49 protein-coding genes and 2 pseudogenes (1 of these 51 running past the window's edge) are annotated in these 57671 nt (G+C 60.6%); 21 read left to right on the top strand and 30 right to left on the bottom strand.

The window, feature by feature from the left end:
- Together R0J92_RS15315 and R0J92_RS15310 are read right to left on the bottom strand one after the other, a co-directional pair.
- Window positions 1-777: the 5' portion of an ABC transporter permease gene (locus R0J92_RS15315; RefSeq protein WP_411052277.1), read on the bottom strand. It extends 201 nt beyond the left edge of the window; 777 of the gene's 978 nt are visible here — the first part of the coding sequence; it begins with the start codon at window positions 775-777; the stop codon falls past the left edge of the window.
- A gap of 86 nt (window positions 778-863) precedes the next feature.
- On the bottom strand, window positions 864-2519 hold the full coding sequence (locus R0J92_RS15310) for an ABC transporter substrate-binding protein (protein ID WP_411052276.1): 1656 nt from the start codon (window positions 2517-2519) through the stop codon (window positions 864-866).
- Window positions 2520-2865: 346 nt separating this feature from the next.
- Here R0J92_RS15310 and R0J92_RS15305 point away from each other — a divergent pair, with 346 nt between their 5' ends.
- Window positions 2866-6156, top strand: a complete 3291-nt coding sequence (locus R0J92_RS15305; RefSeq protein ID WP_411052275.1) for a response regulator — start codon at window positions 2866-2868, stop codon at window positions 6154-6156.
- Between the two features lie 21 nt (window positions 6157-6177).
- Here the strand turns inward: R0J92_RS15305 and R0J92_RS15300 are convergent, their stop codons facing one another.
- Window positions 6178-7083 carry a MurR/RpiR family transcriptional regulator gene (locus R0J92_RS15300; protein ID WP_411052274.1) on the bottom strand — a complete coding sequence of 302 codons (906 nt, stop codon included), beginning with the start codon at window positions 7081-7083 and terminating at the stop codon, window positions 6178-6180.
- A 177-nt stretch (window positions 7084-7260) separates the two neighbouring features.
- On the opposite strand from R0J92_RS15300, the gene R0J92_RS15295 reads away from it, so the two are divergent.
- The 7 genes from R0J92_RS15295 to R0J92_RS15265 all read left to right on the top strand — a co-directional run bounded on the left by R0J92_RS15295 (window position 7261) and on the right by R0J92_RS15265 (window position 14093).
- Window positions 7261-7782: a TRAP transporter small permease gene (locus R0J92_RS15295; RefSeq protein WP_106164908.1), complete on the top strand. Its 522-nt coding sequence runs from the start codon at window positions 7261-7263 to the stop codon at window positions 7780-7782.
- Window positions 7779-9065: a TRAP transporter large permease gene (locus R0J92_RS15290; protein WP_411052273.1), complete on the top strand. Its 1287-nt coding sequence runs from the start codon at window positions 7779-7781 to the stop codon at window positions 9063-9065. The genes R0J92_RS15295 and R0J92_RS15290 overlap by 4 nt, the downstream gene beginning before the upstream one ends.
- A gap of 55 nt (window positions 9066-9120) precedes the next feature.
- Window positions 9121-10164 carry a DctP family TRAP transporter solute-binding subunit gene (locus tag R0J92_RS15285; RefSeq protein WP_411052272.1) on the top strand — a complete coding sequence of 348 codons (1044 nt, stop codon included), beginning with the start codon at window positions 9121-9123 and terminating at the stop codon, window positions 10162-10164.
- A 67-nt stretch (window positions 10165-10231) separates the two neighbouring features.
- Window positions 10232-11698 carry a M81 family metallopeptidase gene (locus R0J92_RS15280; RefSeq protein WP_411052271.1) on the top strand — a complete coding sequence of 489 codons (1467 nt, stop codon included), beginning with the start codon at window positions 10232-10234 and terminating at the stop codon, window positions 11696-11698.
- Window positions 11698-12753 carry a D-TA family PLP-dependent enzyme gene (locus R0J92_RS15275; protein ID WP_411052270.1) on the top strand — a complete coding sequence of 352 codons (1056 nt, stop codon included), beginning with the start codon at window positions 11698-11700 and terminating at the stop codon, window positions 12751-12753. Before R0J92_RS15280 ends, R0J92_RS15275 begins: the two co-directional genes overlap by 1 nt.
- Complete coding sequence (locus R0J92_RS15270) at window positions 12750-13676, top strand: sugar kinase (protein ID WP_411052269.1); 927 nt, start codon at window positions 12750-12752, stop codon at window positions 13674-13676. Before R0J92_RS15275 ends, R0J92_RS15270 begins: the two co-directional genes overlap by 4 nt.
- A gap of 27 nt (window positions 13677-13703) precedes the next feature.
- Window positions 13704-14093 carry a RidA family protein gene (locus R0J92_RS15265; RefSeq protein WP_106164902.1) on the top strand — a complete coding sequence of 130 codons (390 nt, stop codon included), beginning with the start codon at window positions 13704-13706 and terminating at the stop codon, window positions 14091-14093.
- A 112-nt stretch (window positions 14094-14205) separates the two neighbouring features.
- On the opposite strand, the gene R0J92_RS15260 is transcribed toward R0J92_RS15265, so the two are convergent.
- Complete coding sequence (locus R0J92_RS15260) at window positions 14206-15051, bottom strand: flagellin (RefSeq protein ID WP_411052268.1); 846 nt, start codon at window positions 15049-15051, stop codon at window positions 14206-14208.
- A gap of 701 nt (window positions 15052-15752) precedes the next feature.
- Window positions 15753-17798, bottom strand: coding sequence for an FAD-dependent oxidoreductase (locus tag R0J92_RS15255; RefSeq protein ID WP_411052267.1), 2046 nt, complete (start codon window positions 17796-17798; stop codon window positions 15753-15755).
- Window positions 17799-17891: 93 nt separating this feature from the next.
- Between R0J92_RS15255 and R0J92_RS15250 the strand changes: the two genes are divergently transcribed.
- Window positions 17892-18512: a TetR/AcrR family transcriptional regulator gene (locus tag R0J92_RS15250; protein ID WP_411052266.1), complete on the top strand. Its 621-nt coding sequence runs from the start codon at window positions 17892-17894 to the stop codon at window positions 18510-18512.
- Here R0J92_RS15250 and R0J92_RS15245 read toward each other — a convergent pair.
- From R0J92_RS15245 to R0J92_RS15180, 14 genes are all read right to left on the bottom strand, one after another.
- On the bottom strand, window positions 18509-19300 hold the full coding sequence (locus R0J92_RS15245; RefSeq protein ID WP_411052265.1) for a pyrroline-5-carboxylate reductase family protein: 792 nt from the start codon (window positions 19298-19300) through the stop codon (window positions 18509-18511). The genes R0J92_RS15250 and R0J92_RS15245 overlap by 4 nt on opposite strands.
- 24 nt (window positions 19301-19324) lie before the next feature.
- The gene (locus R0J92_RS15240; RefSeq protein WP_106164897.1) at window positions 19325-20290 is read right to left on the bottom strand and encodes an ABC transporter ATP-binding protein; all 966 of its coding nucleotides are present in this window, start codon (window positions 20288-20290) and stop codon (window positions 19325-19327) included.
- Window positions 20290-21264 (bottom strand): ABC transporter ATP-binding protein, encoded by a 975-nt coding sequence (locus R0J92_RS15235; protein WP_411052264.1) that lies wholly within the window; start codon window positions 21262-21264, stop codon window positions 20290-20292. Before R0J92_RS15235 ends, R0J92_RS15240 begins: the two co-directional genes overlap by 1 nt.
- Window positions 21264-22205, bottom strand: coding sequence for an ABC transporter permease (locus R0J92_RS15230; protein ID WP_411052263.1), 942 nt, complete (start codon window positions 22203-22205; stop codon window positions 21264-21266). The genes R0J92_RS15235 and R0J92_RS15230 overlap by 1 nt, the downstream gene beginning before the upstream one ends.
- Entirely contained in the window at window positions 22205-23185 is a 981-nt protein-coding gene (locus tag R0J92_RS15225) for an ABC transporter permease (protein ID WP_106164894.1), read from the bottom strand. The genes R0J92_RS15230 and R0J92_RS15225 overlap by 1 nt, the downstream gene beginning before the upstream one ends.
- Window positions 23186-23248: 63 nt before the next feature.
- Complete coding sequence (locus tag R0J92_RS15220; RefSeq protein ID WP_411052262.1) at window positions 23249-24826, bottom strand: ABC transporter substrate-binding protein; 1578 nt, start codon at window positions 24824-24826, stop codon at window positions 23249-23251.
- Window positions 24827-24931: 105 nt separating this feature from the next.
- On the bottom strand, window positions 24932-26512 hold the full coding sequence (locus R0J92_RS15215) for an ABC transporter substrate-binding protein (RefSeq protein WP_106164893.1): 1581 nt from the start codon (window positions 26510-26512) through the stop codon (window positions 24932-24934).
- Window positions 26513-26912: 400 nt separating this feature from the next.
- On the bottom strand, window positions 26913-27527 hold the full coding sequence (locus tag R0J92_RS15210) for a hypothetical protein (RefSeq protein ID WP_411052261.1): 615 nt from the start codon (window positions 27525-27527) through the stop codon (window positions 26913-26915).
- 13 nt (window positions 27528-27540) lie between these two features.
- The gene (locus R0J92_RS15205; RefSeq protein ID WP_411052260.1) at window positions 27541-29793 is read right to left on the bottom strand and encodes a molybdopterin cofactor-binding domain-containing protein; all 2253 of its coding nucleotides are present in this window, start codon (window positions 29791-29793) and stop codon (window positions 27541-27543) included.
- Between the two features lie 3 nt (window positions 29794-29796).
- Window positions 29797-30255 (bottom strand): (2Fe-2S)-binding protein, encoded by a 459-nt coding sequence (locus tag R0J92_RS15200; protein WP_411052259.1) that lies wholly within the window; start codon window positions 30253-30255, stop codon window positions 29797-29799.
- Window positions 30256-30544: 289 nt separating this feature from the next.
- Window positions 30545-31696: an N-acetylglucosamine-6-phosphate deacetylase gene (nagA, locus tag R0J92_RS15195; protein ID WP_411052258.1), complete on the bottom strand. Its 1152-nt coding sequence runs from the start codon at window positions 31694-31696 to the stop codon at window positions 30545-30547.
- On the bottom strand, window positions 31693-32721 hold the full coding sequence (locus R0J92_RS15190; protein ID WP_411052257.1) for an SIS domain-containing protein: 1029 nt from the start codon (window positions 32719-32721) through the stop codon (window positions 31693-31695). Before R0J92_RS15190 ends, nagA begins: the two co-directional genes overlap by 4 nt.
- Before the next feature lie 64 nt (window positions 32722-32785).
- A complete protein-coding gene (locus tag R0J92_RS15185) occupies window positions 32786-33541 on the bottom strand; it encodes a GntR family transcriptional regulator (protein WP_106164887.1) in 756 nt (251 codons plus the stop codon).
- On the bottom strand, window positions 33528-34415 hold the full coding sequence (locus R0J92_RS15180; protein WP_411052256.1) for a BadF/BadG/BcrA/BcrD ATPase family protein: 888 nt from the start codon (window positions 34413-34415) through the stop codon (window positions 33528-33530). The genes R0J92_RS15185 and R0J92_RS15180 overlap by 14 nt, the downstream gene beginning before the upstream one ends.
- Window positions 34416-34595: 180 nt before the next feature.
- Here R0J92_RS15180 and R0J92_RS15175 point away from each other — a divergent pair, with 180 nt between their 5' ends.
- From R0J92_RS15175 to R0J92_RS15130, 10 genes are all read left to right on the top strand, one after another.
- Window positions 34596-35486, top strand: a complete 891-nt coding sequence (locus R0J92_RS15175; RefSeq protein WP_411052255.1) for an N-acetylmuramic acid 6-phosphate etherase — start codon at window positions 34596-34598, stop codon at window positions 35484-35486.
- A 37-nt stretch (window positions 35487-35523) separates the two neighbouring features.
- The gene (locus R0J92_RS15170) at window positions 35524-36777 is read left to right on the top strand and encodes an ABC transporter substrate-binding protein (RefSeq protein ID WP_317384661.1); all 1254 of its coding nucleotides are present in this window, start codon (window positions 35524-35526) and stop codon (window positions 36775-36777) included.
- Between the two features lie 84 nt (window positions 36778-36861).
- Window positions 36862-37776: a sugar ABC transporter permease gene (locus R0J92_RS15165; RefSeq protein WP_317384662.1), complete on the top strand. Its 915-nt coding sequence runs from the start codon at window positions 36862-36864 to the stop codon at window positions 37774-37776.
- A gap of 12 nt (window positions 37777-37788) precedes the next feature.
- Window positions 37789-38628 (top strand): carbohydrate ABC transporter permease, encoded by an 840-nt coding sequence (locus R0J92_RS15160; protein WP_106164882.1) that lies wholly within the window; start codon window positions 37789-37791, stop codon window positions 38626-38628.
- Between the two features lie 136 nt (window positions 38629-38764).
- Window positions 38765-39799, top strand: a complete 1035-nt coding sequence (locus R0J92_RS15155; RefSeq protein WP_411052254.1) for a Gfo/Idh/MocA family protein — start codon at window positions 38765-38767, stop codon at window positions 39797-39799.
- A complete protein-coding gene (locus tag R0J92_RS15150; protein WP_411052253.1) occupies window positions 39796-40791 on the top strand; it encodes an ABC transporter ATP-binding protein in 996 nt (331 codons plus the stop codon). Before R0J92_RS15155 ends, R0J92_RS15150 begins: the two co-directional genes overlap by 4 nt.
- Window positions 40792-40928: 137 nt before the next feature.
- Window positions 40929-41510 (top strand): choline-responsive transcriptional repressor BetI, encoded by a 582-nt coding sequence (gene betI / locus R0J92_RS15145; RefSeq protein WP_411052252.1) that lies wholly within the window; start codon window positions 40929-40931, stop codon window positions 41508-41510.
- Window positions 41511-41877: 367 nt separating this feature from the next.
- A complete protein-coding gene (locus tag R0J92_RS15140; protein ID WP_106164972.1) occupies window positions 41878-42963 on the top strand; it encodes a TRAP transporter substrate-binding protein in 1086 nt (361 codons plus the stop codon).
- A gap of 65 nt (window positions 42964-43028) precedes the next feature.
- Window positions 43029-43526 carry a TRAP transporter small permease subunit gene (locus tag R0J92_RS15135; protein WP_106164878.1) on the top strand — a complete coding sequence of 166 codons (498 nt, stop codon included), beginning with the start codon at window positions 43029-43031 and terminating at the stop codon, window positions 43524-43526.
- Entirely contained in the window at window positions 43523-45073 is a 1551-nt protein-coding gene (locus R0J92_RS15130; protein ID WP_411052251.1) for a TRAP transporter large permease, read from the top strand. Before R0J92_RS15135 ends, R0J92_RS15130 begins: the two co-directional genes overlap by 4 nt.
- A 117-nt stretch (window positions 45074-45190) precedes the next feature.
- Here R0J92_RS15130 and argE read toward each other — a convergent pair whose 3' ends face one another.
- From argE to R0J92_RS15110, 4 genes are all read right to left on the bottom strand, one after another.
- The gene (gene argE / locus R0J92_RS15125) at window positions 45191-46402 is read right to left on the bottom strand and encodes an acetylornithine deacetylase (RefSeq protein ID WP_411052250.1); all 1212 of its coding nucleotides are present in this window, start codon (window positions 46400-46402) and stop codon (window positions 45191-45193) included.
- The gene (locus tag R0J92_RS15120; protein WP_411052249.1) at window positions 46399-47889 is read right to left on the bottom strand and encodes a tripartite tricarboxylate transporter permease; all 1491 of its coding nucleotides are present in this window, start codon (window positions 47887-47889) and stop codon (window positions 46399-46401) included. The genes argE and R0J92_RS15120 overlap by 4 nt, the downstream gene beginning before the upstream one ends.
- Before the next feature lie 12 nt (window positions 47890-47901).
- Window positions 47902-48396: a tripartite tricarboxylate transporter TctB family protein gene (locus tag R0J92_RS15115; RefSeq protein ID WP_411052248.1), complete on the bottom strand. Its 495-nt coding sequence runs from the start codon at window positions 48394-48396 to the stop codon at window positions 47902-47904.
- Window positions 48397-48494: 98 nt separating this feature from the next.
- Window positions 48495-49466 carry a Bug family tripartite tricarboxylate transporter substrate binding protein gene (locus R0J92_RS15110; RefSeq protein ID WP_106164873.1) on the bottom strand — a complete coding sequence of 324 codons (972 nt, stop codon included), beginning with the start codon at window positions 49464-49466 and terminating at the stop codon, window positions 48495-48497.
- Between the two features lie 120 nt (window positions 49467-49586).
- On the opposite strand from R0J92_RS15110, the gene R0J92_RS15105 reads away from it, so the two are divergent.
- Window positions 49587-50498 (top strand): LysR family transcriptional regulator, encoded by a 912-nt coding sequence (locus tag R0J92_RS15105; RefSeq protein WP_411052247.1) that lies wholly within the window; start codon window positions 49587-49589, stop codon window positions 50496-50498.
- A 79-nt stretch (window positions 50499-50577) separates the two neighbouring features.
- Here R0J92_RS15105 and R0J92_RS15100 read toward each other — a convergent pair whose 3' ends face one another.
- The 7 genes and pseudogenes from R0J92_RS15100 to R0J92_RS15070 all read right to left on the bottom strand — a co-directional run.
- On the bottom strand, window positions 50578-52305 hold the full coding sequence (locus tag R0J92_RS15100) for a SulP family inorganic anion transporter (protein ID WP_411052246.1): 1728 nt from the start codon (window positions 52303-52305) through the stop codon (window positions 50578-50580).
- 310 nt (window positions 52306-52615) lie between these two features.
- Window positions 52616-53497 carry an MBL fold metallo-hydrolase gene (locus R0J92_RS15095; protein ID WP_411052245.1) on the bottom strand — a complete coding sequence of 294 codons (882 nt, stop codon included), beginning with the start codon at window positions 53495-53497 and terminating at the stop codon, window positions 52616-52618.
- 89 nt (window positions 53498-53586) lie between these two features.
- Window positions 53587-54018 (bottom strand): DUF6691 family protein, encoded by a 432-nt coding sequence (locus R0J92_RS15090; protein WP_106164869.1) that lies wholly within the window; start codon window positions 54016-54018, stop codon window positions 53587-53589.
- 3 nt (window positions 54019-54021) lie between these two features.
- Entirely contained in the window at window positions 54022-54453 is a 432-nt protein-coding gene (locus R0J92_RS15085) for a YeeE/YedE family protein (protein WP_411052244.1), read from the bottom strand.
- On the bottom strand, window positions 54453-54668 hold the full coding sequence (locus R0J92_RS15080; protein WP_411052243.1) for a DUF2892 domain-containing protein: 216 nt from the start codon (window positions 54666-54668) through the stop codon (window positions 54453-54455). The genes R0J92_RS15085 and R0J92_RS15080 overlap by 1 nt, the downstream gene beginning before the upstream one ends.
- A 96-nt stretch (window positions 54669-54764) precedes the next feature.
- Complete coding sequence (locus R0J92_RS15075; protein WP_411052242.1) at window positions 54765-55430, bottom strand: Crp/Fnr family transcriptional regulator; 666 nt, start codon at window positions 55428-55430, stop codon at window positions 54765-54767.
- A 416-nt stretch (window positions 55431-55846) separates the two neighbouring features.
- Window positions 55847-56258, bottom strand: a pseudogene (locus tag R0J92_RS15070) (IS3 family transposase); the annotation flags it as partial.
- Between the two features lie 68 nt (window positions 56259-56326).
- Here R0J92_RS15070 and R0J92_RS15065 point away from each other — a divergent pair.
- A pseudogene (locus tag R0J92_RS15065) lies at window positions 56327-57311 on the top strand (IS110 family transposase).
- Window positions 57312-57671: the final 360 nt, after the last annotated feature.

Genomic DNA, 57671 nt, shown 5'->3' with positions numbered 1-57671 from the left:
GCCAAAGCTCAGCGCCAGCGCAGTGACCGAGGGCAGCAGCGCGTTGCGCGCCGCATAGGCATAGCGCACGCGGGCGTCGCTCAGCCCCTTTGCTTCGGCCATGGCGAGGTAGTCTTCGCCCAGCTGACCGATCATGTTGTTGCGCATGGTGATCAGGTAGCCCCCGACCAACACCACGCTCAGCGTCACCACCGGCAGGAAGCCATGATAGGCGACGGAGGAGAAGAACTCCCAGCTGAAGGCCGGGTCCAGTTTGGGGTCAAACGCATAGGAGGTCGGAAACACGCGGTTGCGGACCGACAGGAAGTAAAGCCCACAGAGCGCCACCACCACCGAGGGCACCGATTGCAGCGCCAGCGCCGTGGGCGAGGCGATCGCATCCGTAAGCTGCCCACGCCGCCAAGCCGCCAGAATGCCCAGCAAGGTCCCGACGGAGAAGGAAATCAGCAGCGCCGCGCCGGTCAGGAACAGCGTCCAGGGCAGCGCCTGCATCAGCACGTCGGTGACGGGCATCGGATAGAACTTGATCGACAGACCAAAGTCCCAGGTGAAGATCGACCCGAGATAAGAAAAGTATTGTTCGTGAAGCGGCGCGTCGATGAAGCCGAAGGTGGCCATCAGCGCTTCACGGGCTTCGGGTGCAATCATACCGCCGGAGTTTGCCAGCATGATGTCCGCCGGATTGCCGGGCAACATCCGGGGGATCATGAAGTTGAAGGTCGCGGCCACCAAAAAGGCAACGGCATAAAAGCCGAGCCGCTTCAAAAGAAAACGCATCAGGTCAAACCATCTGTCGAAAGGGGGAGATCGGCGCGAAAAAGGGGACCGCCCGCTCAGGGAGCGGTCCCAAGTTCGGGGAGGAATTATTCCACCGGACGCAGCGCCAGCAGGTGCATCAGTCGGGCCGGGTTGGTCTTGTGGGCCACCGGGTTTGCCACCGGGTTTTCGGCACTGAAGAAACCGGTAAAGCGCTTGGTGTTGTACTGATACCAACGCGGATTGTTGAAGACATAGGCCAGCGGCATCTCTTCACCGACGATCTTCTGTACGTCCGCCATGATCGCCATCTGCTTTTCGGTATCGCTGGTCTGGGTGAACGCGTCCAACAAATCGCTCAGCTCCTCGTTATAATAGCGCGAGGCCGCGAAGCGTGATTTTGCCTGGTTAATCTCGTGCAGGGAGTCGAGATACTGGTTGAACGGCGTCGCACCGACACGGACGGAATTGATCGCCATGTCATAGTCGCCCTTGATCAGCTTTTCGGTCCAGATCGCAGACTCGGGTGTCGAGACATTTGCCTTGATCCCTGCCGCATTCAGACCTTCGACCGCGATCTGGCTGCTGTTGACCCAGTCGGTCCAGCCATTGGGCACGATCACCTCGATGTCGATCTGCTCGCCCGCGGGGGTTTCGACGAACCCATCGCCGTCGATGTCCTCAAAGCCCGCTTCAGCCAGAAGGGCGCGCGCGCCTTCAACGTCATATTGGGTGAAGCCACCGAATTTATCTTCGACCTCGGGATTGTTCCAGGAGTGGAAGGCCCGGCCAAGACCAGACGGGTATTGGTTGATCGTGGGGTAGCCGTAACCCGCAATTTCCACCATGGCCTCGCGATCAAAGGACATCGACACGGCACGGCGGAAATCGACGTTGTTGAACGCCGCCTTGTCGCCGATCTCGGAGGCTTCGAAGTTCATGTAGAAGGCCACCAGAGAGCCACCGGGCAGCCAGTATCTATGATGCTCCGGATCCTTGGCGACAAAGGTATTCTCGATATCCGGCAAGAAAGACCCCATCCAGTCCAGCTCGCCATTGGCCGCAGCGGCCAGCGCCTGATCGTTGTTGGCAATTTGCGGGAACCGCATGCAGTCGACTTTGAGGCTCTCGGCATCCCAGTAGTTGTCGTTGCGGCACTGGATATATTCCTGCGGCGTAAAGCGGCGAATTTCAGTCAGTGGGCCGGACCCGACAGGATCGGGGTTGGTGAAGGTCACCGGATCCGCGATGTCGCTCCAGATATGCTCGGGGACGATCGGCACGCGAACGATCTGATACATGGCCTGACTGGAGGGGGTGGACAGGTTGAACTGCACGGTTTGGTCGTCGATTTTCTCCACACTGGAGAGCATGTTCGACATCCCCACGCTATCGAGCGCAACATTGTTCAGCGCCAATTCAAACGAGTTGACCACATCATCTGCGGAGAAAGCCTCGCCATCGGACCATTCCACACCATCGCGCAGGGTCACGGTGATGGTGCTAAGGTCATCGGAATACTCAAATGCGGTCGCCAGACGATAGATCGGCTTACCGCCATCCAATGCGTTGAAAATGATCAGCGGCTCGTACATGAAATGCATGACGGATGGCGCGGCAGTTGTCTGGTTGAACGGGTTGAAGTTCTTCACCCAGGCGGTGACCTGTTCGGGCAGCGCACTGACGACGGTTTCTTCCGCCTGAACGGCTGTTGTCCAAAGCGCAACCGAGGCCAGAAGCCCGGCGGTAGCTGTAAATTTCATTATCAATTTCTCCCTGTGGTGGCGGGTTTGCCCCGCCTCGTGTCATCCCGTCAACGTCCGCCCTCTGGCGACCGGAGCACATCAAAGCGCCCAGTCTCCTCCCGAGCGCTTGGGACGTCCCACAATGAAGTCCGCGCTGCAGTCGCAATGGTACCCGAAAAATCGGAAATTTCGTCAAAAGAGGGCGGTCGGTCTCTTCACAATCTAAAATAGTTCATGTCTATCAATGTGCTATGGGATACGAAGAACTGCGCCACTCTGCGCCACACTCACTCCGTGCCCTTGCTTCGAGCAGAAGCAAATCGCAGGATCGCCCGCAGACAAAACCAGAAAAACCGGAGTCATCGTGCCTCTTCAGGGAATCCGCGCCCGCCTGTTGTTGACGTTCCTGCTGGCTTCAGTCCTGCCGCTGACGCTTGGCGGTCTGGTGTTCTACCGCCTGGTGAACCAGACGATCGCCACCGAGACGTTTCAGAAGGTGGCCTTTGTACGCGACGCCAAGGCAAGCGAGATCACGCAGTACATGACATATGCGGTCAGGCAGGCAGAGAACCTCGCGCAGTCCGCCAACGTGCGCTATTCGGTGGGGGAGTTCTATGGTTTCAGTCATGCGCTGCGACAGCTTGCAGACACGCCGGAGGATGCCGGGCGTCAACTGCGCAACATATTCGGAATTGATGGCCCTGCCCCGCCGCCCTCTGGCGTCGGAAGCGAGGATCGGTTGCTGCGCGAGGCGCTGGAATATTCCAACACGCACCGCCGGTTTCATGCAGGGTTTCTGGATTTTCTGAACGAAGCGGAATTCGACAATCTCTACCTCGCAGATCGCAATGGCCAGGTGGTCTATTCCGTAGAGAAGGACCGTTATCTGGGACGCCTCCTCGATCCGGAGATGGCAGGCCTGGGACAAGCCTACAGCCGCGCTGTGGGCCAGGCCGGTTTTGACCCGGTGTTTCAGGATTACGCGCGCGACGGAATGACCGGTGAGCTTTCGGCCTATCTGGCCGTCCCTGTGCGCCTGCATGGTCGCCATAAGGGGGCAATGATCCTGCGGATGCCGCCCAACAGCCTGCAAAGTCTGATGACCAAGAGCACAACCGCGCTGACAGTCATCTCAACCGGCGGAACTGTCATCGCCTCCAGCGGCACCCCGGCGCCGGGCGCGCCGATCGTGGTGCCCGAGGCGATGACGGGGGCCGATGGGGTCACGGTGCTGGACGCCGGCCTGTCAGGAACCCCCTCCCTGTCGGCTTGGCGCGTGCTGGAAGCGCCATTTCCGACCTGGACGTTGATCGCCGAAGCGGACAAGGATGCGGCGTTTGAAACCAGCAGCCGCCTGCGAAATGCACTGCTGCTGATCGGGACGGTGGCCGTTACTGGGCTGGGGATATTGTCGCTGTTGTTTTCCAACGCCCTGACCCGGCCCGTGCGGCGCATGTCCGAAGCTGCCAGCGCCGTGGCCACCGGCAGCCTGAACGAAGCGCTGCCGGAATATGATCACCCGGTTGAATACGCCCGCCTCTCCCGTGCCGTGAACCAGATGCGCCGCGCCCTGCGCGATCAGTTGGACATGATCCGCGACAAGAACGCGGAATTGCAGGAGAACCTGCGTCAGATCGGCGAAAAGAACGCCAAGCTGGAAGAGGCCGACAGGATGAAGGACCGGTTTCTGGCCAATACCTCGCATGAGCTGCGCACACCGCTGAACGGCATCATCGGCATACTGGAAACGCTCGAAGGCGGGGCCATGGGCGACATGCTGCCCGCGCAGGCAAGTCAGCTGCGCCTGATCACCTTCAGCGCGCGCAGGCTGTCGCGACTGGTGGACGATCTGTTGGACATCTACCGCATCCGCGAGGGTCGTATGCGGCTCGATATGCAGCCGGTGGACGTGTCGCACGCGCTGCGCAATGTGCTGCATCTGTTGCAACCCACCTTCCAGATAGACCCTGCAAGGTTTCATCTGGATCTGCCCTCAGATCTGCCCGCCGTCACCGCCGACCCTGTGCGATTTGAACAGATCCTTTTCAACCTGTTGTCCAACGCCGTGAAATATGGGGGTGGCAGCACTGTCGAGATTACTGCAACACCGCGCGACGATGGTCAGCTCGCCGTTGCAATTCGCGACCACGGCCCCGGCATCGCCTCGGACAGTATGGAGCGGATCTTTCACCCGCTCGAACAGCTCACGCCGGATGGGTCCGGGCAGGCCACCGGAACCGGACTGGGCCTGACGATCGCCCGCCACCTCGCGGCGCTGATGTCCGGCAGTATCGAAGTGGCCAGCACACCGGGCGAAGGGGCGGTGTTTCGGGCATTACTGCCGATTTCCGATCTACCCGCTGCCTCGGTGTCCGAGGATTGGGCGCCAACGGCGATTGCGCCGCCGCTGGAGTTCAGTTCCGACCCAGACAGAGCGGCCCCTGTCACGAATGAGGGCGCACCGGTGATCCTCGCTGTGGATGACGAACCAATCAATTTGCAGGTCTTGCAGAACGTCCTGCACCCACAGGGCTATCGCGTCACCACGGCCAGCAACGGGTCGGATGCCCTGCGGAGCGTTGCACAATCCCGTCCTGACCTCATCGTGCTGGACGTGATGATGGCAGGGCTGAGCGGCCTGGATGTGGCACGCAACCTGCGGCGGCGGCATGGGCTGCACGAGCTACCGATCATCCTGCTGACCGCACGCGGGCGCACCAGCGACATGCTGGCCGGGTTCGAGGCGGGGGCGAACGACTATGTGGTGAAGCCTTTCGTCAAGGACGAGCTGCTGAGCCGGATCCGGACTTTATTGGAGGCCAGCCACGCGCGCAGCCGTGCCGTGGAAAACCGCGAACTGAAAGAGGAGATCGAACGCCGCATCCAGATCGAAGACGCTCTGCGCCTGTCCCAGCGCCGTATGACCCAGCTGCTCGACACGCTGGAGGACGGGCTGATGTGCATCAATGCGCGCGGCGTTGTGACCTATGCCAACGAGGCGGCACAGCAGGTTCTGGACCGGCGCGTGACTGTGAACCGCAGCCGCCTGCACGAGGTTCTGCCACCGGAGATCCTTGCGCCGCTGGAACAGACCGAGGTGGAGGATGAGCCGATCCATATGACACTCAGCCTGCGTGGACAGCCCCATCAGATCAGCCTGTTTGCGATGCTGCCCGAAGCCGGTGGCGGGCGGGCCGTCCTGTTCAGCCAGTCGGACAGTCCCCGCGCGCAATTCGTGCATTCGCTGCGGGATGTGGTCGACACATCGCTGCCCTCCCTGATTTCCGATGAGACCCAAGCGGATGCCGCCACTGCACCCGGTGATACCTACCGGGACATGATCGTGGAGTTGATGTCGGACTCGCTCGATATCTGGAGTGCGGCAACCGGCAAGGGCAAGATCGACTTTGCCGAGACCAGTGGCATCTGGCGCGTCAACCTCGACAAGACCTCGCTGCAGACGCGGACACTGGACAAATATCTGCTGATCGAGACCCTGCCTGACAATCCCCGCTGGCGCGACGTGTTGAAAACAGCGAGCTTTGTGCTCGCGCTGGACGCACGTGAGACGGCGGACGAGGATCTGAAGACCCGCTTCGCCGAGCTTGAAACACGCCTCGAGGAGTTCCGCGCCCTGATTGCCCAGCGGGGCTGAGCGAAGAATCCCGCTGGGCCTTTAGTCGCCCAGCGGCTGTGGTCCGGTACGCCCGTGATACGCGGTGAGCGAGGCGCGGATGCGGCGCAGGTTTTCGGTCGTGGCCTCGCTTCTGAGCTGCGCCACCGACATCGCCAGCGCATCAACGATCACCAGATGCGCATAACGCGAGGCGGTCGGTTTCAGGATGTCCGGATCCTCGGGCAGGTCGGCTTCGATCACGACGGTGGCCTCCTGCGCCAGACGGCTGTCGGGGCGGGTGATCGCGATGACAGTGGCGCCATAGCCGCCCGCGACACCAGCCGCACTGACGATCTCGCCCGCCTCGCCACTGGTGGACACAAGCAGCAACACATCGCCCTTGCCCAACGTTGCCGCACGCATCTGCAACAGATAGCTATCGGACACCGCAACAGCCGGGATGCCCAACCGAAACAGACGGCTGGCCGCTTCCTGCGCCACCATTGTGGAGCCGCCACCCACGCCAGCCACAACGATTTGCCCGGCGGTCGCCACGGCCTGCACCGCCGCGTCGAGGCGCTCTGGATCGAGCTGTTGGCGCATGACATTCACGGTCGCATAGAGAGCGCCCAGTACCTGATCGACGGCGTTGACGCTCCCCTCCTGCGCGTCCCTCTGGCTGGGCGCGAGATATTGCAGGCTGACCGCTAAGTTCTGCGCCAAGCGCAATTTGAAGTCGCGGAACCCGTCACAGCCCATCGTTCGGCAAAACCGCACAACGGTTGGGGTGCTGACACCGCAGGCCCCCGCCAGCTCCGCGATGGTCATGCTCGATATATCCTCAAGATGCGCCGCGACAAAATCCGCGACCTTCTGCTCCCTGGCTGCGAATTGACCGTGCAACTGTCGCAGGTTGGAGATCAGGTCCACAGCGCCCTGCGCCGGGCTGGATTCGACTGTCGGCATCTGTAACTCCTGAAGACCTCTCCGTGATTCTGTACCTAAGATACATTTTGACGTCAAACATACGCCGGTTTTTTCCTGAAATCTTCTATTTTTGTACTTTGGTAACAAAAATAACTTGACCGAGCGACGGTGGAACCGTGAATATGTACCTTAATTACAAAATGCGGGGAGGCGCTCATGCTTGGGGATATCGCAGATCGGATCAGCCGACAGCTCAATCGGGGAACCGAAGTCATCCTTGCTGCGCTGATGGTGGCACTGGTGCTCGACGTCTGGATCGGCGTCGTGGATCGCTACTTCTTTCACTGGCAACTGCCCTGGCCCGAGGTGCTGGCCCGTTACCTGATGATCTGGGCCGCGATGCTGGCGGTGTCCTCGGGCATCGCACGGCGCGAACACATCGGCCTGACGGCGGTGCTCTTGAACCTGCCTGCCCCCCTGCGCCGTGCCATGCTGATCGGAATCGACCTGATGACATTTGCGCTGTTCTTCTACGTACTGTGGTTCGGCATCGGCTTCGCCGAAAGCGGCGCCAAACGTCAGGCGATGATCCTCGGCGCGACGCTGCAACCTTTCTACGCGGCGATCCCGACCGCCGCAGCTTTGGCCTGCGTGCAAGTGGTGCTGGTGATGATCCGCGATATGGGCCGTCAGCTCGACCTGCCCGACACCCCCTCTGAAGAAGGAGCGGGCGCATGATCGTCGGCCTCTGTTTTGTCCTGCTCCTCGCCGTTGGCATGCCGATCGGCTTTGCCATTGGCCTGGCGGGCGTCATCGGTATCTTCACCATGGGCGGCGGCACCACGTTCCTCGCCATTGGCCCCAGCAAGATCTTCAACGGGCTCAATATTTTTCCCTTCCTCGCCATGCCGTTCTTCATTCTGGCGGGTGAGATCATGAACAGCACCGGAATCACCGGACGGTTGGTGAAACTGGCAGAGGTACTGGTGGGCCGCTTTCGGGGCGGGCTGGCGCATACCAACATGCTGGCCTCGGTGTTTTTTGCCGGGCTCACCGGATCTGCCACCGCCGATGCCGCCGCCTTTGGCCGCACGCTTGTGCCCGCGATGGTGAAACAGGGCTACAAACGCGACTACGCCTGCGCGGTCACCGCGGCCGGGTCGATCATCGGGCCGACGATTCCTCCTTCGGGGCTGATGGTGGTCTACGGCTCGCTGATGGGGGTCTCGATCGGCGGCTTGTTCGCGGCAGGGCTGCTGCCCGGCCTGGTGATTTGCGCCGTCTGCATGAGCGTGATCGCCATTGGCGGCAAACGCGAGAACCTGCCCAAAGCCGAACGCGGCGCCACATTGGGCGAAATCTGGCAGACCTTCCTGTCATCGATCACCGCGCTTTTGATGCCGATCATCATCCTCGGCGGCATCCTTGGCGGCGTCGTCACCCCGACCGAGGCTGCCTCCATCGCCGTGGCCTATGCGCTGTTCATCGGCTTCTTCGTCTATCGCACACTGACCTTCCGCGAACTCTATGCGATGCTGGTGCGCACCGCGCGGATCACTGGCGTGATCTTTGTCATCATCGCCTTTGCCGGCATACTCGGCTGGTGGATGAGCTTTGAGCGTATCCCGCAGGCCATTGCCAGCACCGTGCTGGGGCTGTCGGACAACCCCTATGCCATCATCGCCATCATCATTTGCATTCTGCTGGTGGTCGGCATGGTGATGGATATCACCGCGATCCTGATCATCCTCGGGCCGGTCCTCGTGCCGCTCACCGAACAGATCGGACTGGAGCCCATCCACGCGGGCATCATCTTTGTACTGGCACTCAACATCTCATTGATGACGCCACCCGTGGGGGCTTGCCTCTTCGTTCTGTCCTCGGTGACCGGCGAGAAGCTGGAGCGCATTTCAGTAAAGCTCGCCCCCTTCCTGATCGCCGAAGTGATCATCCTGTTCCTATTCGCATTCTGGGAGGACGCGGCCCTGTTGCTGCCGCGTGCGCTCGGATTTGCCCCCTGATCGGGGGCCCAACCAACCACCAAAAAAAAACCAATCCAACAGTGAGGAAAATCAAATGAAAACAGTACTGAAAACGGCTGCCGTCGGTGCATTGGCCGCCCTGACCGCAAGCTCCGCGATGGCCGGTGGCACCATCCGCTTTGGTCATGACAACAAGACCGACCCGTTTGAAAACCCGGCCCATGCCTGCACGGCCGTGTTCCAGAACATCGTGACCGCCGACACCAATGGCAGCGTCACGGTCGAGGTTTTTGGCTCCAACCAGCTTGGCACCGCCGCAGAGCATGTGCAGCAGGTGCGCGATGGCGTGATCCAGGCGACGCTGACCTCCACCGGCGCGCTGGCCAGCTATTACCCGCGCATCGACGTGCTGAACCTGCCGTTTGCCTTCGCCAACAACGCCTCCACGTATTCCGTCTTTGACGGCGAGTTCGGCGAAACATTGGCGGCCGACATCGAAGATGCGCTGGGTGACGTTGTGGTGCTGGGCTTTCCCGACACCGGCGGGTTCTTTGCCGTCACCAACTCTCAGCGCCAGATCGCAAACCTTGAGGATTTCGACGGCATCCGCATCCGCACCATGACCTTGCCGAGCCATCAGAAGATCGTGCAGGCGCTGGGGGCCGAGGCCTATCCGCTCAGCTGGGGTGAGGTTTATTCCGGTCTGCAGACCGGCGTGATCGACGGTCAGATGAACCCGGTGCCGATCATCTCCTTTGCGAATTTCGCCGAGGTGCAAAAGCACATGACGCTGACCAATCACCTGTTCTCGCCCTACACCTTCATGGTCAACAAGGCCTTCTACGATGATCTGACCGAAGCGGAGCAGAACACCCTGCACACCGCCGCCGAAAGCTGCGTCACCGCCAGCCGCGGTCTGTCGCGCATCATCGAGGCCTCTGATCGCGGTCTTGCCGGCCTGATGGACAAGATCGAAGTGACCGCCCTGTCCGCAGAGCAACGCGCCGCGATGGCCGGTGCCACCCAGCCCGCGTTTGAGGCCCATGTCGCCGAGAACCTCGACGCCAAGGCGGGCGAGTTGCTGACGCTCTTCAAATCCGAAGTCGGGAAGGCCAACGACGCCTCTTACCTCGACTAACGGTCCCCGTCCGGGGCGCGGGTTTTGACGCGCGCGCCCCGGAACCCAAATTTCAAGGATATGCCCCATGCGCGTTTTCTGCGCTTCTCTTGCCACCGAAACCAACACCTTCTCGCCGCTGCGCACCGATTTCTCTGATTTTGCGCAGAGCTTTTACGCGCCGCCGGGAGAACACCCGGACACCCCAACACTATGTTCGGCGGTATTTCCGGCCTTGCGGCGGCGAGCGAAGGACGAAGGTTTCACCCTGATCGAGGGCACCGCCACATGGGCGGAACCCGGCGGGCTGGTGAGCGCGGCAACCTGGGAGCATCTTCGCGATGAAGTCCTGAGCCAGTTGAAGGCCGCCCTGCCCGTCGATGCGGTGGTATTGGGCCTGCATGGCGCGATGATCGCGGATGGCTGCGTCGATTGCGAAGGCGAACTGATCGCGTCCGCCCGCGCATTGGCGGGACCGGGTGCCAAGATCGGCGTGAGCTTTGATCCGCACAGCCACCTGAGCGCCAAACGCGTCGAGAACGCCGATATTATTACCGTATTCAAAGAATTCCCCCACACCGATTTTGTCGAGGCGGGCGAGGCCTGCGTCGACCTGACCCTGCGCGCTGCACGGGGTGAGATCGCGCCGCGGATCTCTGTTTTCGACGTGCGCATGATGGATGTTCTGCCCACCAGCATTCAGCCGATGCGCGGTTTTGTGGACAAGATCATGAGCTTGGAAGAGCAGGGCGACATCCTGTCGGGCTCTGTCATCCATGGCTTCATGGCCGGCGACAGTCCTGACCTGGGCGCAAAAGTTGTTGTCATTACTGATAATGACGCAGCACGCGGCGATCAGCTTGCACGTGATCTGGGGATGGAGCTTTTTGGCTTTCGTGGGCGCACCAAACCGGACTTTCTGCCCCCCGCCGAGGCGCTTCGGCGTGCGGATGCGAGTGACAGGACGCCCGTGGTGGTGGCGGATGTCTGGGACAATCCCGGCGGCGGGGTCGCTGGCGACTCCACGATCCTGCTGCAGGAAGCCCTGAACCAGAACCTTGGCGGTGTGGCGTTGGGGACCATCTGGGATCCGATGGCGGTGCGCCTGTGTTTTGCCGCTGGTGAAGGCGCTGAATTGGACTTGCGGTTTGGCGGCAAGACCTCCGCCCACGCGGGCGCGCCGATTGATGCCAAGGTCACCGTCACGCGGCTGCAACGCGACGCGGTACAAAGCTTCGGCACCTCGGTGGTTCCCCTCGGTGACTGCGCGGTGATCCGTATCGGGGATCTGGACATCGTGCTGAACACCAATCGCAGCCAGACGTTTTCGCCGGATCTCTTCACCAATCTCGGCATCGACATCGCGAAAAAGCGCATCGTGATCGTGAAATCCACCAACCACTTTCACGGGGCCTTTGCGCCGGTCGCCGGAGAGATCCTCTACGCGGCCGTTGATGGCCCTTATCCAAACAATCCGGTCCATACGGACTACACGCACCTGACCCGTGCGCTCTGGCCGCGTGTCGATGCGCCACATGCAGAGGAGTGCGCCTGATGAACCTGCCCCTGGACACCCCCGCCGTTCTGGTCGATCTGGATATTGCCGAGGCCAATGTCCGCGCTTTCCAGAGCTATTGCGACAGCCACGGACTGCAGCTTCGCCCGCATATCAAAACGCACAAACTGCCGCGTCTGGCAAAGTTTCAGGTGCAGCAGGGCGCGATCGGCATCACCTGCCAGAAGATCACCGAAGCAGAAGCCATGGTTGCAAATGGCGATATCCAAAATGTCCTGCTGACGTACAACATCCTTGGTCGTGAAAAAGTCGCGCGACTGCGCGCCCTGTCAGATCGCGTCCGTCTGTCGGTCGTCGCGGACAACATAACCGTGGCGCAGGGATTGAGCGACGGTTTTGCCGATGCGGCAACGCCCCTGCCAGTGTTGGTGGAATGCAATACCGGCGCGGATCGGTGTGGTGTGGCCACCCCGGCGGCGGCGGCGGCATTGGCGCAAGCGATCGAGGATTTGCCAGGCCTGCAGTTTGCCGGGCTGATGACCTACCCGCCTGCGGGCGCCGCAACTGCCGTGACAACATGGCTCGCGGAAGCCAAGGACCTGATCGAGACCACGGACCTGACCGTAGATGTGATTTCCTCTGGCGGTTCCCCCGACATGTGGCGCGCGCATGAAATGCCGATGGCAACTGAATACCGGATCGGAACCTATATCTATAACGACCGCTCCCTGGTGACACGTGGCACATGCCAATGGTCCGATTGTGCGCTGACGGTGCTGGCCACGGTGGTGTCGACGCCGACTGAAACCCGCGCAGTGATCGACGCGGGATCAAAGGTACTAACCTCGGACCTCCTCGGGCTGGACGGTTTTGGTCATGTGCTTGGGCACCCAGCTCTGACAATCGACCAGCTGAGCGAGGAGCATGGACGCATCGTCAGCGATGCCCCCACCGGGCTTTCTGTCGGCGACCGAGTGCGGATCGTGCCAAACCATGCCTGCGTCGTCGCCAACATGCTCGAGCATGTCACGTTGCTGCGCGGAGACAAGATCTTGGGTCCAGAACCCGTTGCTGCAAGAGGGCAGGTCTGGTGAGCGCGGCGCAGATCCTCTGCCTCGGCGAACCGCTGGTCGAGTTCAATCAAACACCCGAGGGTCAGTTCGCCATGGGGGTTGGCGGCGATGTGTCCAACGTGGCGATCTCTGCGTCGCGACACGGGGCCAATGCAGGGCTGATCACGCGTGTCGGCACTGATCCCTTCGGCGCGGCACTATGCGGCCTCTGGGCCGACGAAGGTGTCTCCTCCGCCAATGTCACCCAGGCGCAAGGCGAGGAAACCGGCGTCTATTTTGTGACCCATGACACGGATGGCCACCATTTCACCTACCGCCGCACAGGTTCAGCCGCGAGCCGCCTTGCAACTGATGACTTGCCTCTGGACGCCTTGCAGTCTTGCCCGATGTTTTACGCCTCCGGTATCAGCCTCGCAGTCTCTGACAGCATGCGGGCCGCTGTTGTCGCGGCTGCAGAGACCACACGAGCGGCAGATGGCGTGTTCGCCTTCGACCCCAACCTGCGCGTTGCGCTTTGGCCGCTAGAGGTTGCACGGGAGGTGACCCACAGCGTGATGGTCGCCTGTGACATCGCACTTCCCGGTCTGGATGATGCGCGACAACTGACCGGGCTGCAGCCCCCGGAGGAGATTGTCAGGTTTTACCACGACCTCGGCCCCCGCATCGTGGCGCTGACACTGGGCGCAGACGGGGTGCTGATCTCTGTCGACGGCGACATGCGTACCCTTCCGGGGCATCGCGTCGACGCCAAGGACGCCACTGGGGCCGGAGACTGTTTCAACGGCGCATTCTTGGCAAGCCTGCTGGACACGCAAGACCCGTTTGCAGCCGCAGAACACGCGAATATGGCGGCGGCGATTTCGACAACTGGTTACGGCGCAGTAGCTCCCATTCCAACCCTTTCCCACACACGCAGCGCGCTGAACGCTGCGTGGCAAAGTTAACCTTTCCAACTACTCAGGAGATATCCCATGACCATAGAACGTATCGGCGCAGAGCGCACCGGCGCAGGTGGACAGAACCTGCCGTTTTCCCCCGCAACCCGCGCAGGTGATTTCGTGTTCATTTCCGGCCAGGTTGCCATGAAAGAAAGCGGCGAAATCGAGCCCGGCGGCATCGAGGCACAGACCAAACGCACCATGGAAAATGTAATCGCGGTATTGGCCAAAGCAGGTTGTACCTTGGACGACGTGGCCAAGGTCAACGTCTGGCTGGATGATCCGCGCGATTTCTGGACGTTCAACCGCGTCTATGCGAGCTATTTTCCAAACGGTGCCCCGTCCCGCTCGACTGTCCGTTCGCAACTGATGGTCGATGCGAAGATCGAAATCGACGTCACAGCCTACAAACCACTGGGCTGATCTGACCGATGGCAGAGGTGATCGAAGCCTGATCTCAAGTGCGACGGTCAAAACGAAAAACAGGGACGCAAATTGCGCCCCTGTTTTGCGATATTCAGTAGGGTTCAGGCTGTTACTGGAACAGCTGCAACAGAGCCTGCGGCGCCTGGTTGGCGATGCCAAGCGACTGAACCGCCAGTTCCTGCTGAGTCTGTAGCGCCGAAAGTCGGGCGGAGGCTTCTTCCATGTTGGTGTCCGTCATCGTGGAAACACCAAGCGTCATCGAATCCACCAGGTCAGTGACGAAAAGCTGCTGATCGGCGATTCGTGCGGATGCCGCCCCCAGTTCAGCCGCACCGGAAATTGCGGTTTGCAGGTAGGTTTCGATTTCGGACAGCGCCGAGGCCGCTGTGGCGGTATCGGTGATGGATGTAAGGCTTGTGGCAAGGTTCAGGCTTGATTCGAAGCCCTGAGCGGAAATCGTAATATCCACTGAAGTCACGGTCCCGCCTGCGCCGACACGGTCAAGGGATGCCAGAATACCCATCTCGGTTGCGGTGCCGTCAATGGTGTTAGCCAGCAGGTTTGCGCCGTTGAACTGAGCTGCTGAAATAATCGACTCGATCTGATCAACTTTGGAATCAATGTCTGTCTGGATCTTGTCGTGGCTGACGTTTTCCGCCTGAGCCGACACGATCAGCTCTTTGATCTCAACCAGCTTCTCAACGATCTGCTCCGCACCGGCAGAGGCAACAGCAACCGTCGCATCACCCATCGCCAGGCCTTCCTCGATCGCTTCGAAGCTGGCAATATCCGATTCCATCGTCTTGGAAATCGCCCAAACCGCAGCGTTATCTTTTGCGGTACCGATTTCCTTACCGGTGGAAATTCCGTTCTGAGTTTCGGTGAGGTTCATGTTCACAGACTGCAGCGTCTGCAGGGCGACCATAGCACCATTGTTTGTCAAAATGCTGGACATAGCATGAGTTCCTTTGAGCAAGGAGCACTTTGGCCCCGATATATTCCCTTGCCCCGTTATGGGGTTTCTCTCTCGTCTTTCTGAACGTGCGGGGCACTTCGGCCACCACAACCAACTCAATAAGATGCAAGCCAACTTTTGCCGTGAGGATGCTAATGAAGAGCTAAAATGTCCGTGTATATTTATAAAATGCGAGTCAAATTGAGGCCTTCGCGGCCGTAAATCGTCGGGTTTCCGTGTTCGCCGTGACGCCTTTCGAGGCCGGTGCCATGCCTCCTCAAGTTGATTAAAACTGACAAAGCACTCTTAGAATTACCAGAATCGCCTCGCGCCTGTTGAGCGCCTTCGGCATTGAGTTCACAGAGCGCCCCGCTGGATGCAGGCTGCCGACAGCTCTGATGTGGCTTGCCATTCTGATCGCGAAGCCATTCGGCACAAATTGGCGCAAATGTTTCGCCTAGTTTTCAGAGAAATGGGCACATCAATTGATTGACCGACACATCTTTATGAAGCGGCAACACGATACCGAAGCAGGGTTCTCCCGTTTCATCCGCGCAAATAGAATCGTCAGACCGAGACCTTTGGGAGTACCGCGTCCCCGACTCACACCGCGCGCGAAGTATCCGCGCGGGCGAAACGGCAGCCTCAAAGCGTTCACGACATATCTGTCAGATGTGTGGAACCCAACCTTCGTGCGTCCGTCAGAGGTCTTTCACCAAACGGAGGGCGTCATAGATCGCCGCATGTGTGTTGCGGGCAGAAACTGCGTCGCCGATGCGGAACAGCTGGAAGCTGCCATCCGGGTGACGCTCCAGCTGCTGTGCCCTCCCGGCGATCAGCGCGTCGTGGTCCACCGCGCCGCCATTGCGGCTGTGGGGGCGCAACGCGTGATACAGATCGTCATTGGGCAATGTGCCGTAGTTCACCACCACCTGATCGTAGCTCTGCTCCGTGCTGTGATCGCTGTAGTCCGTGCCGATGGTGGCCCGCAACTCATTGCCCTGACGCTGCACATCCAGCAGGCGGCGGGTGACAGTGAACGTCACATCCTTGTCCTGCAGCGCACGCATGTAAGGCACCAGATTCATCGCCATGATGTCAGGCGCAAAGGTCCGATCAGGGGTCATGACTTCGACCTGAGCCCCCGCCGCAGCCGCCACTTCTGCGGCCTGCAATCCGGGGTGGTCGCCGCTTTCGTCGTAGATCAGCACGCGGCCCGCCGGTTTCACGTCCCCCGCGATCAGATCCCAAGCGCTGACCACATGCGCGGCCTCCTGTCCTGTCTCAAACAGTTCCAGATTGGGCAGGCCTCCGGTGGCGATGATAATCACATCCGGTTTTTCCGCCAGCACATCCTCTTCCTCAGCCCAGGTATTAAAGTGGAATTGGACGTCCCGCGCCGCACATTGCGCCATGCGCCAGTCGATGATGGAGATCATCTCGCGGCGGCGCGGAGATTGCGCGGTCAGGCGAATTTGACCACCGGGATCGGGCTGCGCCTCAAAGACCACGACCTTATGACCGCGCTCGGAGGCCACGCGCGCGGCCTCCAACCCCGCGGGGCCTGCCCCCACGATCACCACTTTCTTTGATGCCTCGGCAGGTGTGATCTCGTGCGGCATCGTCAGCTCGCGTCCGGTTGCGGCGTTGTGAATGCACAGCGCATCGCCCGCCTGATAGATCCGGTCCAGACAATAGGTGGCCCCCACACAAGGGCGGATGTCGTCCTCGCGCCCCTCGCGGATTTTTTTCACCACATGCGGGTCGGCCATATGTGCCCGCGTCATCCCCACCATATCCAACAGCCCCGCCTGCACCGCGTGGCGCGCGGTGGCGACATCCGGGATGCGCGCTGCGTGAAACACCGGCAGGTCCGTTTCCTGTTTGACCCGGCCTGTAAAATCCAGATGCGGCGCGGATTTCATACCTTGTACCGGGATCACATCGGTCATCGCCGGATCGGTATGGATGCGCCCTCGGATCACATTGAGGAAATCCACCTGCCCCGTCGCGCTCAGGATGCGGGTGATGTCCAGCCCTTCCTCTGTGGTGATGCCGCCCTTTTGCACCTCATCCGCTGTGAACCGCATACCAACAATGAACTCGTCCCCCACCCGCTTGCGAATGGCCGAGAGCACATCCATCGGGAACCGCAAACGGTTCTCCAAAGTATCCGCACCATAAGGGCCGCTCAGATCATTGGTCAGCGGCGACCAGAACTGGTCAATCAAATGGCCATAGGCCTGCAACTCGATCCCATCCATACCCCCGGCTTTCATACGTTCGGCGGCATCGGCGAAATCCGTGATGATGCGCTCGATGTCCCAATCTTCGACTAGCTTGGGAAAGGCCCGGTGCGCCGGTTCGCGGTACCGAGACGAGGACACCGACGGCAGCCAGTCTCCTTTGTTCCACCCCGTGCGTCGGCCCAGATGCGTGAGCTGGATCATCACCGCGCAGCCGTGTTCATGGCAGCCTTCGGTCAGGTCGGTGATCCACGGCACCACCTCGTCCTTGTAGGCGAGGATATTGTTGAACACCGGCGGGCTGTCCTTGGAAACCGCTGCAGACCCCGCCGTCATCGCCAGTGCTACTCCGGCCTTTGCGCGCTCCGCATGATAGGCGCGGTAGCGTGCCTTGGGCATGCCATCCTCCGGGTAGGCCGGTTCATGACTGGTGGTCATGATACGGTTGCGAAGGGTCAGATGCTTCAGCTGAAAGGGCTGCAAAAGCGGATCGTGTGACATGGCGCTGCCTCATGGAATCAGGTGACTTGACACAAGTGTAAAGTGAGCCTGCATCGCAATTGACACTTGTGTCAATTATTTTAAAGTGCGCTCATGTCCAAACCCACCTCCCCTCGCCCGCGTGGCTCGCGCGACCTCTGGCTCGATGCTGCGCTTGATCTCTTGGTCTCAAGTGGGATCGACGCGGTGAAGATCATGCCGCTGGCGCGCGCCGTGGATCAAACGCGCACGGGGTTTTACTGGTATTTCAAGGATCTCGGCGCGCTGCACGACGCCATGGTTGAGACATGGGAGGCCCGCAATACTGGCCAGATACAGGCCCGCTGCGAGGCCCCGGCGGGGACCATCAACACAGCCCTGTTCAACCTGATGGACTGCTGGCTCAACCCGACCCTGTTTGATGCCCGCCTAGATCTGGCGATCCGCAACTGGGCGCGCAACGACGCCACACTGGCGGCGCGGCTTGATGCGGCGGATAATGCCCGCATCGCCGCCGTGCACGACATGTTCCTGCGCTTTGGCTACAGCAGGGAACAGGCCGACGTCAGAAGCCTTACGGTCATCTACACGCAGGTAGGCTATCTCTCGATGGAGGTCGAAGAGGACCCTGTCGCGCGCCTAAACCGCGTACCACATTACGTGGAGATGTTTTCAGGCCAGCCCCCGACACAGGCAGAAATCGCTGAGTTCATGGCGCGCCATACGTCGGGCTAGCCAATGGTACGGCAGCGGGCGACGGCGGCGTCCAGCCCTTTTTCTAGCTCTGCGCCAATGTCTGATGCCCGCAGCACCTCCAGCCCCGCAGCAGTGGTGCCAGCGTAGTCGATCATTTCCTGCACATGATCGGTCGGGCGGGCACCGCCTGTCGCCATCATCTGCCCGGCACCGAGGAACAACTGCCGCACCGCCTTGTCGGCGACCTCGGGCGGCAGGCCCTTGGCCTCGGCGTAATCCGCCATCACTTCGGCGAAATAGGCGACAAACCCCGGCACCGGCCCGGTCATCGCGGTGAAAACGTCCAGATGCGCCTCCTGCGTGATCCGGTCCGTGCTGCCGCAGGCCTCAAACATTGCCGTGGCAAAGGCCCGATCCGCATCCGACGTGGCCTCTGTCGCAACCCAAGGCGAATAGGCAAGCTGCTCCGCCGCCGCCGGGCTGCTCATGGCGCGAATGACCCGCGTCGCCCCGCTCAATTCGGAAATCCGGTTGATCGTGATCCCCGCCATGACGGAGATCACCAGCTTGTCTCTGAGGTCCAGCGACAGCGTGCCCATCGCCGCAGGTGGCACGCACAATAGCACCACGTCCGAGGCCACAATCAGGGCTGCCGTGTCCGTGGTGATGTTCAGCCCCGGATGATCGGAGAACCCGTCAAGCTGCCCGGACCGCGACGCCACCCAGATTCGATCCCCGGCGACCATCTGCGCCTGCACAACCGCGCGCAGGATCGCACTGCCCAGCATGCCCGTCCCTCCGATGATACCGAATGTCTGGTCTGCCATGGCACTGCGCTCCTGTTATCTGTGTCAGCCCTCCGCCATGTGACAGGCGACCCGGGTTGTGCCGATCCTGCGCATCTCGGGGCGTTCTTGTCGACAGATGTCACCCGCCAGCGGGCAGCGCGGGTGAAAGGCGCAGCCGGGCGGTGGGTTGATCGGGTCGGGGATTTCACCTTCGGGCGGGGCCACCTCGCGGCCAAACCCATCCATACGCGGAGCGGCCTCCAGCAGCATCTGCGTATAGGGGTGTTTGGGGCGCTCAAACAGCTCGTCCGGCGCGCCCTCCTCAACCAGCCGCCCGAGGTAGAGCACCCCGATCCGGTCGGCCATATGCTGCACCACCGTCAGATCGTGGGTGATCAGCACATAGGTCAGGCCAAAGTTGTCCTTGAGGTCACTCATCAGGTTCAGCACCTGCGACTGCACCGACACATCCAGCGCCGATGTGGGCTCGTCGCAGACGATCAGACGCGGCTCGGAGGCCAGCGCGCGGGCAATACAGATCCGCTGCCGCTGCCCGCCGGAGAACTCATGCGGGAACTTTCCCGCGTCCTTTACCGACAGACCCACCTGTTCCAGCAGGCGTTCGGCCAGCCCGTCGGTCTTACCACCACGCGCCGCCACGGGTTCGACGATGATGTCACGCACCCGCCAGCGCGGGTTGAGCGAGGCGTAGGGATCCTGAAAAATCATCTGGATGTCAGAGCGGATCGCATCGACCTTTGCGGCGTCTTTCTCGTTCGCCAGATCAACGCCTTCGATCTCCACATTGCCCTCAGAAGGGTTGAGCAACCCAACCAGCATCCGGCCAATGGTGGATTTGCCAGACCCGGATTCGCCAACGAGCGCATAGGTGGTTTGCGGCTCGACCTCGAAATCCACCTCTGACACAGCGGTCAGAAAGGCCTTGGGTTCGCGTTCGATTACCCGATTCAGCCAGGGTTTGGAGACGTCGAACACACGGCTCAGGTTCTTGACGGAGACAAGCGCCATCAGGAGGCCTCCTCATGTTGGAGCGGGAACCAGCAGGCGGCGGCATTGCCGTCCACCGTAGGGGCGGGGGCCTGGCGGCATTTGTCGGCCACGCGCGGGCAGCGAGGGTTGAAAGCACAGCCATCGGGCACCGCATCGAGACGCGGCATGGCGCCGGGGATCTGGTGCAGGCGAGACTTCCCGCGCGACGCCAGCGGCGTCGAGGCCATCAACCCATGCGTATAGGGGTGCTCCGGCGCGGTGATCACATCGCGCACAGGGCCAAGCTCGGCCAGCCGCCCGGCATACATCACCGCCACACGGTCGGCGGCCTCGGCAATCACGCCCATATCATGAGTAATCAGCATCACCGCGGTGCCACGCTCGCGGCAGAGCCGTTTCAACAGCGCGATAATCTGCGCCTGTACGGACACATCAAGCGCGGTCGTCGGCTCATCGGCGATCACCAGCGACGGCTCTGCACAGAGCGCCAGCGCGATGACAACCCGTTGACGCATACCGCCCGAGAACTCATGCGGGTAGCTGTTCACACGTTTGGCGGCACCGGGAATGCCGACCTCTTCGAGGGCGGCCACGGCGCGCTTCTCGGCCTCGGATTTGCTGATCGGCAAATGGGTCAGCATGGTTTCCACCAGCTGGTCGCCAATCCGCAAAAGCGGATTGAGCGAGGTCAGCGGGTCCTGAAAGACCATGCCGATTTCCTTGCCGCGCAGACGCCGCATGGCGTCGCCCTTCAGGGTGTCGATGCGTTTGCCGTTGAGCCAGATTTCACCGGCCGACACATGCGCCGGCGGGCTGAGCAGGCCGATGACGGCATTGCCCGCCATCGACTTGCCGGCACCACTTTCGCCGACGATGCCGAGGATCTCGCCTCCGGCGATGTCATAGGTGACCCCATCGACCGGTTTCAGGATGCCGTGGCGGGTTGGGATTTCCACAGACAGATTGCGGATGGACAGAACTGGTTCGGCCATTAGCGAAGCCTCGGATTCAGGGCGTCACGCAGCCAGTCGCCCAGCAGGTTGACGCTGAGCGCCAGCGCCAGAAGCGTGATCGCGGGGAAAAGAAGGATCCACCACTCGCCGGAGAACAGGAATCCCTGCCCGATGCGAATGAGCGTACCAAGAGACGGCTGGGTCGGTGGTGCGCCCACCCCGAGGAACGACAGCGTCGCCTCGGCAATGATCGCCAGCGCCAGCGAGATCGTCGCGATGACCAAGACAGGCGACAGCACGTTGGGCAGGATATGCCGCAGCATGATCGCACCCGAGCGTCGCCCGATCAGCCGGGCGGCCTCGACGTATTCCTTGTTCTTCTCGACAAGGGTCGCGCCACGCACCACGCGGGCAAACTGCACCCAGTCCGACAAGCCGATCGCAAGGATCAGCACCCAGATTGCCATCTGATCGCGGTACTCTACCGGGGTGATGCCCTTGGCGACGCCAAAGATCAGCATTGCTACCAGGATCGACGGAAAGGTCAGCTGCACGTCCGCGACGCGCATGATGATGGTTTCGACCCAGCCCCCAAGGTAGCCGGACAGCAGGCCCAGCGTGATGCCAAGCACCATGGCGAACAGGACAGCCGCCACGCCCACGAACAGCGAGACCCGCATGCCGTAGAGGATGGTGGAGAACACATCACGGCCCTGATCATCGGTGCCCAGCAAGAAGGTCTCGCCGGTGAAGTCATTGGGGGCCAGCGGCGGCGTGAACCCGTTCATCAGGTTCAGGGAGGCCGGATCAAACGGGTTGGTCGGCGCGATCAGCGGCGCGAAAAGCGACGCCAGCACCATGACCAACACCACAACGGTGGAGACCACCGCCACGGGGGAATGGGTAAAGGTATAAAACAGGTCGCTGTCGAGCGCGGTGCGCAGACGCGACTTTTGCGGCGGGATGGTTGTCTCGGACATTAGTGGCCTCCCTTGCGATCAACGCGCAGTCGCGGATCGATGAAGAAATAGAGGATATCGACGATCAGGTTGATGCCCACGAACATGACGGAGATCAGCATCAGATAGGCAGCCATGACGGGGATATCGACGAACTGGATCGCGTTGATGAACAGCAGGCCGACACCGGGCCACTGGAACACCGTCTCGGTGATGATGGCGAATGCGATGATCGCGCCGACCTGCAGGCCGATCACGGTGATCACCGGCACCATGGTGTTCTTCAGTGCGTGACGGAAATGGACCGCCCGGTTGCGCAAGCCCCGCGCGCGGGCAAAGCGGATGTAATCCTGCCGCAGCACCTCTAGCATCTCGGAGCGCACCAGCCGCATGATCAGCGTCATCTGATAAAGCCCCAGCGTGATCGACGGCAGGATCAGCGCCTTGAGCCCGCTTGCGGTCAGGAACCCGGTGGTCCATGCGCCGAGATCCACCACTTCGCCGCGTCCAAAACTGGGCAGCCAGCCCAACTCGACCGAGAACAGGTAGATCAGCAGGATGCCGATCAGGAAGGTCGGCAGCGAGACCCCGATCAGCGAGACCGACATGATGATATTTGCCGCAATGCCCTTTCGTCGGATCGCGGTGAAGACCCCCAACGCGATGCCGAACAATACCGCGAGGATGCCGGAGACCGCCGCCAGTTCCAGCGTTGCTGGCGCGCGTTCCATCAGGATGTCGATCACCGGGCGACCTTGACGGTAGCTGACGCCAAAATTGCCCTGAACTGCGTTCTCTAGGAAGCGGTAGTATTGCACCACGAAAGGCTGATCGAGGCCCAGCTGCTCACGCAGCCGTTCGATGTCGTCTGCCGTGCGCTCCTGCCCCAGCATGTTGTCGATCGGATCCCCGACAAAGCGGAACATCGCAAAGGCCACAAGCCCGACGATAAGAAGGACCAGCGCGGATTGGGCCACGCGCCGGATGATGTAAGCGAGCATATCTGTGCTCTCCTGTGGGTGGATGATGGGGGCCGTGGCCCCCGTCTGCCTGATTGAGCGGCGTTAGTTAACGGAGACCCAGCGCAGGATAAAGAAGTTATCCGGCCTTTGGGTCAGGGTGACGTTGCTGCCGGTGCCCCAGACCAGCGGTTGTACATAGAGCGGCACATAAGCGGCCTCGTCCTGCAAGGTCTGTGCGACCTCATCGAGCATTGCCTGACGGGTCGGCTCGTCAATTTCGGACTGGATCTGCGGGAGCAGCTCATCGACGCGCGCATTGGAATAGCCGCCAAAGTTCCACGACCCCAGCTTCTTTTCCTCATTCGGAGTGGCGCCGAGGAAGCGGATCGGATGTTCCGCATCAAAGGTGCCCGGCGACCAGCCAAGAAGATACATGTCGTAATTATCGGCCCGCAGCTCCGGCCAGTAGTTCTGCACCGGCATCGCATCCAGCGTCGCGGTCAGCCCCACCTGCGCCAGCATTGCGGTAACGGCCTGACAGACGGCCTCGTCATTGAGGTAACGGTTGTTGGGGCATTTGAAACCGAAAGAAAAGCCATCGGGGTATCCTGCCTCGGACAGCAGAGCCTTGGCGGCCTCAGGATCATATGCGGGCGCATCCTCCAGTGCGTCGGAATAGCCCCGCATGGCGCCACTCACCAGTTGGTTCACCGGTTCGGCATTGCCACGCATGATGGTGCGCAGGATTGCCGGCACGTTGATGGCATGGGCCACGGCCTTGCGCACGCGGACATCTGCGAAAGGGTTGCCTTCGGTCTCGGCCGAGAACTTCAGCGCGTCGGCCTCATGCGGGAACCCCAGCATGATCACCCGCGCCTCGATGCCCTGCACCACCTTCACATCCGGGTTGCCCTGCAGGCGCTGGACGTCCTGAATGGGCACAGGGTTGATCATATCCACATCGCCGGACAACAGCGCCGCCAGCGCGGTGGCCGGGTTCTGAATCGGCGTCATCTCGGCGCGGGTAATGTTATGCTCTGCCTCGCCCCACCAGCCCTCGAACGGTTCCAGCACCGTGCGCAGGCCGGGTTCACGCGTGGTCATGCGAAACGCTCCGGTGCCATTAGTGTGAAGCGTGGCGTGGTTGCCGCTCTCCTTGTCGGGGCGGGCGGCAGCATTGGCCTCGGCCCAGCCGCTGTCCATGATCATCCAGTTGGCAATGCTGTCGGGAAAGATCGGGTTAGGCGAATGGGTCAGGACATCAACGGTGTAGTCGTCCACCTGCAACATTTCCGAAACAGGCGCGAACCAACTGGCGGTATCCGCCTCGGGGCTTGATGCGCGCTGATAGGAGAAGATCACATCGTCAGCAGTGAAGGCGCTGCCATCCTGGAATGTCACACCTTCGCGCAGGTGAAACCGCCAGCCTTCGCCCGCGCCGATCGGCTCCCAACTGGTGGCCAGCGCAGGTTCGATACTCATATCCTTGCCGCGCCGCACGAGGCCTTCGTAGACATTGTTTAGAAAGCCCAGAACTGGCGTGGAATTGACCGCATGCGGGTCCATTGTCTGTGGGTCGGTGGTCACCGCCCAAGAGAATTCCTCGGCCTGAGCGGTGGGCACAAGGGCGGCAGGAACAAGAGCCGCCGCACAGGCAGCCGCAGTGAAAAAGCGGAACATCGTGGATCCTTTCCCGTCAATGCGCGTGTCGCCGGAGTGCGTGCTGCGCCCCGGCGACCCTGGCAAGTCAGCAACGCGCCACATTCAGGCGCGCTGCGATGAAGATCAGTTCATCTTGAAGTATTTGACCTTCGGCTGATCTTCGGGATCGACCGCGATATCGACCTTCTCGGACATACCCCAGTTCAGCACCTGGTGGTGGATCGGGATGTAGAGCTGCTCATCCTGAACCACCCGCCAGATATCGGCGATGTCCTGGTTGCGCGCGTCCAGATCGGTGTTGGAAGCCAGCGATTTGATCTTCGCGTCCAGCTCGTCATTGTCGTAGCCGGTGCCATTCCAGGTGCCGATGTCGCCTTCACGACCATGCACGAGGAAGTTGAAGACATACTCGGAGTCATAGGTCGGCACACCCCAACCGAGCATATAGAAGTCGGTCTTGCCGTCGGTGATCAGCGGGAAGTGCTGCGCCTTGGGCTTGGCATCGAGGTTCACCGTGATGCCAATCTGACCCAGCATGCCCACGGCGGCCTGACAGATCGGCTCGTCGTTGACATAGCGATCATTGGGGCAGTCCAGACGGATCGAGAACCCGTCGGCGTAACCGGCCTCTTCCATCAGCGCCTTGGCACCTTCGATGTCGGTGGTGGATTCCGCGTCCATCTCTTCGGTCCAACCGTTCACGAACGGCGGTGCGATCATGCCGGCAGGCTGGGACTGGCCCCGCATCACGACCTTCTGGATCGCATCGCGGTTGATCGCCATCGACATCGCCTTGCGCACGCGCACGTCCGCCAGCGGGTTCTTACCGTCGATATTGTCGGCCTCGATGTCATCGGCGCCCATGTTGAGACCGAAGAAGATCACCCGGTTCTGCGGCGCTTGACGCACCATCAGGCCATCGGCGTTGCTGACGCGGTCCAGATCCTGAACCGGCATGTCCTGCAGGAAATCAACTTCGCCGGACAGCATTGCGGCAACGCGGGTCGCGGCGTTCTGAATCGGGGTATAGACGATCTCGGTCACTTCCAGCGGGAACTGGCCAATGCCCCAGTAGTCTTCGTTCAGCGTCATCACCGTTTTGACGTCCGGCTCGCGGCTTTCCAGCACATAGGGGCCGGTGCCGTTGGCGTTGGTGGTGGCATAGGTGATCTCGCCGCCCTCAAAGTCCTGCACATTCACGGTGTTGTTGGCCTCGGTCCAGCCCTTATCCATGATGAACAGGTTGGTGAGGTTGGACGGCAGGATCGGGTTCGGACCATCGGTGACGATCTCAACGGTCAAATCATCGACTGCGCGCACTTCGGTGATGGAGCCGATCAGCTCCTTCATGTCGGAGTTTTCCTGCTTGGCGCGATTGAAGGAGAACACCACATCCTCGGCGGTAAAATCAGCGCCGTCATGGAAGGTGACGCCTTCGCGCAGCTTGAACACCCAAACGTTTGGATCGCCTTCCTTGGGCGCCCATTCGGTCGCCAGCGCAGGCTCAAACGCGCCGGTCACGTCGCGGATGATCAGCGGTTCGTACATCTGGTGGCGAATGGTGTGCGTCGGGCCTTCGTTCTGGGCGTGCGGGTCAAGCGTCAGCGCATCGCCGGAGCGCGCCCAGCGCAGGGTTTCGGCGCTCAGCGGCGCTGCCGTCGCCAAGAGAAGCGATGTGAGTGTCAGTACTGTTGTGGTCTTCATAAGACCTCCCCTAGTCTTTTTTTCATTTGCTTTTCGATCTGAACAGCTCGCAAACCGTCAGACCCATGCGGCGCAGTTTTGGCGAACACCTGAGCTTTGACAAGCCTGTGCAGGCGGATTGGATAAAATATATTCTCTCAATGCCGATCTGGGAGCCGTCAAGGCGGAAAGGCACGCCTTCGCCCTGTCGTCGGGTCATCCGCGCCCGCGATACCCCGGACCGACAGGGCAAGTTTGACAAGCGAAAGCCGCGCAGCCCATGCCCCGCAATTCGCGCGCCACTGAGTGGCACCTGAGGCAGAAATGACTTGGCAGATCGGAGAAAGCGCTCGGTGTCGCAGCGCCGCCGGGAGAGATTCGCTTCAGATATCTCAGAGGTATCTACTGGGTGCACGTGGCGTCAGTCTGTTGGGCAGGGCTGACCCGCAGCGCCCCAAAGCGCCATATCCTCGACATGCTCTTCCAGCGTGCGGGGCGCGGGGTCTCGGTCTCCGCCGGGCGACCAGCCCCAGGCCACCGGCCCGTTGAGGCTGGCGTCATGTTCCAGATGCTCCACCAAGCCGCGCCAATCACGTCCGCCGTTGCGCTCAGGGTCCTTGAGCTGCGCACAGATCTCAGTGCGGGGTTTTCCGAACCACTCGAACTCCACCGGTGCTAGCTGCCACGCAATACCAAAACGCGGCGCGGCGTGTGGTGCGGTGTCAAAATCATCTGAGGTCACATGGCAGGTCTGACAGGGCAGGAACTCCGCCCCGATACGGCTTTCACCGGCATTGATGTGCATCCCATGCGGGCGCGCTTCACCGTAACTTGGCCCGGACCACATCGGGATATTGTCCTCGCCCACGTGGCAATTGGCGCATCTGGGATGGGTCACCACCTCATAGATGCGCTCAAACGCCGCCTGCCCGTCTGCGCGACTGATGCTGCCCTCTTCCGGCAGGGACAGCGCACCTTCGGCAAGGGCTGCGCCCGCGATAGAAACCGCGGCAAGGATGACAACGCTCTTTTGCATGTCTCGGCCCTCCTCAGACGAAATCGATATGTTTGTTCAGCGGCAATTCGCGGATGCGTTGCCCGGTGGCGGCAAAGATCGCATTGGCCAGCGCCGGGGCCGCAGGCGGCACACCCGGCTCGCCCACCCCCCGGATGCGGCTGCCGTTGCTCAGCGCGCGCACCTCAATCTGAGGGGCCTGATAGAGCCGCACCCCCTCATAGGCGTGATAGTTGGTCTCAAGCGGGGCGTGATCCTCATAGGTCAGCGCGCAGTTCATCGCGTGCCCCAGCCCAAAGATCACCCCGCCAAAGACCTGCGCCTCCAGGTTCGTGGGATCAAGCACCTCGCCCACATCCACCGCCACATAGACCTGATCGATGCGAATGCCCGCCTCCGTCTGCCTGACCTCGATGACTTGTGCGCAGGGCACGCCAAAGGACATGCAGAACCCTACGCCACGTCCGCGCCCCTCAGCGATTGAGGGACCATCCCAGCCCGACATCTCGCCCACGGCCTCCAGCACCTTGCGCGCAGGCTCATGCAGACACAGGCGGATGCGCTCAGCCAGCGGATCAGCCCCGGCGGCATGGATCAACTCATCAAGGAAGCTATCGTGGTAAAACCCGTTGCCCGACGCGCCGACCGAACGCCAGGACGACACCGGCACCATGCTCGGCGCGCGATAGCCGGTGACACGATAGTTGGTAATATCAAACGGCTGATCCCACGACCCGGTGGTGATGGTCGCATCGGGGCCCGGCAGGCTCATCCCGCTCAGTCGGCCAAACCACTCCGGGGCCATGGCCGATTGACTGACCGAAAGATCAAAGGCCACCACCTTGCCATCTGCGACCTTACCGCGCCCTGCGGCAACCGAGGCCGGGCGCGGGTAGTCGTGGCTCATATCCTCTTCGCGGCTCCACGTGAGTTTCAGATGCCGCCCCGGCACCGCCAGTGCCAGCTCCACCGCCTGCTCCACATGGGTCATCTCCAGCCGGTGACCAAAACTGCCGCCCATGGGCAGCACATAGACCTTCACGGCCTCAGGCGCGACGCCCGCAATGGTTGCGGCGCGGTCGCGGATGAACAGGGGGATCTGGGTCCCGGTCCAGATTTCCACCTGCCCGTCCAGCACCCGCACCACCGCGTTCATCGGCTCCATCGGCGCATGGGCGAGATAGGGAATGCGATAGCGCGCCTCGATAATCTCGCCCGCCTCCAGTGCGGCGTCCACATCGCCCTCATCGCGCTGGCGGTGGTCATAGCTGTCGGGATCGCCCAGCGCCTGTTCAAGCGCGGCAAATATCCCGTCCGAGGTGCCAGGATAGTCCGGCGCGCTCCACTCGATCTGTAGCGCCTCTGCCGCCTGAAACGCACGCCAGGTGTTGTTGGCAATCACACCGACACCGTTGCTGACCGGCAGGATTTTCTCCACCCCGCGCATCCCCTCTGCCGCCGAGGCATCAACACGCGCGCCCGCGGTGCCAACGGCAGGGTTGGCACGCACGGTGGCATGCAACATGTCCTGAAATTCCATGTCGATGCCGTAGACCTCAGTGCCGGTGCATTTGCGCAGCATATCCAGACGCGGCAGATCGGGCTTGCCCAGATAGCGCCACGCAGAGGCAGGGCGCAGGGTCACATCCGTGACCGGGTCAATCTCTGCCGACTCTGCCGCCAGATTCGTATAGGCGATGGCGGTGCCATCCGGCAGGATCACCGCGCCATTTTCGGTCCGCAGATCCCCACGCGCCACGCCAACCCGACGGGCCGCCGCCTCTTTCAGGGTTTCGCGGGCCGTCGCCCCCGCCATGCGCATCCGGTCAAACCCATCCGGCACAGTGGACGACCCGCCGGTCATCTGGATTGAGAACAGCTTGGCCGGGACCGACATGAAGTCACGCAGGGTCTCGGCCACAAACCCATCCTGATAGGCTGGAAACGGCACGCCCTCGCTCAGCACCGTGGCGTTGTAATAGGCCTGCCCCGGCATCCCCGGGGTGATCGTCGCGGTGGCCGGGTCGATGTCCAGCTCCTCGGCGATCAGATAGGCCTGGATGGAATAGGCCCCCTGCCCCTTGTCCGCGCGTGGCGTAATCAGGGTGATGCCTTCTGCGTCGATCTTCACAAAGGGCGTGATCGCCGCCTCACCCTCCTTCAGATCATCAAGCAGTGGATTGGGGATCGGCTTTTTCGCCATGTAGACGCCAAAGGCCACGCCCCCGGCAATGGCGGCGGACCCAATCAAGAATGTACGGCGGGCAATTTTTCCAGCACGGCTCATGGCTCAGGCCTCGCTCAATTTCTGCGCAGCGTCATGGATCGCGGCCCGGATACGGGGATAGGTGCCACAGCGGCAGAGGTTCCCCGACATCACCGCATCAATCTCTGCATCGGAGGGGTCCGGGTTCAGGTCGAGCAACGCTGCCGCCTGCATGATCTGGCCCGATTGGCAGTACCCGCATTGCGCCACCTGATGTGCCACCCATGCGGCCTGCACCGCATGCAGGCTCTCGGGGATGCCCAGCCCTTCAATGGTGGTGACGTCGCCCTCAAGATCTCCAACCGGCAACTGACAGGAGCGCACCGCCATCCCGTCCACATGCACCGTGCAGGCCCCGCATTGGGCGATGCCGCAGCCATATTTTGGACCTTTGATGTTCAACTCATCCCGCAGCACCCACAACAGGGGCATCTCGGGTTCGACATCGACCTCATGTTCGGTCCCGTTCACGGTCAGCTTCATGATGGATCTCCGTGGCAGCCGTTCGCCTCTACATTAGCGCAAACGCGACGCAGAAACACGCCCGACAGGCGACAGATACCATGACCTTAGGTCAGCCTATGGCGCATATGGCGCCATGCGTGACACTTACCCCGGCGCCAAATCCTTTCAATTCGATATTGTCTTCAAGACCTTAGTCAAAACCGTACGCCGCCGATCAAGATCAGGGCACGAGCAAAACGCATGCCTTAACCTTGTGCCTAGACACCGCATTGCTCCGCTGCGTCAGGCAGTCTGCCGTGCTCAGCAGCTACGCCAGGACAGGGGAAGCCGAGCCGAGATCTGAGGTGATCCGGATCATGTCCTTCAGCAAATAGGCGGGCGCGGATTCGGCGGAGGCGCCCACACCTTGCCCGATCAACGCCGCCGGGATGGTCGTCGCGGCGGCAAGCGCCTCCGCAAGCGGGACATCACACTGCGTTGTCAGGATGCGCAACGCCGTCGTCAGATCAAGGTCCGCCCCCGCAAGCGTGCCGTCCGGCAGGCACAACCGCCCATCGCGGCGGGTAATCCTGCGCCCTTCTAAGTGGAATTCTGTCGCGTCGGTTCCCGCAACGGCCATTGCGTCAGACACCAGAAAAATGCGCCCCAATCCGCGGCGCTTGGCAATCCAGGCGGCACGCAGGCTGGCGGGATGGACATGTATGCCATCCGCAATCACGCCCGCTGACAGTTCAGCGGTATCGAGCACGGCCCCCACGAGCCCCGGCGCGCGATTGCCGAGCTGACTCATGGCGTTGAACAGATGCGTGGCACAGCGCGCGCCCGCATGCACATACCGCACACAGGTCTCGAACGCAGCGTCTGTATGACCGAGCGAGACCAGCACGCCAGCCCCTACCATACGCTCGACCTGCTCCGGTTTTACATTCTCAGCAGCGATCGTGACCTTCAGCTTTGGCAATTGCTCCGCAGCTTCGCAGATCACGGCAAGATCCGCGTCCTCCATGGGCCGGATGAACCCCGGATCATGAGCGCCCTTTCGGGCGACGGAAAGATGCGGCCCCTCCAGATGCAGGCCACCAAACCCACGTATGCCAGCGTCATGCGCGGCGATACCCGCCTGCAGGGTCTTGCGCGTTTTCTCAGGCGAATCCGTGATCAACGTGGGCAGAATCGTGGTTGCTCCGAGGCTGCGATGTGCAGCGCAGATCCGATTGATCGTGTCCACGCTGGGCGCATCGTTCAACATCACGCCACCGCCACCATTCACCTGCAGATCGACGTATCCCGGCGACAAGATATCCCCGCCGAGGGCAACCTCCTCGCCCCGCTCGGTCAGTTCCGCAACCGGAACCAGAGCGGACAGCTGGCCGTCGCGAAACTGGGCAGCATACCCGTCTCGAAGAGCTTCGCCGTCGAAAATGGGTCCGCCCAGAAAGGTGATCAGCGGCTGCATCATACGGTTTCCGTGACCTTGTTCAGGTGGCGCGGCGCATCTGGGTTCACACCCCGGCGCGTGGCCACGGTTTCCACCATTCCATAGAACGATACGATGGAGGAGATCGGATCGGTGATCCAGTGGTCCGTCCGCACATGCGGCAGCACTTCGGCCCCCTTCGCCTTGTCGGTGGTCGCAAAAACCCGCGCGCCCTTTTCAACCAGGGCCTGCACCATGTCGCCAACACTATCCTCGGCTGCGTCTGCTGCGGCAAAGGCAATCACCGGGAAATTCTCGCCCACGATCGACACTGGCCCATGCAGTACCTCAGCCGCTGAATAGCTCTCGGCATGGATCTGACAGGTTTCCTTGAACTTCAGCGCCGCCTCGTTCGAAACCGCCCAGCTGGGCCCGCGCCCCAGCGTATACAGCGACTGGCCATCAATGGCCTCAACGGCGGCACTCCAGTCGCAATCCTTTGCCTTCGCCAGATGCCCCGGCAGCTTGCGGATCGCATCGAGCAACGCCGCGTCCTGCTTGACCTCTGCCAGCAACCAAAGACCGGCGACCAGCGAGGTCACAAATGTCTTGGTCGCCGCGACGCTCAGTTCCGGGCCCGCGTGGATCGGCAACACAGCGGCAGAGGCTTTCGCCAGAGGGGAGGCACCGTCATTGGTAATTGCCACCGTATAGGCGCCCTTGTCGCGGAACGCCGAGGTCAGCTGCACGATGTCCGGGCTTTTGCCCGACTGCGACACAGAAATGCTGAGCGCGCCCTTGCAGTTGAGGTCCACGCCGTAAATCGACTTCACCGACGGCCCCACCGAGGCCATTGGCAGGCCCAGCAGCAACTCACTGGCGTATTTCAGATAGGTGCTGGCGTGGTCAGAGGAGCCGCGGGCCACTGATAGCAGGTAGCTTGGTGCCAAATCCCGCACTTCGGCAGCCGTGGCGGTGACCGCCTGGGCGCCGTCGGTCAGCAGCCGCTCGACAGCATCGGGAATTTCATTGATTTCGCGTCGCATCTGCGTTTGAGGAGCGTTCATGGTATAAAACCTTTCACTTGGGCAGATCATTTAGAAGGGGCAGCTGGTCCATTCGGCACTCAGCTCAGCCGGAAAGCTGCAGTTCCGCAACGAAGTCGTAGGCGTCGCCACGGTAGAGGGATCGGGTCAATTCCGCGACACGCCCGTCTTCGAGAAACGACAGACGCTGGATGCGCAGACCCGCAGTGCCTTCGGCAACATTGAGCAACTCCGCCTCGGTTGATTCGAGGTTGATGGCAGAGATCTTCTGGATCGCGCGCACCGGACGATGTCCGATCTGATCCAACGTCGCATAGAGCGAGGTCGTGACCTCCAGCGGGTTCGGTAGAATACTGAGGGGCAGTGCCGCACGTTCCAACGCCATCGGCTGACCGCCAGCCTCGCGCAGACGATAGATGCGCGCGACGGACTCATCATCGCCGAGGCTCAACACCGAGATCTCCTCCTCGGTCGGCAAGAACACTCCGCGCTCCAGCCATTTGGACGTGGTCTCAAGCCCGCGCTGCTGCATGTCCTCGGTAAAGGAGGTCAAATGCGAAAGCGATTGCTCAACGCGCGCCGTGCTTTCCCGCACGAAAGAACCGGAGCCTTGTCGCTGCTCGATCGCGCCTTGCTGCACCAATTCGTGCATCGCCTTGCGCACAGTGACCCGAGACAGATCTGTGATGTCGGCAATCTCACGCTCTGGCGGCAGGGAGCTGTTGGGCGGCAACACCCCAGAATGGATGGCTTCCTCAAGACGGCGGCGCAACTGCACATAGCGCGGACCAGCCCCCTGATCGAACCAACTATCCGGCTTCAGAAATTCAGTGATCGTCATCCCGCACCTCCTGTGCGAACTCATGCGCCAGAATGATCGCCCCATCGAGTGGCGTGCCCTTCGGGCTGATGCAGGCCTCCTGCATGGCCGGGGGCAGATAGGGCAGGAACTGCGGCGCAATCCCGCCTGTCAGACAAAGCGGAAGCCCGGCGACCCAGCCCATCTTGTGCAGCGTACTGGAAAGCTCACGGCCCGCTGCATTCAGGATATCCACCGCAAGCGGATCCCCCGTGGCGGCGAATTCGGTCACATCCGGCGCGACCCGGCCAAAGTCAGCGGGTGTCGCAGAGGCCGCAAAGGCCACGATTTCAGCCGAGCCCCCGAAGCGGTTCAGCAAATGCGCCCCAAGACCGGAGGCCTCGCGCAGCAGGTCAACTTCTTCCAACGTACAGGATAGCGCACGCCGACCGACCCATTGGGCCGACGCCGGATCTCCGAGGATCGCTCCCCAACCTCCTGCGAATCGGCTTTGTCCCTCAAGCTGCGCCGCAAAGAACGACCCGGTGCCACAATGCGCGATCAGGCCGTCGCTACCGCCCAGCGCCCCATTGAGGGCAGTTGGGCGGTCATCCGTCACCCGTGCGCGATGAAACGGCAGAGCCGCCGCGAACCGATCTGCGATCACCGGCCCGGTAACCCCCGCAATCCCGATGTAAATTGGGCAGGTCACCAACGCCTCAACAGCATGGCCGGTCACCTCAGAGAGCCGCGCCAGACCATCAGTCACTTGCTGCACCGCCCCATCCAAGTCGGTCGAGATATTCGCCGACCCGGTCTCAACAGCGGTCACGCCCGCAACACCGGAAAGCGCCAAACGACATCGCGTGCCGCCGCCATCCAGAGCCAATATAGAGGTTTTCAATGCATCCGTCATGAAGATACCATTACGATACCAACCGGGATTTTGAAAGACAAAAACAGGACCAACCCCGTGAGAAATTCCGCAAATATCGGCAAAACCGGTAATTTCGCCGAAGAAACACCAGCCATATCACACAATGGTAGACAAAAGGTATCAAATGGGTATTGTTGATTCAAACTTGGAGGGAATCACGTGTCGACCGCTGCCACGGAACAACTGCACGACAAAGCCGGGGGGCTGGACGCTCGCCCACTGAGCGAGATCGCCGAAATATTGGCGCAAACTCAGCACGACGCCGCGCGCCCTCCGCGCCACGCGACGGCTGCACTCTGCGGCGGCGCCCTTGCCATGGCCGAGACCATCCGAACCGGCGGCACCTTGCATTATGCTGCTGCAGGCTCTTCCGGCCTTATGGCTGCTGCAGACGCACTCGAACTGGGCGGAACCTTCTCGATCCCCGCATCACAGCTGCGCATTCACATGGCCGGCGGCATGCCGACCGGAGTGGAGATGCCTGGCGGCACCGAGGATGAAACAGCCGAGCTGGAGCGCGCCTTGGATGGGCTTAGCTCAAACGATGTCTACATCGGCGTCTCGGCAAGCGGCACCACGCCTTACACGGTTGCAGGAGCGAAACTGGCCAGGCGTTGCGGCGCCACGGTGATCGGGATCGCGAACAACCCCGACACAGACCTGCTGAAACTCGCAGATCACGCTGTGCTTTTGCCGACCCCAGCTGAGGTCGTGTCCGGATCGACCCGAATGGGGGCCGGGACCGCACAGAAGATCGCGCTCAACACGCTCTCGACCCTGATGGCCATTGAACTGGGCCATGTTCACGATGGCATGATGGTCAACCTGCGGGCCGACAACATCAAACTGCGGGCCCGTGCCCGACAGATCGTCATGCAGATCTCAGATGTTACCGAAGATATCGCCACCGCCGCCATTGAGGCCGCCGGAGGCAACGTCAAATGCGCCATCCTGATCGCGGCGGGCGCAACTGACCTCGCGGACGCCACTGCGCGTCTGGAGACCACAGGTGGCAAGCTGCGCCCCGCGCTGCTGTCGCTCAACACATAAGAAAAACAATAAAATCATCCCAATAGGAGGAAGACTCATGAAAAGTAAGTTTATGTTGGCCGCATTGGCGGGCACCGCCCTCGTCGCGACATCCGCACTGGCCGAAGACGTCACCCTGACCGTCGAGAGCTGGCGGAATGATGACCTGACCCTGTGGCAGGACAAGATCATCCCCGCGTTTGAGGCTGCACACCCCGGCATCAAGATCAACTTCACGCCCAGCGCGCCGACAGAGTACAACGCTGTTCTGAACTCCAAACTGGATGCAGGCTCCGCTGGCGATCTGATCACCTGCCGCCCGTTTGATGCCTCGCTGGCGCTCTATGAGGCCGACCATCTCGCAGCGCTGGATGACATGGACGCCATGGACAACTTCTCCGACGTGGCGAAGTCCGCATGGCAGACCGACGATGGCTCCGCGAGCTTCTGCGTGCCGATGGCCTCGGTGATCCACGGCTTCATCTACAACAAAGAAGCCTTCGAAGAGCTTGGCCTTGAGGTTCCGACCACCGAGGAAGAATTCTTTGCCGCTCTTGAGACGATCAAGGAAGATGGCACCTATATTCCGATGGCGATGGGCACAAACGACCAGTGGGAAGCCGCCACCATGGGCTATAACAACATCGGCCCGAACTACTGGAACGGTGAAGAAGGCCGCAAGGCGCTGATCGAGGGCGAGCAGAAGCTGACCGACGAGCAGTGGGTTGCCCCCTTCGAAACGCTCGCCAAATGGGCGGATTACCTGGGCGACGGGTTCGAGGCACAGACCTACCCCGACAGCCAGAACCTGTTCACCCTCGGTCGCGCCGCGATCTATCCGGCAGGCAGCTGGGAAATCTCCGGCTTCAACGCGCAGGCTGATTTCGAAATGGGCGCCTTCAAGGCTCCGGTCAAAGCCGCTGGCGACAGCTGCTACATCTCGGATCACACCGACATCGGCATCGGCATGAACGCCTCCACCGAGCACCCCGAAGCCGCAAAAACCTTCCTGACATGGGTCGCGTCACCGGAATTTGCCGATATCTTCGGCAACGCTCTGCCCGGCTTCTTCCCGCTTTCGAACGCACCAGTCGATCTGGAAGATCCGCTGGCCAAGGAATTCGTCAGCTGGCGCGATGAGTGCGACAGCACCATTCGCTCGACCTACCAGATCCTGTCGCGCGGCACCCCGAACCTCGAAAACGAGACCTGGGGCGCATCTGCGGCCGCGATCAAAGGCACCAAGACACCTGAAGCACTGGGTGAGGAGCTGCAGTCCGGTCTCGAGAGCTGGTACGCACCGCAACAGTAAGCCTTAGAAACGACAGTATAACCGCTGTTGCAACACCCCCGGACGCGCCGTCCCGCGCGTCCGGGAACTGGACCGGAGTTTCCCATGCAAAAGCCCCGCATCCGCTGGCATATCGCCGTCTTTCTGGCCCCTGCCGTGCTGATCTACACCTCGGTAATGATCTTCCCCCTGTTCAATACGCTGCGCCTCGCCCTGTTCCAAAAGGTCGATCAGGAGCGCGTGTATGTCGGGCTGGAGAATTTCCGCACCCTGTTCTTTGATCCGACCTGGTCAGAGCAATTCTGGAACGCATTGGCGAACAACTTCTGGTTCTTCCTGATCCACATGCTGGTACAGAATCCGATCGGGATCGCGCTCGCTGCCCTGCTGAGCCACCCGCGCCTACGCTTTGCCGCGCTCTACCGCTCGGCGATCTTCATTCCGACGATCCTCAGCTTTGTGATCGTGGGTTTTGCCTGGAAACTGATCCTGTCGCCGATCTGGGGCATCGCGCCGTCGATGCTGGATGCAGTGGGGCTGAAGTCGCTATTCGCGCCGTGGCTGGGCAAGGAAGAATATGCGCTGACAACATTGGCAATGGTCTCCGTCTGGCAGTTCGTCGGCATCCCGATGATGCTGATCTACGCCGCGCTTCTGTCGATCCCCGAGGAAATGCTTGAGGCTGGCGAGATTGACGGCGTCACCGGCATCGCTGCCTTCTGGAAGATCAAACTGCCGCTGATCCTGCCCTCGATCGGGATCATCTCGATCCTGACTTTTGTAGCCAACTTCAACGCCTTCGACCTGATCTACGCCGCGCAAGGTGCGCTGGCTGGGCCGGATTTCTCAACCGATATCCTCGGCACCTTCATGTATCGGACGTTCTTTGGCTTCCAGCTGCAATTGGGCGACCCGCATATGGGGTCTGCCATCGCCGGCGCGATGTTCGCGATCATCCTCGTGGGCGTCTGTCTTTATCTTTTCGGCATCCAGAGCCGGATGCGCCGCTACCAGCTCTAACGGGAGACGACGATGAACTCTGCACGTTCCAACCCGATCAGCACAGTGGCCATGCATGGCGTGCTGATCCTCTATACGCTGATTGCGTTGTTTCCGGTCTTCGTAATCCTGATCAACAGCTTCAAGACCCGCAAAAAGATCTTTCGCGAGCCACTGGCGCTGCCGGATGCGGAAAGCTTCTCGCTGGTGGGCTATCAGACGGTGCTGAAGCAGGGGGATTTCTTCCTCTACTTTCAGAACTCCTTCATCGTCACCGTCGGCTCGCTAACGCTGATCCTGCTGTTTGGCGCAATGGCGGCCTTTGCGCTCAGTGAGTATCGCTTTCGTGGCAATATGATCATGGGGCTCTATCTGGCGCTCGGGATCATGATCCCGATCCGCATCGGCACCGTGGCGATCCTGGACATGATGGTGTCCACCGGTCTTGTGAACACGCTCTGGGCGCTGATCCTTGTCTATACTGCGCAAGGTCTCCCGCTGGCGGTCTTCATTCTGTCGGAGTTCATGCGGCAGGTCAGCGATGACCTGAAGAGCGCCGGTCGCATCGACGGGCTCAGCGAATACACGATCTTCTTCAAGCTGGTGCTGCCGCTGGTGCGCCCTGCGATGGCCACCGTGGCGGTGTTCAACATGATCCCGATCTGGAACGACCTCTGGTTCCCGCTGATCCTCGCGCCCGCTGAGGAAACCAAGACCCTGACACTGGGCAGCCAGGTCTTCATCGGCCAGTTCGTGACTGACTGGAACGCGGTTCTGTCGGCGCTGTCCATGGCAATCCTGCCGGTGCTGGTGCTCTATGTGATCTTCTCGCGCCAGCTCATTCGCGGCATCACGTCGGGGGCGGTGAAATGATTGGCTTTGTTCACAAAAACAGAGGGCAATCTCCGGCCTTAGGTGGGGGCATAGCCCCCGCCCAAGGGGGCGATCGGGGGCTACCCGATCCGCAAGCGGACCTGGCGGTTCTTCTACATAACTCGGGAGCCGTATCATGACCCGCGTTCTAGTCGCTGGCCTTGGCAACATGGGGCTCTCCCATGCCCTCGCCCATCACAAGCAGGACGGCGCCGAGATTGTCGGCCTCGTCAACCGCTCAGGTCAGGTGGATCACCCCGACCTTCAAGGTTACCCGGTCTTCACCGACTTCCATGTGGCACTTGAGGAAACCAAGCCGGACCTCGTGGTCGTCGCCACCTACTCCGACAGCCACGCCGACTATGCCGTGGCCGCGATGGAGGCAGGCGCGCATGTGTTTGTCGAAAAACCTCTCGCCACGACGGTGGAGGACGCCCGCCGTGTGGTCACCACCGCAGAGGCGACGGGACGCAAGCTGGTCGTGGGCTATATCCTGCGCCACCACCCCTCCTGGGTGCGCCTAATCCAGGAGGCCCGCGCGCTTGGTGGCCCATACGTGTTCCGCATGAACCTCAACCAGCAAAGCAGCGGCGCGGAGTGGGAAACCCACAAAGCGCTGATGCAGACCACAGCACCCATCGTGGATTGCGGCGTGCACTACGTGGATGTCTGGTGCCAGATCACTGATGCCAAGCCCGTTCAGGTGAACGCCATGGGCCTGCGCCTGTCGGAGGAAATCGCCCCGGACATGTATAACTACGGCCAGTTTCAGGTCACCTTCGACGACGGCTCTGTCGGCTGGTACGAGGCAGGTTGGGGCCCGATGATGTCGGAAACCGCTTTCTTCGTCAAAGACGTGATTTCCCCCAAGGGCTCGGTCTCCATCACGGGTGCAGATAAATCCAAATCCGCCGATGTGGACGGCCACACCAAGGTTGGTGGCCTATTGGTTCACCGACCCGAGGGCGACCAGCTGATCGATCTGCCGGATGAACCGGGCCATCAGGAGCTCTGTGACGCAGAACAGGCCCATATCCTGCGCGCCATCCGTGAAGACCTAGACCTTTCCCGCCATGCGCGGGACGCCGTTCAGTCGTTGGCGATCTGCCTCGCGGCTGATGAAAGCGTCCGCAGTGGGACCCCTGTCAAACTGAAAGAGGTAACGCCATGACCGCGCTGACCCTGACCAATGTCAACAAATCCTTTGGCAACGTGCATGTCCTCAAGGACATCAATATCGAAGTCGAAGAAGGCGAATTCGTCGTTTTTGTCGGACCCTCAGGCTGTGGCAAGTCCACGCTCCTGCGCACCATCGCCGGGCTGGAGGACGTAACCTCCGGCGAGGTCTGCATCGCGGGCGATGTGGTCAACCAGACGCCGCCGTCGAAACGCGGTATCGCGATGGTGTTTCAGTCCTACGCCCTCTATCCGCACCTCAATGTGCGCAACAACATGGCGTTGGCCCTGAAACAAGCCAAGGAAAGCAAGGAAACCATCGAAGAGCGCGTCGCAGAGGCCAGCCGCATGCTGAGCCTCGGGGATTACCTTAACCGTTTCCCCTCCGAACTCTCCGGCGGTCAGCGCCAGCGGGTGGCCATCGGTCGCGCCATTGTTCGTCACCCGAAACTGTTCCTGTTTGACGAACCTCTTTCCAACCTTGACGCCGCCCTGCGCATGAACACGCGTCTGGAGATCGCCAACCTGCACGACCAGCTTGGTGCCACCATGGTCTATGTGACCCACGACCAGACCGAAGCGATGACCCTGGCTGACAAGATCGTGGTGCTGCGCGACGGGCGGGTTGAGCAGATCGGTTCACCGATGGAGCTCTACAATAACCCGACAAACCAGTTCGTCGCAGGGTTCCTCGGCTCTCCGGCAATGAACTTCCTGCCCGCGAACCTGCTGGAGGATGGCAGCCCCAACACGCTTGGTGTGCGTCCCGAAGATCTGGCTCTGGACGACGCCGGCCCGCTGGAGGTCACGACCAAACATGTCGAGCAGCTTGGGGGTGATACCAATGTGATCGCGGATTGCCACGGCCACCAGATCACCGTGCGCCTGTTCGGCCAGCATGCCATCAATGCAGGACAGCACCTGCGTCTTGGGATCGCCGACGGGAAATCCTACTTCTTCGGCGCACAGGGCAACCGCCTGTCCTGAGTTCAGCGCCCTGCGCCTTCAGCCGCGCAGGGCGGCCCCTCCTGACCGCCCCAGTGCGCAAGGCGAGGCACCCGAAACATATTGACCTCTGCCCCTCCGCTTGCCATTGCCTGCACAACGCATGACAGGAGAGTGCTATGCCCAAAGTGGGGATGGAGCCCAAGCGCCGCGCCGCGCTGGTGTCTGCCGTGATCGACGAGATCGGCGAAACAAGATCTCTTGACGTGACCGTGGCGCAGATCGCGCGCCGGGCAGGCATGAGCAGCGGTCTCGCGCATCACTATTTTGGCAGCAAGGAGCAGATGCTTATTGCCGCTATGCGTCACATCCTGTCCGAATTCTCGACCAAGGTCCGGGCCGAACTGCGCGACGCCAGCACGCCGCGCGACCGGCTTGAGGGGGTCATTCGTGCCAATTTTGCCCCGCATGTCTTTGATCCCCGCAAAACCTCTGCCTGGCTGAGCTTTTATGCGCTGGCGCAATCAAAGCCTGACGCCGCGCACCTGATGCAGGTCTACCAGCGCCGGTTGCGCAGCAACTTGTTGTTCGACCTGCGCAAACTGAGTCCGCAAGCAGACGAAATCGCCGATACTCTCGCCGCCCTGATCGACGGCGTTTATCTGCGGGCGGCCCTGCGCGAAGGCGCGCGCAGCGATGCCGCCCACCTGCAGGTATCAACCGCTCTCGATACGTTCTTGAAGCAGAGCAATACCCGCTGAGGCAGAAATGTTGATGCGGACACCATACTGACAGTCCGTTTCATGGCGCGCGCCGCGTGCAGTCGCTATGGCGCACTCCTGACCAATGGTGCGCGACAGCCCATGCGAATGCGCGTGCTCACCCCTCGCTACAGCTCTCCAAGTCTGCTTCAAAACCTTTGCAACAGATCCAAGCGCGCGCCGCGCTGGTCGCAATCAACGATGAATGTTTGGTCATCCAGGTCCCGTCTGGCCAGATCCGCACAAACCGTGATTGACATGCATATGTACACACATATTAATGTAAAGCGCCTACAAAACATAATTGAGGCCACGCCATCGAGGTCATGGCCAACATAACTGCACCGACAGACGGAGGATGAACGACATGCAACGACGTAAGTTTCTGAAAGCGGGTGCCCTCGGCACCGCGGCCACGGCGCTGGCAAGCCCGGCACTCGCACAGGGCAAGATGCAATGGAAATTGGTCACCGCCTGGCCGAAGAACCTGCCCGGCCCTGGTGTTGCGGCGCAGATGCTGGCAGACCGGATCACAACTCTCTCCGGTGGCCGCCTTGAGGTGAAGCTGTTCGCCGCAGGTGAACTGGTCCCAGGTCGCGGTGTGTTTGATGCAGTCTCCGAAGGCACCGCCGAACTGTATCATGCGGTACCGGCCTATTGGGGATCCAAATCCAAGGGCATCCTGCTGTTTGGCTCGCAGCCCTTCGGCCTGCGTGCAGACGAGCAATTCGGCTGGCTCTATCATGGCGGCGGTCAGGCCCTGTACGATGAGATGTATGGTCGTTTCGGGATCAAACCCTTCCTGTGTGGCAACTCCGGTCCGCAGTGGGGCGGCTGGTTCAAGAACGAGATCAACTCTGCCGAAGACCTGAAGGGTCTCAAGTTCCGCACCACCGGTCTTGCCTCCGAAGTGGCCTCCAAACTTGGCATGGCCGCCGAAGCCACCAGTGGCCCGGCGATGTTCCAGGGGCTGCAGACGGGTGCTCTGGACGCGGGCGAATTCATTGGTCCTTGGACCGATAGCGCGCTGGGATACTACCAGGTGGCCAAAAACTACTACTGGCCCGGCGTGGGCGAGCCGTCCTCTGCCGAGGAATGCGGCGTCAACGCCGACGCATATGCCGCCCTGCCCGAAGATCTGCAGCAGGTGGTCGCGCTGGCGTGCGAGAGCCTCTACAATCCGGTCTGGACCGAATACACCACCAAACACGCCATGGCGCTGAAGAAGATGGTGGATGAAGAAGGCGTGCAGGTGAAAATGTTCCCCGAGGACGTGATCACAGCCATGGGCACCGCCGCCGCCGAGGTCATCACCGAGCTGCGCGAAGACGACGACGAGCTGGTGCGCCGGATCACCGAGAGCTTTGTCTCCTATCGCGATCTCGTGGGCGGCTACATGAGCTATGCAGACAACGGTCAGATGAACGCACGCGCCGCCGTGATGGGCTATTGATCGTTTGAAATGACAGCCGGCGCCCTGAGATACGGGCGCCGGTATTCTATTGGGGGAGAGGCAGGATGCTAGGGATTGCGGATACGCTGGACGGTATCAACCGCGCGATAGCGGCGGTGATACGGTGGTTGGCGTTGGTGATGGTGCTTGTCCAGTTTGGCATCGTCGTCGGGCGGTATGTTTTTGGCGTAAACTCCATCGCCGCGCAGGAAAGCGTGCTCTATATGCACGCAACCCTGTTCATGCTTGCAGCTGGCTACACGCTTCTGGTGGACAAACACGTCCGCGTCGATGTGTTCTACGCCGCCGCCACCGAACGCGTCAAAAGGCGGATCGACATCTTCGGTCATCTCTTCCTGCTGCTGCCGTCAATGGCGGCGCTGCTTTTCTGGTCCTGGCCGTCTGTTCGGAATTCCTGGGCCATTCTCGAAGGCCCGATCGCGGTCGGCGGAATTGAGGCCGTGTTCCTTCTGAAATCCCTGATCCCGGCGTTCTGCATACTTGTGATGCTGCAATCCATCGCCCTTCTGATCCGCCTGTTTGCCGAGGAACAGCCCCAATGACCGCCTATCTCGACCTGATCATGTTCGCCGCTTTGATGGCGACAATCCTGCTGGGTTTCCCGGTCGCCTTCTCCATAGCGGGAGTGGCCGTGCTCTTTGCCTATCTGGGCTGGATGCTGGGCGTGATGGACATCTCCCTGATGGGCGCACTCAGTCAACGCGCCTTCGGGGTTCTCAGCAACGAAGTCCTGATTGCCATTCCACTGTTCGTCCTGATGGGCGCCATCCTTGAAAAAAGCCGCATCGCCGAGGAACTCCTCGATACCATGGGGCGTCTCTTTGGCCGACTGAACGGAGGTCTGGGGATTTCGGTGGTTCTGGTTGGCGCGCTGCTGGCGGCCTCGACCGGGATCGTCGGAGCAACTGTGGTGGCGATGGGCATGATCGCCCTGCCGACCATGTTGCGCTCGGGGTATGATCCACGTGTTGCGGCCGGTATCGTCTGTACGGCGGGCACCTTGGGGCAGATCATTCCGCCATCGACGCTTCTGATCATTCTGGCGGACGTGATGTCAAACGCCTACCAGCAAGCCCAATACGAACAAGGCAAGTTCTCGGTCGAGGCGTTGTCCGTCGGCCAGTTCTTTGCTGCCGCATTGGTGCCCGGGCTTGTTCTGGTAGTTCTGTATCTCGTGTATATCGTGGTGCGCGGCCTGCTGCGACCGCAGGACATGCCCGCCGCGCTGTCCGGCATGACACGCCCGAATCGCCAGGAAGTGATCGGCGCGGTTGTGCCGCCGGTGCTGCTGATCGTCGCTGTGCTGGGTGCCATTCTCGGCGGCATCGCAACCCCGACAGAGGCAGCGTCTGTGGGAGCAATCGGTGCGCTTCTTATGGCGGGACTGCGGGCCGGAGCCCCTGCCCGCGTCATTGCCATCGGCGCCTTCGCACTGATCCTGCTCGGCATTCTGTCAGGTCTGCACCCCGTCCGTTTGCAACGCAATGATCTGGATGGCTTCGATCTTGCAGCTGGCGCATTCTATGCGCTCCTCACCGTAGGCGGGGCCGTGGCGGTTCTTTTTGCCCTGCGCAGCGGCCTGCGCAAACGCATCCTGCACGAGGCCGTCACCTCGACCACGACGATGACCGCGATGATCTTTGCCACGATGCTTGCAGCTGGTGTGTTCTCACTGGTGTTCATCGGGCTGGGTGGGGAGGAACGCGTGGCACATATTCTGGAGAACATGCCCGGCGGACCAACTGGCGCACTGATCTTCAGCATGCTGTTCATCTTTGTGCTTGGGTTCTTCCTGGACTTTGTCGAAATCTCGGTGATCGTCCTGCCGCTGGTCACGCCCTCGCTTATCGTCATGGGCCATGATCCGATCTGGCTCGGGATATTGATTGCGATCAACCTGCAGACCAGCTTTCTGACGCCGCCATTCGGCTTCTCGCTGTTCTATCTGCGCGGTGCAGCTCCGGAAGAGGTCACCACAAGACACATTTATCAGGGTGTCATACCGTTCATCTTCCTGCAGGCGGTCGGGGTCATCTTGGTCTGGATGCTGCCCGGTCTCGCCACGTGGCTGCCGTCGGCCATCTTCTAAACGACGCTGACCTGTCGCAGGGTGCGGGCGCACCCCGCGACAGGTCAGCCAAAATGATCCAGCACGGCCAAAACATTGACCCGGAACTGCCCCTTGGAGCGGTTCCGGCTTTAGTGATCAGGCGCTGGCTGCAGCGGGCTTCTCTGCCAGATATCCGATGATGTCCCGCAGAAAATCGACACAGAGGCCCAGCTGATCCAGCTCGACATACTCATTGGGCCTATGTGCCTGTGCAATGGATCCCGGCCCGACGATCACTGACGGAATACCCCCAATCTGCTCAAACACACCGCCTTCGGACCCGTAGGAAACCTTGCCGCCCCACTCTGGCAGCAGATGCGCGTAGCGGGTGAAGCCGGCGGTGTTTCGGGCCTCCCCCATTGCGGGATAGGCGAAGATCCGTTCGAAGGTAATGCCGGTGCCTGCGACTTTCTCGGCCATCGGAACGCCGACGTCGGACTCGATCTCCGCCAGCAGCTTGGCCATATCCGCGTCAGGATCCATCTCGGAAATCGACCGAAGCTCGAAGGTGAAACCGCAGCTCTCTGGAGTGACATTTGTCGCCACGCCGCCTTCGATCATGGTCGCCAGCATCGTCGCATGCGGCACTGTGAAATCTGCGTCAAACGGCCCCTCGACCTTGTAGCGCTGCCCCCGCTCCGAAATCTTTGCAATCGCCTGCGCGGCGTATTCGATGGCGTTCACATGCTCTGGCGCAAAGGACGAATGCCCAGAGGTGCCCGTCACCTGCGCTCGCATGGCGATCTTGCCCTTCTGCCCCGTCACCAGCTTCATCATTGAGGGTTCGCCGATAATGGCGAACTCCGGTGGCACTGGCAGCGCCGCCAGATGCTGTGCGATCGCAGGCGCACCGAGGCAGCCCACTTCCTCATCGTAGGAAAAACACAAGTAGACGGGGCGGCTCAGTTTTGCCGCCGCCAGATCGGGCGCAACCGCCATCGCACAGGCGGCAAAGCCCTTCATGTCGCAGGCCCCACGGCCATAAAGCTTGCCGTCACGCACTTCGGCCACAAAGGGGTTGCTGATCCACTCAGGCTCATCCGCGGGCACCACATCCGTGTGGCCAGACCACACAACACCTGCAACAGCCTCGGGCCCGAAGGCCGCAATGAGGTTCGCCTTGGCGCCGGTCTCATCTGGAAGAATGGTGATGCGGGCACCCAGCTCGCCGAGATACGCGGCCATATGATCAATCAAGGGCCGGTTGCCGTTGCGGGATACCGTGTCAAAGGCGATCAGGTCGGAGAGATGTTGGGCCGCGCGGTCCTTCAGGCCCTCGGCGAAGGTGCGCTCGCTCTGGTGTGTCATTGTGAAACTTGTCTTTCTGTCTTTGATTTCCGGATCTCACGGCGCAGCGTGAAGCTGAGTGCGAACACGATCAGCACGGCGAAGATCCAGGTGATGGGGGAGGACAGCAGCACCGCCGGGTCCCCGCGAGAGATTGCCAATGCGCGGCGCAGGTTCTCTTCCAGCATCGGGCCGAGAATGAAGGCGATCAGGAAGGGCGCGGCCGGAATGTTCAACAGGAACATTCCAAATCCAACCAGCCCCATGACCAGCAGCACAGCCACATCAAAGGTACTCGACGCGATCGAGTAGATGCCGAAGATACACAGCAGCAGCACCAGCGGTGTCAGCAGCGTCTGCGGAATATAAGATACCTTGGCGAACATGCGCATGGTCGCCTTGCCTGCAAAGAACAGCAACACCGACGACACCAGCATACCGATCAGCAGCATGTAAACTTCGTGGATATTGGTCTGGAACAACAGCGGCCCAGGCGTCAGGCCCTGGATCATGAAGGCCCCCAGCATCACCCCGGTGATCACATCGCCCGGAACACCAAGCGCCAGCAGCGGGATCATCGTGGCACCACAGGCACCGTTATTGGCAGATTCCGACGCCGCGATCCCCTCAAGCTCTCCCTTGCCGAAGTTGGCGCCATTCTTTGAACTGCGCTGCGCCTCGCCGTAGGAAAAGAACGCCGCAGACGACGGGCCGATGCCGGGAATAGCGCCCAGGAATGAGCCGATCACCGACCCCTTGAGGATACTGCGCAACGAGCCCATGAATTCTTCGCGCGTCACATGCTGCGCACCCAATGTTGCCGCCTCTTCTTCTTTGGCCGCCCGCGTCACGACGAGCTTTATCAGCTCCGGCAGCGCAAAGAGACCGATCAGAACCGGCGCGATCGACAGGCCTGCCTGCATATCCGGAGTGAAGGCAAAACGGAACGATCCGTACATGTCCTCTCCGACCGTCGCCAACAGCAGGCCCAGCGCAGCCGAAACCAGCCCGAGCAAAAGTGAGTTGCCGGAGACGCCCGCAACCGTTGTCAGGGCAAACAGCATCAGCATGAAGAACTCAGGCGGGCCGATGCGCAGGGCGAGAACCGCCAGCGGTGCCGCAAAGAAGATCAATGATAGGTTCGAAATGAAATCGCCTGTCACCGAGGAATAAAGCGCCATATTCAGCGCTTTGCCTGCCTTGCCCTGTTGTGCCAGCGGATACCCGTCCAGCGCGGTACAGGCGGCAGAGGCCGTGCCCGGTGTCTTGATCAGGATCGCGGAGACCGAGCCGCCATAGGTCGAGCCCTTGTAGAGAGCGACGAGCAGCAGGATCGAGGGCACCGGATCCATGTAGAAGGTGAAGGGCAACGCCAATGTCACCGCCATGGTTCCGGTCATGCCGGGGATCGCGCCGACAATCACGCCGCCCCAGATGCCGGCAATCATGATCAGAAGGTTCTGGACGGTGGCTACCGCATAGAGCGCCAAGAGGATATCGTTGAGCATGAGGATCTCCGATCAGAAGCCGAAGGGCTTCGTCAGTACGCCCTTGGGGAACTGCGTGCCGAGCGAATAGTTGAAGAACAGAAGCAGCAGAACCGGTGCAACAAAGGACAGCAGCACGATCCACAACCGATGTTGTCGCTCCCCCGTCAGCAGAACCACGGTCAGGGTCAACAGCATGGTTGCGAGGAGAAAGCCGAGGTGCGGAAGCAGCCCCAGAAAGAGACCGAAGACCACGACCAGCCCGAGAAACCGAAGGACCATCTGCAATTGACTGCTGCCATCGGTCTCGATCCGCTCCTCGGCTGTGGTTGGCCGAGTGAAGGCAAGGAACAGCGCCAGCAGGCCAAGCCCGATTCCGATCATTGATACGGTACGCGGCCACATGTCCGGCGGTGGCGCAAAGCCCGGAATAAACGCGGGACGGGGGACGAATACGGGAACCAGAACGAAGGCGGTAAGCGCGAAGAAAGCTGCAATTATCAGCCCCCGCAGAACGGGCTTAGTCATAGCGATGCTCCTGGAGAAGAAGTCCTCTTGCGAGGAAAGCGGCGCGACCCCATCGGGACCGCGCCTGCGTGTTGTCGAGCGGCCCAGAGGGCGTGCCCTTAGTTCGGCAGGTAGCCGAAATCCTGCGCGAGCCCGTTGAACAGCTCGTATTGCGTCTTGGCATAATCGGTCATGTCGACATCACCGACTGTCGAGATGGAGCCACGACGTTTGGCCAGCTCGAGCCATTGTTCGTTGGTGGCCACATCACCGAGAACCGCATCCCATTTTGCAATGACGTCTTCCGGCAGATCCTTGGGACCATAAAGCGCGCTCCAGCCCGTGATCTGGCCCGCTTTCTCGTAGCCCAGCTCCTGTGCGGTTGCGACGTCGGGCAGCTTGTCCATACGCTTGGGCGCAAAGACCATAAGCGCCTTCAGGTCGCCGCTTTCGATATGCGGCATCAGTGACCCCGCCGCCATCGCGACGAAATCAACGTGACCGCCCAGCAGCGCCGTCGCCAGTGCGCCGCCCCCTTTGTAGGGCACCAGTGTCGCCGCCGTCAGCGGGTCGAGATCATTGTCGGCCAGCAGCGCCTGCGTGGTAAAGCCATCGATCGCTGTTGCGCCCGACGCCGCATAGGTCATGCCGCCCTGGCTTTCCTTGATTGCGGCGACCAGCCCCTCAACATCCTCGTAGGGAGCGTCCGCACGCACGGCGAGGATCATGGGTGTTGCTTCCAGCATGCCGAGGAACGTGTAGGCGTCCCAAGCCACGGCAGACTGCGGTGTCACAGCAGGCGAGAGCGCCATGCCGACACGCGCCAGCAACAGCGTGTAGCCATCTGCATCGGCCTGTGCGACAGACCGCGCGCCATTCATGCCGCCTGCGCCGGGCCGGTTCATCACTGTCACGGGTTGACCGAGCGCGGACGGTGCCGTCTCTGCCAATGCGCGACCGGCGAGGTCTGAGGCGCCACCGGGGCCGTAAGGCACCACCAGCGTCACGGCCTGTTCGGGGTAGGTCTGGGCCGCTGCCGGGCCAGTTGCTGCGATCACGGCTAGGGCGATCGAACCGATTAGTTTCTTCATTGTAACCTCACGTCTGGTCCGGGAAGCCCGGAACTGTTGGATCAGCGACACCATCCACAGTATGCGTGTATTGACAATGGGCAGTCATAAATTGCACAAAATGCATACTGAGGAGTTGCCATGTACAAGACACGCGAGTTGGAGGCCTTCGACGCCTATATGCGCCTTGGCGGCGTGAAGCTCGCGGCTGAGCATATGGACACAAGCCAGCCGATGATCAGCCGGCTGCTTTCAGGCCTTGAAGACAAAACGGGTTTTTCGCTTTTCTTGCGTAAACGGAACCGGTTGACCCCTACTCCGGAGGCGTTCCGTTTCCACCAATCCGTGATGCGCCATCTGGCGGGATTGCGCGACCTGGAACAAGAAGCGGTTGCCATCGCCAACGGACAAGTTGGTCACCTGGTGATCGCCGCTCAACCGGTCTTCTGCGATACATTCCTGCTTGATGCGTTGCGGAGATTCCGTGCAACGCATCCACATGCAACAGTGCAGATCGTTGATGTCGGCATGGCGGAACTGTTGCGGATGATCTCTGAACAGCGCTGTGATCTTGCCTTCGGCATCACCCTGAATGCCGACGCCTTTGGCGGCGACGCAAGACCGTTGGGCCGGTGCACCGCGCGCTGCATCATGCCGAAGGGCCACCCCTTGGGACAGGAAGACGAAATTCCCCTGCCGCGCCTGCGCAAGGAATGGTTTATCGATCTTTCCCCCGACAGCCCGTTGCGGCAACGCGTAGACAACATGATGGACACCATCGACGTCCGCCGCACGATTGCTGCTGAACTGCGCACGCTGCACGGCGTCGTGCGGCTCGTTGAGCGTGGCGTCGGAGTCGCCATTGTCGATCCTGTCGCCATAAGGTTGATTGATCCCGACAAGATCACTGCGCATCGACTCATTCCCGAAATCACTTGGGACATTGCGCAATTCGTACCGCGCGACCGCCCCCTAAGTGCGGTCGGTGAAGCCTTCGCCCACGCGATTTCCGAAGAACTTGAAAGCCTCAAGCGCCAAGGGCTGGTGGTCTGACTTTCGCTGGGCCAATGCTCAGCAGATCTGCAATTCGTCGCTTCGGTCAGAACTAGAATTCAGGCGATTCAAGCACCAGCTACCTTGCGGCAGGTTTCGCGCTCATCAAATGAGTCCATGCATCAAATTGTGAAAGAAACACATCACCGTTCAACTCATCAATAAAATGGGTTCTTTGCAGGCGGTCCATCACCGGCCCCTTAACCTCTGACAAGTGTAGACCGACCCCCATGTCGATCAGCCGCAAGTTGATGGCTTCGAGGCTCTCCAGCGCGGAAAAGTCCACTTCATTGACTGCAGAAAACATCAGGACAACATCCTTAATGTCGCATCCGGTTGTGACGCGAGACTGCACGAGTGTTTCCAAAAAGCGCGCGTTCACGAAGTAAAGGCTTTCATCCACCCGCAAGCTCAATACATGGGGGCTGGTTTCAACGGCATGCCGTTTCACGTTGCGGAAATGCTGGGTGCCCGGGACAAGCCCGACCTCGGCCACATGAGGTCGTGACGTCTTGTAGAGATGCAGCAGGATCGAAATCGCCACGCCGCTGGCGACGCCCACTTCCACCCCCATGCCAAGAGTGAGCAAAATGGTGGAAACAACGGCCGTGAAGTCAGCCCGCGCATAGTCCCATGTCTTTTTCAGGATCGAAAAGTCCACGAGCGACAGCACCGCGACGATGATCGTAGCCGCGAGGGTCGCTTGCGGCAGATAGAAGACCAACGGTGTCAACGCGAAGGATGCGATTGCAAGACCGATGGCGGTGTAGATCCCCGCGGCTGGTGTCTCGGCCCCTGCATCAAAATTCACGATGGAACGTGAAAAACCTCCCGTGACCGGAAAGCCCCCCGTGAAGGCTGCACCCAGATTAGCCGCGCCCAGCCCGATCAGCTCCTGATCCGGATCGACCCGCTGACGCTTCTTGGCGGCCAGTGTTTGTGCAACGGAAATACTCTCGACGAAACCGATTACAGAAATCAGGATTGCAGGCACCAAGAGCGCGCTTATCAGATCCGGGGACAGGCCGGGCAACGTCAGGGGAGGCAGGCCTTGCGGCACGCTACCGACAACGCTCACCCCTGCCTGATCCAGCCCGAATGCCCAGACTGCAAGCGTTGTCGCCACCACTGCTGCGACCGGGCCCGACTTGGCCACGAGGTCCGTCAGCAACGGTCCGGCCCCCAGCCCTTTCAGCAAAGGTTTCAAATTGCCCCGGACCCAGAACAAGAACCCCGTCGCGCTTGTCCCGACCACGACTGTGATCCAGTTGATTTGATCGAGATGAGCCAAGAGTGATCCAAGCATTTCCGGCAATGTATGCCCATGGGCGCTGACACCGAGGATGTGTTTCAGCTGGCTGGTCGCGATCAGGATACCCGAGGCGGTGATAAAGCCCGCGATCACCGGGTGGCTCAGAAAATTGGCCAGAAACCCCAAGCGGAAGACACCCAAGAGTAGAAGAAACACCCCCGACACCCCCGCGAGTGTAAGCGCCGCAATGGCGTAGCCAGCTGTCCCTGCCTCTGCCACTTGCCCAATTGCAGACGCCGTCAGCAAGGACACCACCGCGACCGGCCCCACGGCCAATGAGCGCGAGGTCCCAAAGATGGCATAGAGCATGATCGGCGCAATTGATGCGTAGATCCCTGCCTCGGGCGGGAGGCCAGCCAGCAGCGCATAGGCCAAAGATTGTGGGATCAGCATTATCGTGACGATCACTGCGGCGACCATGTCGTTGGACAACGCACTGCGGTCATAGTGCCGCCCCCAGGAGAGGATCGGCAGATAGCGTGAAAAAGAGATCATCAGAGAGTCAATTCAATAAGGGGCATAACCTACACCACATGCGCAGTTTGCCGATCCATCCATTCTTGCGGGAAAAGGCTGAGACGAAACCGCCGCGACCCAGATGCCAGCCGTATTGCCGATCAGGTTTTCCAAGGTAAACGGGGAACAGTTCTGTCGGTGAGTGTCTTGTTATCAGTCGGAATACGTCGGGCGGCATCCGTCACGTCATCGCCAACCGCGCTGATAGCGTTCATGCCCGCGCGCATGAAAAGCGCACGGACGGTCCTTCCTGCCGAGGCAGTGCTGACGTCCATGACCTGTCTTGCACTTACAGACCATTCACCGGCACTTTGAGCATCGGGTTCCCGTCCTTGTCCGTCGGCACCTCGCCCGCGCGCATGTTCACCTGCAGCGACGGAATGATCAGTTTGGGCATCCCCAGCTGCGCGTCACGTTCGGTGCGGAACTTCACGAAGTCGTCCTTCGTCTTGTCGCCGCCGACATGGATATTGTGAGTCTTTTCTTCGGCCACCGTGGTTTCCCACTGAATATCGCGTCCGTTGGGACCGTAGTCATGACACATGAACAGGCGCATATCATCCGGCAGAGCAAGCACTTTCATAATGCTCTCATAGAGTTCTTCAGCGGAACCGCCGGGGAAATCACAACGGGCCGAGCCTCCGTCGGGCATGAACAAAGTATCTCCCACGAATGTGGCGTTGCCCATGACATGCACCATACAGGCGGGTGTGTGACCCGGCGTGTACATGGCGAAGGCCTGCATGTGGCCGATCATATAGGTGTCGCCATCCTTGAACAGGGCATCAAATTGACTACCATCACGCTGGAATGCCGTGTCTTCATTGAACACTTTTCCAAACACATCCTGCACGACAGTAATTTTTTCGCCAACTCCGATCTTCCCTCCCAGTTTGTCCTGGATGTAGGGTGCCGCGCTCAAATGGTCTGCGTGTACATGCGTCTCGATAATCCATTCGAGCTTGAGGCCTCGGGCTTCAATCTGACGGATCAATTCATCCGCGTGATCAAAGGTGATCCGGCCCGCAGCATAATCGATGTCCATGACACTATCGACAATCGCGCAGGAATTGGATGCCGGATCTTTGACGATATAGCTGATTGTATTTGTTGCTGCATCGAAGAAGGCCTGAACGTCAGGTTTGACTTCCATGTTCACAGGATAGGTCATATTGGGTCTCCTTGCTTGCAAACGCGGTCATTGATTGCGCCCTAGGTGCATCATCGCACTGTCGACCGCTCGGATATAGATACGACATCTCATTGCGGGACACGAGCAGGCCACAGGTTGTCCAAAACACGCCTGAGGACAAGACCCACGATCACTGCAACGACAAACAACACCACTTCCCAACGCCCCGTTCCCAGTGCAGGCAGCGCCGCACCCGGACAAAAGCCAGCGATCCCCCATCCGATGCCGAACAAAGCAGAACCGCCGAGAAGCTTACGATCAATCCGAGTACTGCCCGGTATCTGAAATTGGTCGTCGAACACTGGCTTTGAGCGCCGCCAAACCAGACGGTAGCCCAATGCGGTCACAATCAAAGCGCCCCCCATCACGAAGGCAAGACTTGCGTCCCATTGCCCGGCGACATCAAAGAAATTCAGAACTTTGGCCGGATTCATCATGCCCGAAAGTGCGATTCCGATGCCGAAGACAAGGCCCGTCAGGCCAGCAAATATCACTTTCACGGGTCAACCTCCAAACACGTGGCGAATGATGAAAACGGTGATGGCCGCCGTAGCCATAAAGGTCGGGACCGCGACAAGCGACCTGATGGACAGCCGCGAAAGCCCACAGACGCCATGGCCAGACGTACATCCCGACCCGAGACTTGCCCCAAGTCCGACAATAACGCCGCCGATGGCGATCATGGCCGGGCTGACGGGCACATCAACCTGAGGCATGCTGCCGCTCACAAGGAAGATCACTCCGGGAGCCGCGATCATGCCGACGACCAGAGCGCCCCGCCACGCAGCCTCGCTGCGGTTTTGCGGTAGAACCAGACCGGACATGATCCCGGTTGCCCCAAGGATCCGCCCCAACCCAAGCATCAAGAGTACCGCGCCAAGACCAATCACGAGGCCACCGCCAAATGAGGCGAAGGGTGTAAATGCCGTCTCCATTAGCACACCCGGCAGGTTCTAAGACCGAAGATGCTATAAAGCGGACACATGCGTAACGCTGCGACAATCAGCATGACAGCGCCAACACCGGCGGCCGCTATTTTCGACAGGCCAGCGTCGAAGGCGGGCAAACCGCTAAGAAAGGCGAGATATAGGAGCGCGACGCCAAGTATGGCGCGTAGAATGCGGTCAAAGGTGCTGACGTTGGTGGACATGATCGTCTCCTCAGGTGAAAAACTGATAAACACATATGACTTTATCAGCGCCCCTTCAGTGACATTGTCACGCAAGTCGACGACCCTGAAACCGCGTCATGCACTTTGCGCGATCGTGGCGAGACCCATCTTGTCTGACAAGCTTATCACGCCGCGAGATTGCGCGATCAGGTCCCGTTTTTGAAAATCATGCAGCACACGTGAAATTACTTCACGCGCGGTCCCAAGCTCGCTCGCCAAATCCTGATGAGTCGCACGAACCTCTTTCCGGCCCTGGCCAAGTGTCAAAAGCCGCTCTGCCAGACGCACGTCGATCCGGCCAAAGGCAACGTCATCCACCACGCGCAACAGGTCAATCAAACGGCGCGAATAGGCCGCGAACACAAAGTTGCGAAACGCGTCTTCTTCCGCCGCAAGGCGATCAAAGGCAGTCTTGGGCAACAGGATGGCGGTTACATCAGTTTCAGCAACGCCTTCGGCATTATAAGCCTCTTCAGCCAGCATACAGGCGGTCGTCAGAACGCAGCTCTCGCCTGCATCCACGCGGTACAACACGATCTCCCGCCCGTTCTCCGAACTCTGTGATACGCGGATACGGCCTTCGTACAGAAAGAACAATCCGTCAGGCACGCTCATGGGCCCAAAGACTTGATCGCCGCGTGAGAACTTGAGAATGCGCGCTGTTGCATTCAATCGCCTTCGCACATCAACAGGTAGAGCGGCCGTGCCCTCGAAGCGTTCTGTCCAATCAAAATCTGTCATTCGACACTGCCCATCTTCGGGAATTATGTGACAGATGGCAGCCTGAGCTAAGAGCGGACCTGGCTCATCTGGTTGGTGTGATTATGCGGCGGTTTTTCGGTGAAGCAAGCTCTGGGTGTCTATGGTCTTCCGTTGGACCCTTTCTGGTTTCTTGAGGATGGTCTGCCTGCGCCCAAAAGGAAGATCGGCCGGAGGCATGTCTTGCAGTGACCTACCTCCTGCCGCTCAGTCAGTCATAACGAAGGTCCGCAGGTTGGGTTAGGGAATTCCGGTTCTGGGCCAGCGCAAGCGGGCCGGGCGCGACGCCCTCAAGTTCTTCAAGCATCCGGCGCGCTTGCTGCGGTGTCTGGTTGGCCATCGGGGTCCTTGTGCCACGCGCTCACTTGCGACCGCCTCGCCTTTTCACGGACAGGCTCCTCGCGGTAGATCCGGTAGACTCGTTTGTGGTTCCAGCCATAGCCCTGCACATTGCGCAGATACATATAGCAAAGGCAAAAGCCCCAGTTGCGCTTGTGTGCGGTCACACGTTCCAGCCAATCGGCGATCTCATCATTCTCATCGCTCAGGATTGGGCTGTAGCTGTAGCAGGTCTCGCTGATCCCGAACGCTCTGCACGCCAACGCGATGCTCACGCCGTGCCATGCGACCGCATTCACGGCCACCTTTCACCGCAGAGACGGCCTTAACGCTTTTTCCAAGGGCTTCCTTCGGCAGATCGCTCTGCATGCTCATCTCAGCATACATGCGCTTCAGACGTCGGTTCTCTTCCGCCATATCATTCATTTCGGAAATCAATGATGCATCCATTCCGCCAAACTTCGCACGCCACGTGATGGGATGGACGGCTCTCCCACCCCCGACGCAGGATTGAGCCATAGGACACATAGGAGGGAAGAATGACCATCAAGATAATCGGGATTGATCTCGCCAAGGACGTATTTGAACTTTGCGGGTTGGATGTGAACGCAGAGATACTACTGCAAGCCGTTAGGGAAATTCCGGCCTGCGTGATCCGTACCAAAGCCTGTACCGGGGCCTTCTTTTGGCAGCGGCAATTTGAGGCCCTCGGTCATGAAGTCCGGATCATCGCGCCCCAGCATGTTAGATCCTTCGGGCGGCGGCAAAAGAATGATCGAAACGATGCCGAGGTGATCGCCATTGCAGTCACCCAGGCCCGCATGCGCTTCGTACCGAAAAAGAGGATCGCGCAGCAAGACATCCAGACCCGGCATCGGGCTCGTCGACGCAGGGTCAACCACCAAACTGCTCTGGTCAGTCAGATGCGGGGAATACTCTTGGATCATGGCATCGCCTTTGGCCAATCGATCACGCGTGCACGGCGCATGATCCCGGAGGTTATTGAAGACCTTGAAAATGAACTCATCGCTCTTTGCCGAGAGATTCCGTCATCCCTTTTGGAATTGATGACAGCGATCGACAAGCCGGTGCAAGCGTTCGACCGTCGTATCGACCAGCTCTTCCGCGCGAATGCGGCCTGCCAGCGCGCCGGTCGGACCCGAGGCGTCGGCGCCAAGACGGAGACCGCCGTCATCGCCGCAGTGGGGATGGGCACGACTTCGACAACGTGCGCCACATGGCCGACTGGCTGGGTTTGGTCCCGCATCAGCATTTCAGCGGGGATAGAACGATACTCATGGGGATCAGTAAGCGAGGCGACCAGCACTTGCGAACCCTTCTGCTCCACGTTGCGCGAGCTGTCGTGAGACCCCTGCCGGGAAGACGGATCGGTTTAGCCAGTGGGTGAACGAGCTCAGGGAACGCCGAGGCACGAACCGTGCCATCGTTGCTGTCGCAAACAAGAACGCGCGCATCATCTGGGTGTTACTTGCCAAGAACGAGGAATACCGGCCCGCAGTTTAAGGCGGATCGGTTCGCGGAACGGTTCAAGGTGCCGGCGAAAGAGGAAATGACCCGACCGGACGGACCCGGTGCATGGAGACCCTGGCTTTCATATAGACCCAAGAGGCCGACCATTCGTTGAGGGCCATGCTTCGCGGATCACCCATTTGGGCGCGCCGCCATCGACCGGCGACGCCGGATAGATGTCAGCACCCGTCACGCTCGATGACCGCCTCGAAACGCTTGGCCGTCCATAGATATCATAGCTGGCGGTGCTCATTCCATGCTCACGACAGAGCTCTGAGTGAACCGCCCCAAGTTTGCCGGAGGCTGGTTGTGGTTAGTTGCGCGGTCGTGTCTTCAGTTTCCAGCGGCGCTTAG

This window comes from Tritonibacter sp. SIMBA_163 (assembly GCF_046535935.1).
In the GTDB taxonomy this organism is placed as follows: domain Bacteria; phylum Pseudomonadota; class Alphaproteobacteria; order Rhodobacterales; family Rhodobacteraceae; genus Epibacterium; species Epibacterium scottomollicae.
This window is presented reverse-complemented; position numbering and strand designations above follow the sequence as displayed.

Excerpts from the sequence above, each read along its gene's own strand:
- R0J92_RS15100 (WP_411052246.1), bottom strand. The coding sequence starts at position 52,305 with ATGATCTCTTTTTCACGCTATCTGCCGATCCTCTCCTGGGGGCGGCAC.
- R0J92_RS15200 (WP_411052259.1), bottom strand. The coding sequence starts at position 30,255 with ATGAAGCTGACCGTGAACGGGACCGAACATGAGGTCGATGTCGAACCC.
- R0J92_RS15205 (WP_411052260.1), bottom strand. The coding sequence starts at position 29,793 with ATGAGCCGTGCTGGAAAAATTGCCCGCCGTACATTCTTGATTGGGTCC.
- R0J92_RS15115 (WP_411052248.1), bottom strand. The coding sequence starts at position 48,396 with ATGACTAAGCCCGTTCTGCGGGGGCTGATAATTGCAGCTTTCTTCGCG.
- R0J92_RS15225 (WP_106164894.1), bottom strand. The coding sequence starts at position 23,185 with ATGCTCGCTTACATCATCCGGCGCGTGGCCCAATCCGCGCTGGTCCTT.
- R0J92_RS15295 (WP_106164908.1), top strand. The coding sequence starts at position 7,261 with ATGCTTGGGGATATCGCAGATCGGATCAGCCGACAGCTCAATCGGGGA.
- argE (WP_411052250.1), bottom strand. The coding sequence starts at position 46,402 with ATGACACACCAGAGCGAGCGCACCTTCGCCGAGGGCCTGAAGGACCGC.
- R0J92_RS15110 (WP_106164873.1), bottom strand. The coding sequence starts at position 49,466 with ATGAAGAAACTAATCGGTTCGATCGCCCTAGCCGTGATCGCAGCAACT.
- R0J92_RS15130 (WP_411052251.1), top strand. The coding sequence starts at position 43,523 with ATGACCGCCTATCTCGACCTGATCATGTTCGCCGCTTTGATGGCGACA.
- R0J92_RS15250 (WP_411052266.1), top strand. The coding sequence starts at position 17,892 with ATGTCCAAACCCACCTCCCCTCGCCCGCGTGGCTCGCGCGACCTCTGG.
- R0J92_RS15290 (WP_411052273.1), top strand. The coding sequence starts at position 7,779 with ATGATCGTCGGCCTCTGTTTTGTCCTGCTCCTCGCCGTTGGCATGCCG.
- R0J92_RS15150 (WP_411052253.1), top strand. The coding sequence starts at position 39,796 with ATGACCGCGCTGACCCTGACCAATGTCAACAAATCCTTTGGCAACGTG.
- R0J92_RS15120 (WP_411052249.1), bottom strand. The coding sequence starts at position 47,889 with ATGCTCAACGATATCCTCTTGGCGCTCTATGCGGTAGCCACCGTCCAG.
- R0J92_RS15235 (WP_411052264.1), bottom strand. The coding sequence starts at position 21,264 with ATGGCCGAACCAGTTCTGTCCATCCGCAATCTGTCTGTGGAAATCCCA.
- R0J92_RS15265 (WP_106164902.1), top strand. The coding sequence starts at position 13,704 with ATGACCATAGAACGTATCGGCGCAGAGCGCACCGGCGCAGGTGGACAG.
- R0J92_RS15155 (WP_411052254.1), top strand. The coding sequence starts at position 38,765 with ATGACCCGCGTTCTAGTCGCTGGCCTTGGCAACATGGGGCTCTCCCAT.
- R0J92_RS15245 (WP_411052265.1), bottom strand. The coding sequence starts at position 19,300 with ATGGCAGACCAGACATTCGGTATCATCGGAGGGACGGGCATGCTGGGC.
- R0J92_RS15180 (WP_411052256.1), bottom strand. The coding sequence starts at position 34,415 with ATGACGGATGCATTGAAAACCTCTATATTGGCTCTGGATGGCGGCGGC.
- R0J92_RS15210 (WP_411052261.1), bottom strand. The coding sequence starts at position 27,527 with ATGCAAAAGAGCGTTGTCATCCTTGCCGCGGTTTCTATCGCGGGCGCA.
- R0J92_RS15240 (WP_106164897.1), bottom strand. The coding sequence starts at position 20,290 with ATGGCGCTTGTCTCCGTCAAGAACCTGAGCCGTGTGTTCGACGTCTCC.
- R0J92_RS15230 (WP_411052263.1), bottom strand. The coding sequence starts at position 22,205 with ATGTCCGAGACAACCATCCCGCCGCAAAAGTCGCGTCTGCGCACCGCG.
- R0J92_RS15220 (WP_411052262.1), bottom strand. The coding sequence starts at position 24,826 with ATGTTCCGCTTTTTCACTGCGGCTGCCTGTGCGGCGGCTCTTGTTCCT.
- R0J92_RS15140 (WP_106164972.1), top strand. The coding sequence starts at position 41,878 with ATGCAACGACGTAAGTTTCTGAAAGCGGGTGCCCTCGGCACCGCGGCC.
- R0J92_RS15170 (WP_317384661.1), top strand. The coding sequence starts at position 35,524 with ATGAAAAGTAAGTTTATGTTGGCCGCATTGGCGGGCACCGCCCTCGTC.
- R0J92_RS15085 (WP_411052244.1), bottom strand. The coding sequence starts at position 54,453 with ATGGAGACGGCATTTACACCCTTCGCCTCATTTGGCGGTGGCCTCGTG.
- R0J92_RS15165 (WP_317384662.1), top strand. The coding sequence starts at position 36,862 with ATGCAAAAGCCCCGCATCCGCTGGCATATCGCCGTCTTTCTGGCCCCT.
- R0J92_RS15310 (WP_411052276.1), bottom strand. The coding sequence starts at position 2,519 with ATGAAATTTACAGCTACCGCCGGGCTTCTGGCCTCGGTTGCGCTTTGG.
- R0J92_RS15095 (WP_411052245.1), bottom strand. The coding sequence starts at position 53,497 with ATGACCTATCCTGTGAACATGGAAGTCAAACCTGACGTTCAGGCCTTC.
- R0J92_RS15260 (WP_411052268.1), bottom strand. The coding sequence starts at position 15,051 with ATGTCCAGCATTTTGACAAACAATGGTGCTATGGTCGCCCTGCAGACG.
- R0J92_RS15255 (WP_411052267.1), bottom strand. The coding sequence starts at position 17,798 with ATGTCACACGATCCGCTTTTGCAGCCCTTTCAGCTGAAGCATCTGACC.
- nagA (WP_411052258.1), bottom strand. The coding sequence starts at position 31,696 with ATGATGCAGCCGCTGATCACCTTTCTGGGCGGACCCATTTTCGACGGC.
- R0J92_RS15300 (WP_411052274.1), bottom strand. The coding sequence starts at position 7,083 with ATGCCGACAGTCGAATCCAGCCCGGCGCAGGGCGCTGTGGACCTGATC.
- R0J92_RS15275 (WP_411052270.1), top strand. The coding sequence starts at position 11,698 with ATGAACCTGCCCCTGGACACCCCCGCCGTTCTGGTCGATCTGGATATT.
- R0J92_RS15135 (WP_106164878.1), top strand. The coding sequence starts at position 43,029 with ATGCTAGGGATTGCGGATACGCTGGACGGTATCAACCGCGCGATAGCG.
- R0J92_RS15075 (WP_411052242.1), bottom strand. The coding sequence starts at position 55,430 with ATGACAGATTTTGATTGGACAGAACGCTTCGAGGGCACGGCCGCTCTA.
- betI (WP_411052252.1), top strand. The coding sequence starts at position 40,929 with ATGCCCAAAGTGGGGATGGAGCCCAAGCGCCGCGCCGCGCTGGTGTCT.
- R0J92_RS15280 (WP_411052271.1), top strand. The coding sequence starts at position 10,232 with ATGCGCGTTTTCTGCGCTTCTCTTGCCACCGAAACCAACACCTTCTCG.
- R0J92_RS15160 (WP_106164882.1), top strand. The coding sequence starts at position 37,789 with ATGAACTCTGCACGTTCCAACCCGATCAGCACAGTGGCCATGCATGGC.
- R0J92_RS15105 (WP_411052247.1), top strand. The coding sequence starts at position 49,587 with ATGTACAAGACACGCGAGTTGGAGGCCTTCGACGCCTATATGCGCCTT.
- R0J92_RS15285 (WP_411052272.1), top strand. The coding sequence starts at position 9,121 with ATGAAAACAGTACTGAAAACGGCTGCCGTCGGTGCATTGGCCGCCCTG.
- R0J92_RS15185 (WP_106164887.1), bottom strand. The coding sequence starts at position 33,541 with ATGACGATCACTGAATTTCTGAAGCCGGATAGTTGGTTCGATCAGGGG.
- R0J92_RS15215 (WP_106164893.1), bottom strand. The coding sequence starts at position 26,512 with ATGAAGACCACAACAGTACTGACACTCACATCGCTTCTCTTGGCGACG.
- R0J92_RS15080 (WP_411052243.1), bottom strand. The coding sequence starts at position 54,668 with ATGTCCACCAACGTCAGCACCTTTGACCGCATTCTACGCGCCATACTT.
- R0J92_RS15190 (WP_411052257.1), bottom strand. The coding sequence starts at position 32,721 with ATGAACGCTCCTCAAACGCAGATGCGACGCGAAATCAATGAAATTCCC.